The organism is Burkholderia ubonensis subsp. mesacidophila, assembly GCF_002097715.1.
GTDB classification, from domain to species: domain Bacteria; phylum Pseudomonadota; class Gammaproteobacteria; order Burkholderiales; family Burkholderiaceae; genus Burkholderia; species Burkholderia mesacidophila.
This window is the reverse complement of the sequence record NZ_CP020737.1, coordinates 903,565-961,235: the sequence shown is the minus strand read 5'-3', so window position 1 is coordinate 961,235 and position 57,671 is coordinate 903,565. Positions and strand designations below refer to the sequence as shown.

Sequence of the window (57,671 nt, the reverse complement as noted above, 5' to 3'; positions counted from 1 at the left end):
GCGTGAGCAGGATGCGCGCGTCCGGGCGCGCGTTGATCAGCGCGTCGATCAGCGGCTGCGCCGCGCGCGTCTCGCCGACCGACACCGCATGCACCCAGATCAGCGGCGCGCGGTCGTCCGGCGCGCGGCCCGGCCCGTAGCCGAAGCGCTCGCCGATATGCTCGCGGTAGCCGCGCTCCTTGCGCGAGCGCAGGTACAGGCGCACGACGGCCAGCGGCGCGACGAGCCACCACAGCGCGCGATAAATCATCCTCAGCATGAACCGGCCACCTCTTGACGTCGATTGCGGCGCGCGTTCAAACCAGCGCCCTGCCCATCAGGCGCTCGAGAATGCCGAGCGGCGCGCAATCGCGCCGGACCATCGCGTCGACCGGCAGGAAGAACGTCTGCTCGAGCATGAACTGGCCGGACATCACAGCGTGCGAAGTCTGATCCGAGAAACATATCCACACGCTGCCCGGCGGAAACGGCATCGTCTCCTGCGGGCTGTTCTTCTGGTAGTCGAGATCGGCCTTCATGCTGTCGTGCAGGTTCAGCATCAGGTGGTCGTACGCGCTGCGCGGCGTCTTCGTCACGTGCAGCAGGTTCAGCAGCCACGCGGAGCCCGGCAGCTGCGGCCGGATGCGCGGCAGGAAGCGCTTCGCGACGGCCTCGAACGGCTCGCCGACGCGCCACACGCGCGGCGCGCCGGCCGGATTGACGTTCGTGAACACGCGCAGGATCCGCTCGCCGTAGTTCGGGCGCGACGGGAACGCGTCGACGTGCAGCCGGCTGTCGTCCTTGCGCCACGACGTCTGGCGCGTCTCGACCTGCATCAGGCGCAGGCTCGTCGGCGCGACGCGCAGCTTGCCGCGGTATTCGGGAAAGAGGCCATCGACGAGCGAGCCGGCCTGCTGCTGGAAGCGCGCGACGAGCGCGCGCACCGCCGACTGCGTGACGCCGTCGCCGAGCACGCCGGCGAGCGCGCCGCCGTTCGGCGCGAGGCTGATGTTCTTGCGTTTCGGATCGGCGAGCGCCGGATCGAGCAGCGCTTCCTCGCCGCCTTCGATCGCAAAGCGCAGGTGCGGGAAATACAGCACCTTGCCTTCTTCGACCGCGGCCAGCAACTGCTCGCGCGGCACCGACAGATTGTGCCCGCGCCAGTCGGCGGACGAGACTTCGATGATCTGGGATTCGCTCATGGTCTTGGGGTGCGTGCAGTTACAGGAGACCGAAGCCCGCGAGCGCCGACTTCACCTGCGCGATCGACGGGGGCTGCCCCGCCGTGCCCAGGTTGGCGACGTTCGGCGACCAGTAGCCGCCGGTCCGCCAGGCCGTCGCGAAATTGTACAGTTCGACCGTCGGACGCTTCAGCGCGGCCGCGATGTGAACCAGACCTGTGTCAACCCCGACGGTTGCCGCCGCGCCGTCGATCAGCCCGACCACCGCCGGCAGCGACAGCTTCGGCGGCACGATCGCCGCCGCGCCGAACTCCTTCGCGAGCCGCTCGCTGGTCGCGCGCTCCGCGTCGTTGCCCCACGGCAGCACGAGCGACGCGCCGCGCCGCACGAGCGACTGGCCGAGCTCGATCCACGCGGCGTCCGGCCATTGCTTGTCGGCGCGCGACGTCGCATGCACGAACACCACGTACGGCACCGGCAGGTTCAGCCCGAGCGCGGCCACCGCGAGCGACGCCGCGCGCGTGTCGAGGCCGAAGTCGATCGGGTCGGCGGGCGTCGGCGCCGGGTCGCCGAGCGCGGCCGCGACGAGCTGCCGCGTACGCTCGACGACGTGCGTGCGCGGCTCGATCGGCACGCGCTTGTCGTAGAAGAAACGCACCGGCCACTCGTAGCCGGCGCCGTCGGTGCGGTTGCCGAGGCCGACGAGCGGGCCGCGCGCCCAGCTCGCGACCCACGCGGTCTTGATGAGCCCCTGGCAGTCGATCACGAGGTCGTAGCGCTCTGCCGCGAGCCGCTTGCGGAACGCGCGGATTTCGCGCCAGGTCGCGCCCGCGAACGGCTTCTTGCGCCAGCGGCGCAGCGAGAACGGCAGCACGTCGCGCACGCCGTCGACGAGCCGCACGAGGTCGACGAAGCTTTCCTCGACGAGCCAGTCGATCTGCGCATCGGGATGGCGCCGCCGGATATCGGCGATCACCGGCATGTTGTGCACGACGTCGCCCAGCGACGACACGCGCACGATCAGGATCTTTTGCACGCTGAAAAAACGCCGGCGGACGGCCGGCGACAGGCATAAAGAGGGGATTTTATCGCGCCCGGCCGCCCCGACAGGCAAAAAGCGGCGGCACGCGTTGCGCGTGCGCCGCTTTTCTGGGGCGGTCCCGGGCAAACGCCAGGCGGCGAACGCGTCGCCGCCCGCGTTCAGAACGGCAGCTTCACGTCCGGCTTCGCCGCCGTCAGCACGCGGCGGAAGTCTTCCTGGATGCGGGCGAGGCCGTCCTGCGTCTCGGCTTCGAAGCGCAGCACGACGACGGGCGTCGTATTCGACGAACGCGCGAGGCCGAAGCCGTCCGGATACTCGACGCGCAGGCCGTCGATCGTCACGACCTCGTCCGCGCCGTCGAACTTCGCTTCCTGCTGCAGTTTCTCGATCAGGCGGAAGTTCTCGCCCTCTTCGAGCCACAGCTGCAGTTCCGGCGTGCACATCGCGTCCGGCAGCGCGTTCAGCTGCGCGCTCGGGTCGGCCGACTTCGCGACGATCTCGAGCAGGCGCGCGCCCGTGTAGAGGCCGTCGTCGAAGCCGTACCAGCGGTCCTTGAAGAACACGTGGCCGCTCATCTCGCCCGCGAGCGGCGCGCCGGTCTCGCGCAGCTTCGCCTTCACGAGCGAATGGCCGGTCTTCCACATCAGCGGCTCGCCGCCCTTGCTCTTCACCCACGGCGCGAGATGGCGCGTGCACTTCACGTCGTAGATGATCTGCGCGCCCGGGTTGCGCGACAGCACTTCCTCGGCGAACAGCATCAGCTGGCGATCCGGGAAGATGATCTGGCCGTCCTTCGTGACGACGCCGAGGCGGTCGCCGTCGCCGTCGAACGCGAAGCCGAGCTCGGCGTCGGTTTCCTTCAGCGCGCGGATCACGTCCTGCAGGTTTTCCGGGTGAGCCGGATCCGGATGGTGGTTCGGGAACGTGCCGTCGATGTCGGTGTACAGCTCGACCAGCTCGCAGCCGAGCGCCTTGAACAGGCGCGTCGCGAGCGGCCCGGCGACGCCGTTGCCGGCATCGACGACGAGCTTCATCGGCCGCGCGAGCTTGACATCGCCGGCGATGCGGGCGATGTACTGCTCCGCGACGTCGAACTGCTCATAGGTGCCGCTGCCCGTCTCGAAGCGCTCGTCGACGATGCGGCGGTACAGCGCCTGGATCTGCTCGCCGTAGATCGCCCCGCCGCGCAGCACCATCTTGAAGCCGTTGTAGTCCGGCGGGTTGTGGCTGCCCGTGACGACGATGCATGAATCGACGCGGCGCTCGCCGCCCTTCAGCGCGAGCGGCACGCTCGCCGCGAAATAGCCGACCGGCGTCGGCACCATGCCGACGTCGACGACGTCGACGCCCGCCGCACGCAGGCCGTCGGCGAGCGCCCCGACGAGTTCGGGCCCGGACAGCCGGCCATCGCGCGCGACGACAACCGCGTCGCCGCCGTGCGCGCGCACTTCGCTGCCGAACGCACGGCCGATCGCGCGCGCCGTGTCGGCGTCGAGCGTCTTGCCGATCACGCCGCGAATGTCATATGCCTTGAAGATGGATTGGGAAATCATCGATTCACTCTCGGTTGCCTGCATGGAAAACGTTGGCCGCCTCGTCGCCGGCGCCGGGGCTCGCGCCCGGGGCTTGTCCGGACGGGCCGGGATGGCGGGAGCGATCCCGATACAACTTATAATCGCTCGTTTTGATTACGCGGATACCGCCCATTTTAATGCCTAGCCGTCCCGCCGCCGCAACGCGCTCGCCTGCCGGCGCCATTGCGCCCCTCCGACGCGCGCGCCGGCGCGGCGCACCATGCTGAAGCGCCTCGCCAATCCGGACGTCGCGAAAGCCGTCGCGAACCTCGTCTGGCTGGGGCTCGAACGGCTCACGCAGATCGGCGTCGCGATCGCGATCAGCGGCCTTCTGGCCCGTTATTTCGGGCCGGACGTGTTCGGCAAATGGCAGTATGCGAATACGCTGCTCCTCGTGCTGGCGCCGCTCACCTGGGTGTGCGGCGCGGAAATCCTCGTTCCGACCATCGTGCAGCGGAGCGCCGGACAGCTCGGCGCGGTGCTCGGCAGCGCGTTTGCGCTGCGCATCGCCGTGTCGGCCGCCGCGCTCGCCGCGACCTGGGTCGCGATCACCGCCGGCGCGTTCGACCCGCTCGTCGGCGCGATGCTCGCCGGGCTCGCGGTGACGATGGTCTTCCGCGAGCCGTTCGTCGGCGTCGTCAACGCGTGGCTGCAGAGCATGACCTACAGCAAGCCGCAGCTCGTCACCAGCATGGCTGCGGCGCTCGTCAAGGCGCTCCTCGTCTGGCTGCTGGTGCGCGCCGCCGCCGGCCCCGCCCGCTTCGCGTGGCTGTGGGCGCTCGAGGCCGCCGCGATCGGCATCGCGCTGCTGCTGTATTACCGGCAGCGCCACGGCGGCGCGCTCGGCTGGCGCGTCGACCGGCCGACGTTCAGGCACTTCGCGACCGCCGGCACGGTGTTCTGGCTCGGCCTCATCTGCATGTACCTGTTCCTCAAGCTCGACCGCCTGATGCTCGAGCGCCACGTGTCGTTCGCCGATCTCGGCCGCTACGCGGCCGCGCAGCAGCTCAACGAGAACTGGATCACGCTCGCGCTGATGCTCGCGCAGACGATCGCGCCCGCCTTCGTCTACCGCGTGGAGGACGTCGCGCGGCTGCGCCGCAACATCGTCCGGCTGATCGCGATGACGGCCGCCCTGATGACCGCCGGCGCGCTCATGCTCGATGCCGCCGCGCCGCTCATCATCGGCAAGGTGTTCGGGCCCGGCTACGAAGCGTCGGTCGACATCTTCCGCTGGGCCGTCTGGCTGTCCGTGCCGGCCGGCATCGAGGCGATAGGCAATCTTATCGTTCTCAAATATCAAGCAAAATTCGTCCTGTTGTCGAAATGGGCGCTCGCGCTCGCGATCGCCGCGCTCGTCAACCTGCTCGCGATCCCGCGGCTCGGCCTGTACGGCGCGCTCGTCGGGCTGGCCGGCGGCTATCTTGCCGCCGCCGCGGTAAATTTTTATTACATTCGATTCAAGCTGCGCCCATGACGCCCCCTATTTCCGCGCCGCGCGACGCCGGCCCGCTCGACGACGTGGCCGTGCTGATGCCGGCCTACAACGCGCACGACGATGTCGTCCGGACCCTCGCGTCGTTTCGCGAGGACGCGCCGGTGCGCGTGCTGGTCGTCGACGACGGCAGCACGCCGCCGCTTGCCGTGCCGGACCTGCCCGGCCTCGCGATCGAGGTGCTGCGCATGCCGCAGAACGGCGGCATCGAGCGCGCGCTCGCGGCCGGCATCGATGCGCTCGCGGCGCGCGGCTTCCGCTATGCCGCGCGCATCGACGCGGGCGATCTCGCCGCGCCCGAGCGGCTCGCGAAGCAGCGCGCGTATCTCGATGCGCATCCGCGCGTCGCCTGCGTCGGCATGTGGACCCAGGTCGTGTCGCGCGCCGGCGAGCCGCGCTTCATGCTGACGCCGCCCGCCGATCCGCGCGCGCTGCGCCGCACGCGCTTCCTGCGCTCGCCGCTCGTGCATCCGTCGGTGATGCTGCGCGTCGACGCCGTGCGCGAGGTCGGCAACTATCGCGTGAAATACCGCGCCGCCGAGGATCTCGACCTTTTTTTACGCTTAATGCAACGCTACGATTGCGCGAACCTGCCGGAACTCGGGCTCTATTACGAGCTCAACGAAGGCGGGATCAGCGCGACCAAGCGGCGCCGCCAGCTGATGTCGACGCTCTCGTTGCTGCTGCGCCATTTCAACGCGCTGAACCCGTATGACTGGGCCGGGCTCGCCAAGACCCTGCTGCATTTCGTGACGCCGTACCGCACGCTGCAGCGGATCAAGCAGACGCTGTTCGCTGCGCGGCCGTCCGCTTAACGCATATTCGGCTTTTTCGACGCTTTATTTTTTTGGTTTTTTTCATGGCCGCCTCTTCCCCGCTGCGCATCGTGCTGGTCTGCAACACGGCATGGGCGATCTATACGTATCGCCACGGTCTGATCCGCATGCTCGTCGCGCGCGGCGCCGAGGTGATCGTGGCCGCGCCCGACGACCGCACGGTGCCGCTGCTCGAGCAGATGGGCTGCCGCTACGTGCCGCTCGCGGTCGCGTCGAAGGGCACGAGCCCGCGCGAGGACCTCGGCACGCTCGCCGCGCTGTATCGCCATTACCGTGCGCTGCAGCCGCACCTCGTGTTCCACTACACGATCAAGCCGAACATCTACGGCTCCGTCGCCGCATGGCTCGCGCGCGTGCCGTCGGTCGCCGTGACGACCGGGCTCGGCTACGTGTTCATCCAGAAGAGCCGCGCGGCGAGCATCGCGAAGCGGCTCTACCGGTTCGCGTTCCGCTTCCCGCGCGAAGTCTGGTTCCTCAACCGCGACGACCTCGCGACCTTCACCGACGAGCGGCTGCTCGCGCATCCCGAGCGCGCGCGCCTCCTGCACGGCGAAGGCGTCGATCTCGAGCAGTTCTCGCCCGCGCCGCTGCCGGCCGATGACGCGCCGGTGTTCATCCTGATCGGCCGGCTGCTCTGGGACAAGGGCGTGCGCGAGTACGTCGAGGCCGCGCGCGTCGTGCGCGCTCGGCATCCGCGCGCGCGCTTCCAGCTGCTCGGCCCGCTCGGCGTCGACAACCCCAGCGCGATCGGCCGCGACGACGTCGACGCGTGGGTGCGCGAAGGCGTCGTCGAATACCTCGGCAAAGCGCACGACGTGCGGCCGCACATCGCCGCCGCCGACTGCGTCGTGCTGCCGTCGTACCGCGAAGGCGTGCCGCGCACGCTGATGGAGGCGTCCGCGATGGGCCGCCCGATCGTCGCGACCGACGTGCCGGGCTGCCGCGACGTCGTCGCCGACGGCGACACCGGCCTGCTGTGCCGGGTCCGCGACAGCGCGAGCCTGGCCGCGCGCCTCACGCAGATGATCGAGCTCGGCCCCGACGGCCGCGCGGCGATGGGTCGGCGCGGCCGGCAGAAGGTCGTCGCCGAGTTCGACGAGCAGAAGGTCGTCGAACGATACACAATCACCATACGCGCCTTGACGGGCGTCTCTCTCTGAAAGGAGCACGAAGCCATGACCACGAAGGGAACGATTCTCGTGACGGGCGGTGCGGGCTACATCGGCTCGCACACCGCGGTCGAATTGATCGATCACGGCTACGACGTCGTCATCGTCGACAACCTCGTCAACAGCAAGGCCGAGTCCGTGCGGCGCGTCGCGCAGATCACCGGCAAGACGCCCGCGTTCCATCAGGTCGACGTCTGCGACGAGGCGGCGCTCGGCAAGGTGTTCGACGCGCACCCGATCACCGGCGCGATTCATTTCGCGGCGCTGAAGGCGGTCGGCGAATCGGTCGCGAAGCCGCTCGAGTACTACCGCAACAACATCGGCGGCCTGCTGACGGTGCTCAAGGTGATGCGCGAGCGCAACGTGAAGCAGTTCGTGTTCAGTTCGTCGGCGACCGTCTACGGCGTGCCGGAGCGCTCGCCGATCGACGAATCGTTCCCGCTGTCGGCAACCAACCCGTACGGCCAGTCGAAGCTGATCGCCGAGCAGGTGCTGCGCGACCTCGAGCTGTCCGACCCGTCGTGGCGGATCGCGACGCTGCGCTACTTCAACCCGGTCGGCGCGCACGCGAGCGGCCTGATCGGCGAGGATCCGGCCGGCATCCCGAACAACCTGATGCCGTATGTCGCGCAGGTCGCGGTCGGCAAGCTGGCGAAGCTGCGCGTGTTCGGCTCCGACTACCCGACGCCGGACGGCACCGGCGTGCGCGACTACATCCACGTCGTCGATCTCGCGCAAGGGCACATCGCCGCGCTCGATGCGCTGGTGAAGCGCGACGCGAGCTTCGTCGTGAACCTCGGCACGGGCCAGGGCTACAGCGTGCTGGAAGTCGTGCGCGCGTTCGAGAAGGCGTCCGGCCGGCCGGTGCCGTACGAGCTCGTCGCGCGCCGTCCGGGCGACGTCGCCGAGTGCTACGCGAACCCGCGGGCCGCCGCCGACGTCATCGGCTGGCGCGCGAAGTTCGGCCTCGACGAAATGTGCGTCGACCACTGGCGCTGGCAGGAAAACAACCCGCACGGTTTTGTATAATCCGCTGTCCCATTTCCGAGCAATCCCATGCTCAGCTTCGCGTCCGGTTTCATCGTTTCCCTGCTCGTCACGCTCTTCATCGTGCGCTACGCCCATCTGCACGAGAAGTTCTCGGTCGACAGCGATCTGGCCGGCGTGCAGAAATTCCATGTGCGGCCCGTGCCGCGGGTCGGCGGCATCGGGATCCTGGCCGGGGTCGTCGCGTCGGCGCTGCTGCTGACGCAGCGCTACCCGACCATCGCCGGCAGCATCCTCGGGCTGGTCGCCTGCGGAATGCCAGCCTTCCTGTCCGGACTGGTCGAAGACCTGACCAAGCGCGTGTCGCCGCGCGCACGGCTACTGTGCACGATGGGCGCGGCCGCGCTCGCGTTCGGCGTGCTGCACATCGCGGTCACGCGCATCAGCGTGCCGCCGCTCGACTTCCTGCTCGGCTACGTCGCGATCTCCGCGTTCGTGACGGTGCTGGCCGTCGCGGCGCTCGCGAATGCGGTCAACATCATCGACGGCTTCAACGGGCTCGCGTCGATGGTCAGCTTCATGATGTTCGCATCGCTCGCGTACGTCGCGTTCCAGGTCGGCGACCCGGTCGTGATGTCGGCGTCGTTCATCATGATGGGCGCGGTGCTCGGTTTCTTCGTGTGGAACTTCCCGGCCGGGCTGATCTTTCTCGGCGACGGCGGCGCGTACTTCATCGGCTTCATGCTCGCCGAGCTCGCGATCCTGCTGGTGATGCGCAACCGCGAGGTGTCCGCGTGGTACCCGGTGCTGCTGTTCATGTATCCGATCTTCGAGACCTGCTTCTCGATCTACCGGAAAAAGTTCGTGCGCGGCATGTCGCCGGGGATTCCGGACGGCGTGCACCTGCACATGCTCGTCTACAAGCGCCTGATGCGCTGGGCGGTCGGCACGAAGACCGCGCACGACCTGACGCGGCGCAATTCGCTGACGTCGCCGTATCTGTGGCTGCTGTGCCTCGTCGCGGTGATTCCGGCGACGCTGTTCTGGCGGCACACGGTTCACCTGTTCACGTTCGTCGTGCTGTTCGCGCTCACGTATGTGTGGCTGTATGTGAGCATCGTGCGGTTTCGGGCGCCGCGGTGGATGGTGATACGCAAGGTGCGTCGGCATCACCATTGAGCGGCCTGCCGGTTGCGATAAAAAAAAGCGCCTGACCAGGCGCTTTTTTGTTGCCGCGTCCCGCCGGGCGGCGGGCTCCGGATTCAGCCGTTCGACGCCGCCCGCACCGGCACGCTTTGCAGCATCGGCGCGACGCTCGACTGATACTCGGGCACCCAGCGCCGCAGATCGCGCCGCACCTCGTCGTCGCTGAGCACGCGATGCTGCATCAGCCACGGCAGCAACTCGTCGAGCAGGTGATCCGGCACCTCGCGGGCCCGCGCGATCCGCAATTTCGGGTGCGGCGTGCGGGTCGTCGTCTCGTCGTCGGCAAGCAGTTCCTCGTAGAGCTTTTCGCCGGGGCGCAGGCCCGTAAACTCGATCCGGATCTGATCTTCGGAGAAGCCATACAGGCGAATCAGGTCGCGCGCGAGATCGACGATCTTGACGGGCTGTCCCATGTCGAGAATGAAGATCTCGCCGCCCTGCCCCATGCTCGACGCCTGCAGCACGAGCTGCGACGCTTCCGGAATCGTCATGAAGAAACGCGTGATCTCCGGGTGCGTGACCGTCACCGGCCCGCCCTTCGCGATCTGCTGCTGGAATTTCGGGATCACGCTGCCCGCGCTGCCGAGCACATTGCCAAAGCGCACGGTCTCGAACTGCGTGTGGTCGCTCGTCTGCTGCAGCGCCTGGCACGCCATTTCCGCAAGACGCTTGCTCGCGCCCATCACGTTGGTCGGGTTGACGGCCTTGTCCGTCGAGATCAGCACGAAATGGCGGACGTCATGGCGAATCGCCGCGCGCGCGACGCGGTACGTGCCGAGCACGTTGTTGCGCAGCGCCTGCCATGCGTTGTGCTCCTCCATCAGCGGCACGTGCTTGTACGCCGCCGCATGGAATACGATGTGCGGCGCGTGGCGCGACATCACCTGGTCGAGCAGCAGCGAATCCTTCGCATCGCCGATGATCGGCACGACCGGCTGCTCCGGGAAGCGTTCGCGCAGTTCTTCGGTGAGTCGATAGATCGCATATTCAGAGATATCGAATACGACTACCTGCGCCGGCGCGAAACGCAGGATCTGCCGGCACAGCTCCGAGCCGATCGAGCCGCCGGCGCCCGTCACCATCACGACGCGATCACGCAGCAGCGCCTCGACGTGCGGCGTGTCGATCGTCACGGCGTCGCGGCCGAGGAGGTCTTCGAGGTCGATCTGGCGAATGTGCGACAGGAAACCTTGGCCTGGCGGCAATTCGGTCAACGACGGCAGCACCATTGCCCGCACGCCAGCGCGCACACAAAGGGTTGCTGCGCGACGCTGTGCCTCGACCGGCGCTGACGGAATTGCGATGATTGCATACTCAATCTTCAGCGCCGCCGCGAAGTGAGACAGCTCATCGATGCTGCCAAGCACTTTGTACCCGTATACCTCTCTTGCCCGCTTGGCTGGGTCGTCGTCGAGCAAACCCACCAGCCGCCATTTCCCGGAACGCGACAACTCACGCGCCAAGCTAGCCCCCGCGGTGCCTGCGCCCAAGACCAGGACGGGTTTGCCTTGACCGACCAGGCCGCCATATAGATAGAACTCCTTGATTGCCCGATACAGCGCACGCGCGCCACCCATCGTCACGAACAACAACAATGGGGACAGCAACAGTACGGAACGAGGAATGATCGGCGTCGGCTGCAACATGACGGCGCCAACCATTACGATCACACCGCCGCAACTCACGGCCTTAGATATCCGAAGGAGATCAGGTAGGCTCGCGAACACCCAAAGTCCGCGATAGAGTCCGAAAACATGGAACATCAGGCCATAGACGGTGAGCACCCAGGTGAGCGCAAGGAGACCGCCCATCCAGAACTCCGTCGGTACGGAACCGTTGAATCTAATCACGTACGCGACCAGCCACGCACATGCGACCGCCATCAGGTCATAGAAGAATGCGCTCAACGACAGCCACGAACCCTTCGGCTTGAACATGGGTGTCATGTCTCATCCCTTTCGGTTGTAAGTTTCAGGAATCGTCGCCATCGCGCATCAATCACACCACCGATGCACATGAGTATGCAGGCCCACATGGCAACGACGACCCACTGAATCAACGGTGAACGATCGAGCCCCCACAACGCTACGCCGACGCCGATAGCCATCACGAAGTACCATGAAACTGCGGTCAACGCATGCCCCACCCCGGAACGAACCATTCTTTGATAGTAATGTTCGCGATGAGCTTGCCAGAACTTCTCCCCTCGAAGAAGCCGCTTGAACAGCGTCGCGGATGCATCTGCGATGAACGGGGAAAAAATTAAGGGCGGGAACCATAAAGGCCATACTCCGCGAATCCATCCCCAATACCCCATTGCCCCGGCCAGAAAACCGAGCGATATGGATCCGGCATCACCAAGAAAAATCCGTGCCGGATGAAAATTGAAGATCAGAAACCCGAGGCTGGCCCCCGCGACAGTCACCGCTGCGATGGCCAGCAACGGCAACGGATGAGCGCTGATGACGGCTCCCGCGGCATAAGCCGAAAAGCCGAACAGCGTCATGCCGCCTGCCAGCCCATCTGCGCCATCCATGAAGTTATACAAGTTGATCAGCCACACCAGCACAAAGGCGATCACGAGGAATGCCCACCATGGCTGGACACTCGGATAGAGACTCAGGAGCATCGCAACTGCAGCGACATGGGCGCTGAAGCGCACGCGTGCCGGCAGCCCGCGTCGATCGTCTACCAGGGACACAATGGCCAGAAAGGCCGCGAGTGCCACGATCCAGTGAAATTCGGAGTCCGCCATCCATATGCCAACCGCGGCAACCGGAACCACTCCCCAAGCTCCCGCCCTTGGTGTGGGCAACGTATGCAAAGAACGATCGTTCGGAACATCCGTCGCAAGGTGCCATGCGAGGCCGGTTTTCAGCAGTCCCCAGAGAATCGCCGCGCATGCCAGCGCGGCACATAGCGCCCAAGTTGCCGCGACGGGGAAAGGACTAGATGTAATCGTACTGGTCAACATTGCATTTACTGCGTGGAGCGATACCAAATCGCCGTTTGTCTCAACCCGTCTTCTACGTCGTGCGGGGGACACCAGTCGAGCACGTCTCGAATCCGACGCGTGTCAAGTTGCAGCGCCCCGACGAGTCGCTCGACCTCTGGGAGGCGCCCAGTCAGCCGCCCCGCGATACGCAGCCAGATCGCAGGCACTGGAAGCAGTCGAGCGGGAGCATCCAGATACGTGGCCAAGCTACGCGCCAACTCGGTCACAGTAAGGTCACGGCCATCGGCGACGTGAAAAACCTGCCCGGCGGCACGGGAATCGCTCGCGCACACCAACAGCGCATTCGCGAGATTCTCGACGTAGATCAAGCTACGGCGCGCCGAAATCGCCCCTAAAGGCAAAGGAATTCGCTTGGATAACGCTCGCATCAGGCTTTGGAAGTTGGCACGCACACCTGGGCCATATACCAGCGGCGGCCTGACGATCACAATTTCCATCCCCGAGTCGCGTCCGAATGCGACAAGTCCCCTTTCGGCCTCAAGTTTGGATATGCCATACGGGTCTAGCGGGGCCGGCTCGTCGACTTCGCTAAGCGGCGCGCGTCCAGCACTGCTTTCCCCTACCGCCTTGATGCTGCTCACGTAGACAAACCGACGTGCGCCGATCGCGTGCGCTGCTCGAGCCACGCGAAGCGTGCCCTCCACATTGGTTTCACGGTATGCAGCCGCAGGGTCCACCGCCGAGTCGCGCATGACATGAACCCGCGCGGCGAGGTGAATGACCGTATCGCATCGTACCCAGTCGGGCCACATTTGCTCGATGCCGGCAAAATCCGCCTGATCGTGCACCCATTCGGGACCAAGGTCAGGTTGACCAGTCGGGCGCCGGACCAGCCTGACGACGTGCTCTCCACGCGCCAGCAACGCGCGACACGTCGCTTGGCCCACAAACCCGCTGGCTCCTGTTACTAGAATCATTCGATAGATTTCATCGTGAATCCGCCGTCCGGACCAAACACGTCTGTGCAGCCTTGTCGGCAGGTATTGTCGGTGGGTCGGATCGTCGTCTTGGCAGCAGGCATTCTATCAGGCGGTCGCTTAACCAAGCTCACATCGAACATTCGTGTCGCAAGGCAGTTCGTCCGGTCGCCTCACCATCGCTCGTGGATCGCGCCACGCGCCAAGCGTGCGCAGCGCCGCCGTCCCGACGGCATCACGAAGGAAAGCCGTCTCGATCAACCAGCGGCCTGCGCACGGCGCCAAGCAAGCACGCCCCCTCCCCGAAACCGCGTTACGCCACGATCTGCTGATACAACTCGTCAAAGCAGGTTTCCCAGGTCTGCCTAGGGAACTTCGCGGGAATCTGCGCTTCATATTCCGCGCGCGTGTCCGGCTCCTCGATCAACATCCGGATCACGTCGAACGCCTGCTTGTGATCGTAAGGATCGAACATCAGCTGCGGAAATGGATTGATTTCGGGAAGACTCGCCGTATTCGACGTTGCGCAGACCTTGCCGTAGAACAAGCTCTCCCAAGCGGGCAAGCCCCAACCCTCATAAAACGATGGAAAGACACTAAACAAGCAATCGCTGAACAAGGTCACCAGTTCACGATTCGACACGTCGTGGCGAATTTCCACGAGGTCTGCCGTCAAGGGATCGTTCAAGAACAGGTAGGCGACATCACCGCTCAACCAACCTGGCCGCCCCACGAGAACAAGCTTAGGACATGACGCCCCCAGGTGTTCCGCCAGCCTGCGCCAAACGTAATACAGCAGAATATGATTCTTGCGGATCTCCAATGTCCCTACACATAGAACAAACGGACGAGCGACGCGTGACGGCGAATCCGCTGGCGCCTTACTCACATCGTCGATATCGCCGCCAATCAAAATCACACGAGTATCGGCGTCTGCCTTCAACAAGGCCCGCACGTCGGATGCTGTGCTTTGCGAAATGCACATGAACCGATCGCACACAAGCGGCAACGCGCGAAGAAAGTCCTGCACCCGCCCACCAAATTCACGCGTGAAGAACTGCGGATATTTGATAGCGATCAGATCGTAGACAACAAACTGAATTGCGAAATCCGGACGACAGCGCCTCAGCTCGGCAAGCTGCGCGAAATAGCCGGGATGATCCCAACCTACTGCGGAAAACAGCCCCCGCGCACAGCTGCTCAGTGCATCCGTGAACAATGGTCCGTCAGGTAGCTCAGCCGGATCGAATCTCCGTTCGCCTTTCGCCAAGGCAACGAAATAAGCGAGTTCCTCTGTGACGATGAACTGTTCGCGTGTCGGATGATAGTAAAAGTACCGCAGGCCAGTTTTCTTCAGACTCTCGATGAAGATGTTCTGAGTGACGCGAGGAATACCATGAGGCTTTGGGCCCCAATGGTCAAATACCGATATTTCAATCCAGACAGGTAATGCACTCACCTCTTGCCCCTTTTGCTGCGCACATGCACAAGTACCGCCGCTACTGCTGCATTTTCCGATTTGGCGAACACATGACTCATGCTTCGAAAAAACGCTCGCTCAACCGGACACGCTGTACGTCCGGCCGCCACCCAAGACCTCTTCATACAGGTCCTTGTAAGCTCCACCCAACGCAGGAGCAGAAAACAAGCGCTCGTAACGCGCGCGCGCAGCCTTGCCCATGCGCGCCGATGCATGCTCGTCATCAAGCAACGCATTAACGGCGGCCGCCAACGCACGCGGCGACTCCGGCTCCACGACGAAGCCCGTCACACCATGCTCGTTGACATACGAGGTGCCTGAACCGATTTCGCAACACACCATCGGCTTCCCGAACATTGATGCCTCGACCAACACCATGCCGAACGCCTCCGAACGCAATTGAGATGGCAAAACCAACCCGCGGCACCCTTTCAGGAGCGCCATCTTCTCTTCGTTCGTCACTTGCCCTGCGAATATCACGTTTGACGCCCCAACCGCGGCGGCCAGTGCCTTCAGGCGATTCAACTCGGGACCGGATCCGGCTATGACCAAATCGGCCGGAATAGAAGGCGCGGCTTCGATCAGCGTGTGAAGCCCCTTGTAGTAACGCAGCACGCCCAGCGACAGAAAATACGGCCTGTTGCCCAACGAAAGACGCGCCAGCGTGTCCGGTCCGCACTGCCGTGCAATATCATCAGTCGCATAATCCGCGATGCCGAGCGGAATCACGCGTACCCGATCCGGACGTACGAGCGAGGTCAGGACCGGGCTTGATTGTGCGTAGGCAGGAGACGTTGCGACAACGGCTGACATCGAGCTCAGCATCCAGCGCATCAGCGGCCCGTACACATATCCGAGATACCGTTGCCGGACAACATCAGAGTGGTACGTCATTACCGCCGGCTTGTTCCTCACTCCGGAAAGCCGCAGCACGTCGCCAAACGGCCAAGGGAAATGAAAGTGGAGAACGTCAGCCCAATTCGCCAGTTCGCGAAACCGCCAGAACGCATCCGGTCCACCGATATCGCACGAGGCCGGCGCCATCCACGACTTCGACCGGATCACGTTTCCTTCGGCGAACTGCAATTCGCGCGGCGCCGGCGTGGGCGACAGCGTGAATATTCGCGACTCGACGCCACAGTCCCGCGTGGCGAGGCTGATCTGCCGGATCGCCTCCTGCAATCCCCCCGGTGGATCGGGGAAATACGTACGATAAATATGAAGCGCCTTCAACATGCCCGCCTTTACGCTTCATACATCCACTGCAGGGTTTCCTCGAGCGAGATCGCCTTCAATTCGCCGATCCGGCATCGCAGCTTTTCGTTGCTGCCGCGGAGGTACTTTACCTCCCCCGCGCGCACGAACGCCGGATTGACCTTCACATCGATCTGATAGCCCGCGATTCGCTCGAGGATCGAAATCGCGTCCCGCAAGGTGACCGCGTCGCCTGAGCACACATTGAAAACGTCACCCGCGGGTTTGACGTCGAGCAGGCGCGCATACGCGTCCACAACCGTCCTGACATCGGAGAAATCGCGGGCGACATCGAGATTACCGAGTTCGATTTCACGGGCGCCGCGCTTGAAATGGTCGACGATCTTCGGCAGAAGGAAGTTCACCGACTGACCAATTCCGGTGTAGTTGAACGGGCGCACGAGCGTAATAGGCAAACGCGAAGCCCATAGGCTCGCCATATATTCCATTGCCACCTTGCTCACTGCGTAATCATTTGCGGGCGAAGGAGCAACAGTCTCGACCAAGGGGTCGATGGCAGTGTTGCCATAAATGTTTGCGCTACTGGCCAGCAGAACACAGCGTGGGATGTGACCCGACTCCGCCACGGCTTCCAGCAAGTTGCGCGTGCCGACCACGTTTGTGCGATACATGGCATCCGCATCGCCATGCGCCACGAACGCAATAGCGGCCAGGTGAACCACGTAGTCGGGCTTCACTTCGCGCAACACGTTCGCAAGACCACTCCGGTCCAGCAGGTCGCACTGGTAAATGTGCTCCTCCCCGGAGCACACGCTGTGTGCGATCCCGCTGACGCTGTAACCACGCGTACGCAACAGGTCCGCGAGATACTTACCCGTGAACCCCGCGATTCCCGTTATCAGGACGCTCGGCATGTCAGAACGACTTCCCTTGTTCATTGCGGCGCAGATCCGCCTCCACCATCATCGCGCACAGTTGCTCGAGCGTAGTTTGAGGTTGCCAGCCGAGTTCGAGTTTTGCCTTCTCCGGGTTCCCGATCAGCAGTTCCACTTCAGCCGGGCGATAGTACTTCGGGTTGATGCGCACCACGGTCTTACCCGTCGCCTCGTCGATGCCGATCTCGTGCTCTGCCTCGCCCTTCCACGCGACTTGCATACCGGCCGCCTTGAACGCCATCGTGACGAAATCACGGACCGTCTCGGTGCGATTCGTCGCCAGAACATACGTGTCGGGCTTGTCGGCCTGCAGCATCAACCACATCCCCTCGACATACTCCTTCGCGAAACCCCAATCGCGCTTCGCATCAAGGTTCCCCAGTTCCAGAACGTCGAGCATGCCAAGCTTGATCTTCGCCACCGAGTCCGTGATCTTGCGCGTCACGAACTCGCGGCCACGCAGCGGGGACTCGTGGTTGAACAAAATGCCGCTACATCCAAAGATGCCATAGGATTCGCGATAGTTGATCGTAATCCAGTGTGCATAAAGCTTCGCAACGCCATATGGGCTTCGCGGGTAGAACGGCGTGCTCTCGATTTGCGGCACCGCCTGAACCTTGCCGAACATTTCCGACGTCGATGCCTGATAGAAGCGGATCGCCGGATTGACGATGCGGATAGCTTCAAGCAGGTTCAGCGGCCCGATGCCCGTGATTTCGGCCGTGGTGACAGGTTGGTCGAACGAAACACCGACAAAGCTCTGCGCCGCCAGGTTGTAGACTTCGGTCGCGCCGGTTTGCTGCAACAACCGGATGCTGGCCGACAGGTCGGTCAGATCGTATTCGACGAGATGCAGGTTCGGGTGCTTGTCGATACCGAGTTCTTCGATCCGCCAGAAATTGACCGAGCTCGTACGGCGATACGTGCCGTGTACGACGTAGCCTTTCTCGAGCAAAAGCTCCGCGAGATACGCGCCGTCTTGACCCGTGATGCCGGTAACGATTGCAATCTTTTCCATCTTGTTTCTCACTGTTCAATAAGTTTGTGCAGAATGGTTCGCGCGCACGCGTCCCAAGTGCTTCCGGTGTAGGTCGAGCCAATGAGCTCGTTTTCGGACGCAAGCATTGTTCGGTTGCTCGCCAGCTCAAAAATGTGGCTGGCCCATTCGTCAGGCTTCAAGGGATGTGCAAACCGAACCAGGTTCGGTGCGATTTCTACCATGCTCGAAGTTGACGAGGCAACGCACTGTTTGCCGTATCGCAGGCTCTCAGCTATAGGCAATCCCCAACCTTCATACAAGGAAGGGAACACCGTAAACTGACATTTCCGATACAAATAATCGAGCTCTCCGTCCGAAATATCGGAAAGCACGAAAACCTTGCCTTTGATGGCCGGATCGTGTTGGCATTGAAATTCGAGCGAATTATTCAGCCATCCGGGGCGGCCGACGATGACAAGATTCGGAAGCTCTCTCTTGCCATCGGCATCCAGCAGCCGATACGCGTTCAGGAGTGCCGCATGGTTCTTGCGCAACTCGAGCGTACCAACCGACAAAATGAAATCACCGAGGTAACCGAATTTCTTTTCGACTTCGCCCTCGTCGACGGACTCGAGCGCATCAAGCTCATCCCCGAGTCGGACAACTGCAATCTCCTTCGACTCGGGTGACACCCCGGTCCAGGCATACACGTCCTGCCGAGTAGCCTCGGAAATCGCAAACGACGACTTCACAAGTTCCAGCGTTTCCCGAGTCCAGCTCCCCATGTAGTTGCCGTAACCTTCCGCTTGCTCGTAGAAGTGCGGAAACAAAGAGGGAATCATGTCGTAAAACAACTGATAAAAGTCAACGCCCGAGGCAACCAGCCCACGGACGACGGGGTTGTAGCATGCGAAAGCCCAGTTGGCGCCGCACGAAAATACCCGGTCTCCCGACTCGAATTCAACAACCGCACCAGTTTGACAGGTCTCCAAATCGAAATTGCGAAAGCCCTGCAGCTCCTCGTCTATCGAAATAAAGACAGTCTCGGGATTGACTGCTTTGAACGAATGTGCGAGACGTTCGACGGTCCTGGGAATGCCCGTAGGGCGGCCATGCCATCGAACCATCGTTGAGTAGTCGAAAAATAGTCGTCCCATGGCGCTGCTCATCCGTTGATTACCGTCATATCGGACTGGAGCCCAGTCAACACCTGCTCCGCACTCTGCTTCCAGGATGTGCCTCGGTAGCCATTGACAATACGATTGGTCTCCTCCGACAACTGGGCCGGATTCAGATAAAGCTCTTCAATGTGCCGCGCCCATTGCTCCACTTTCAACGGATGCGCAAAGCGCGTCAATTCGGGGGCAATTTCCGTCATGCTCGAGGTTGACGAAGCCACACACTGCTTCCCGTAGCGCAGGCTCTCCGCGATCGGCAGGCCCCATCCCTCGTAAAGAGCTGGGTATAGCGTAAACATTGCGTTTGCATAGAGATGGTCCAGCTCCATATCGGAGACATCGGACATCACAAAAATGCTGTCAGCAATGACTGGATCGTTTTCGACCTGGAACTTGATCGAGTGATCAAGCCATCCCTGCCGACCGACGATCACCAGTTTTGGCAGGTCGCTCTTCCCCTCGCTCGCAAGCAGGCGATATGCGTTCAATAGCGCAATATGATTCTTGCGACATTCGACCGTACCAACCGACAGCACATACTTTCCCAACCCCAGAATTTCCGGGCGCGGCGCCACCGAGTTCGCAACGTCACGATGGATTTCGTCGCCCAGTCGAATCACTTTTATCTCCGGCGCCGACAAGCCATTCTTTTTCGCAAACTCGATGACGTCGCGCTTCGTGTTTTCCGATATCGCAAATGAAAAATCGGAAAATGACAACGTATCCCGCAACCAGGCACGGTAAATATCCGGAAATCCCGGCCCGAAACAGTAAGGAAATTTATCCGGAATCGTGTCATAAAAGAGAATGGAAACTTTCGCCCCCTCTTCGCGAACCCTCCTCAGGCAATCATTGAATCCCGGAATATCCCAATTTGCGCCAGCCGAGAAAACCACGTCATTCGGCGAAAGGTGCATGCGATCACCCATCGCCTTAGCGGTAGGATCATAGTAGCGCAGCTCCTCCTGCTCCGAGAAACAAACAGGCACGACATCACCATCCAGCTTCAAAAGCTCGGCACCGATCAGGTGCACCACGCGGCTTATGCCCGTGGGATTACCCGCCCATCGCGCCAACGTGGTGTAGTCGAAATAAATTCCCATAATCTACTCAGTTTCCTCGCAACGCTTTCTTCAAGAAATAGCCTTCAATCTTTCCCGGCAAATCACTCAACAGATTTTCCCACTTCAAATCCCGCTCGGCGTTCGGCCGGCCGTAGAATGATTCATTCGCACGCACGGAGTCCATCCCGCCCACCAATTCAGCAGGCGAATCAAACAGAAAGACGCCAGGTTCACCCATGTAATTCTCGAACCCGCGGAACGCATATTTTGAGCCAACAACCGTCTTGCCCGAGAGAAGCGCTTGCGCCGTCTTCAAATTACTCCCACCTCCTCCCCATACCGGCAAAACTACACCAGTCGCGGCAGTAATTGCAGAGTTTATCTCATCCGTTTCAGCGAGGCCCTGAATACTAAAATTAGGCAAATCTGATTCCTTCAGATTATACGTCGCCATCAGTCCCGGCCCCGCATTCCCAAAGACCCAGACCTTGAGCCTGCCGCTCGGCAAATCGTTAACTCCACCTTCAATCAGTGCGTGCAGCCCATCGATATTAGGCGGATGCCAGCTGCCGACAAAAACCCAATTTCGCTCATAATCCTTGAATTTCTGTTGCCAACGCGATTTGGCCGGCGCATCATCGATTCCCTGGTGACCATTTCTGTAAAGCAGAACATCCGTCTCAGGCGCCATCGATTTCAGATACTCGACGTCTTCCTCCGTCACCGCCAACGACAGATCGGCGCGCTTGGCAATGCCACTCTCAATTTCAGCAACACGCGAAAGATTCAACTCGGCATCAGCCTCGTTAAAAATACCCTCATAAACGCCCTTCTTAAGCGCGCACTCGTTATTTTGAGAGCTGTAGATCACAAGAGCATTGCCGATGACGCGATCGCGAAGCATCTCCTCGATCAATGGCCACATAAATGGCTGCTCAAGCATGACAATATCTGGCGAAAATTCCGCCACGGCGCTCATGACGCGCGCCTTCAATTCCGGGCGACTTTCAAGATATTCATTAATGCCCCAATCGGCCAAATACCCATGCTTAACGACTTGCATGCAGGCATCATGATCAAGACATACGTTCAAACCTGCAACCGAATCACCTTGACCGAGCGAAAACGAAAGCGTCTCAACGCGAAATTTTTCTCGAAGCGATTTTCTAATATGAAAAGCTCGCAACTTCCCACCATGATCAGGATGATCAATGGGATACGTTGTAACTTGAAGTATTTTCGCTATCATGATTTACACTCAATCCGAAACCAAAATTATTTCCAATCGCCTCAACCATCCGCCGCCAGAGGGCAACAATGCGCATCGCGTCCTTAAAATTAATGCGCCAACGTGAACATCAAATGATCACGCAGCTCACCAAATTTCACCCCCGCATCCATCCAATAATTTACGGCATCGGCATCCGCCGGCCTACCCAAAATAATCTGATAGGCGAGATTGATTGACTGAGGCGTTATTGCACTTTCCACATCAAGAAGTATTGCAAACACCAGGTGGTTACGTAGATCACGCAAGCTTGCCTTCGATTCCATCCAGTAATTTACTGCCTCTGCGTCGGCCGTTCTGCCCAAGATGATTTCATAGGCAAACTTAATGGACTCCGGAGTGAGTGCATCATCAGATTTGATCGACTCTATCGTCAGCTCACTCTTTAGATCAGGAAAAGTCGCGCAACGCTCTTGCCAGAACTCTACAGTCTTGTCGCTATCAACTTCTCGCCCAAGAAGAATGCGATAAGCCCATCGAATAGCCTCTTTATCGAGCGGATTTCCAGCATTTCTGAGTTCGCCGTGGAATGCCGCCGCGAGGCGCGGAATCTCCGGATACTCTTCAACCCATCGCTGTGCTACCTCGACGTCATCCAACTCTCGTCCAAGAATCAAGCGATATGCCCAGGCAACAGCTTCGAGCGAGGTCTGTTGCTTGAATGGTGGCCGCCCGAATACATATCGCGGCGCAACCTGACGAATAAGTGCCGAGAGCTCCTTGGCCGATTCCGCCCAGTCTGCAAACTCGGGATGAGAACGCGCAACCGCCGAATTTCCGGCGCGCTCACCAACAAGATGCGCAAGATCCCCGGATTTATTGATGTCAAAGTAAAACGGGTAGCTGCCTGCAAACTCGCCAAAAACCGGCAACCGATTTGCGTAGACCGGCCTGCCATAATTCAGTGCCTCTGCGAGTGGCAAACCGAAGCCTTCTGCATGCGACGGGCAAATGACGGCCGTCGCCCGCTCGTACAGCGCTTTTAGTTCGTCATCCGATACATTTGAGCGCCATGATATCGGCCGCCCGCGCTCGATGAGCGAATCGATGCGCGCAATTATCTCATCTGCACCGGCCCCGCGCTTCCCCACCAGCACAAGCTGTATGTCGTCGTTACGCGACCAGACCGCCTCGAATTCGTCGAGCAATCGCATGATGCCCTTGCGGGGCTCCAGCGTTCCAACGGTCAACATATAGGCTGCGGGAGTGCCAACATCAACGCGCGCCGCCCCTGCTACGTCAGGTCGCAAACCCGGGGCCAATGTAAATATGCCAGTGTGTGGCACAGCTTTTCCGCCCGAGTTCTCTTCAAGATACTTCCGCAAATCGGCTTGCGTCGCCCGCGAAATGCATGGCAGAAGATCCGCGTTCTCGATTACAGCATCAAGTGCATGGCGAAAACCATCAATATCATTCGACTCAAAAAAATGCGGATACATGAGCGGAATAAGATCATACACGACGCTAACGATTGTCGCGCCGCGACCACGGATAAACGGCAACCATTCCGTCATGCCCATGGACCAAAAAGCATCCGCACACAAATAAATATCCCGATAACCAAACGAGATTTTCGAGCAGGATGGATCTGCGCGACCGGCCTCCGCCATCTTCAGCGCATCATCCAATCGATAGTACCAGTCAAACTGATGACAGATCGGCACAAACTCGACCGCGAGCTCACGCTCGAATATATCTTTCTGCTCGAGCAAGCCACGCACCACGCGCTGAACCCCCGTGTTCAGTCCGCTACGGATCGTAGACGTGCAGTCGAAATATATCTTCGGATCGTTATTCATTACAGTCATGACGCCCGCGTGCGCCCCGCAATATCAATTTCGCTCCGATAGACTTCGCGAAGATCATTCGCGATTGCTCGCCACGTAAAGCGTTGTCCAATTCGGTTCTTGAGCTCGAAACTGCCGCTCGATTGAAGTGCCCGATCGATAGCCTCTGCAATTGACTGAGTGGAGTCCGGAGCAACGTACTCGGCCTGATCATCAAAATACTCGGTAGTAGACCCGACATTTGTGATCACAATCTTCGCGCCGGTTGCCGCGGCTTCAAGCGCCGCAATACTGGGGGTCTCAAGCGTGCTGGGCATTACGAACGCCTCGCAACCTGCATATGCAGAATGCAACAGAGGTGATCCATACGGCAGTTCGCCAGCAAATATAAGTTGATCGCCCGCGAGCCTGAAGCATTCGTCGCGATAAGCTTCATCACGAGCCAATCCAATGACAACAAGCTTCAAATCCGGAAACCGCTTAACCGCTTCGATAAGTCGAAGCTGGTTCTTCCGCGGCTCGATGTTCGCCACGTTCAGCAGATAGCGCTGATTCTCGAGACCATATCGAGATCTGAAATCGCGGCCATCAGCCGATCCCAGGAAAAGATCCTCGACACCGTTGTAGACGACCGAAAAGCGCTCAAGCGGCAACTCGTAAACACGCGCAAGGCTCTCGGCCTCCAATTTCGAATTGACGACCACGCGATCAGCAATTGCCAGGAGTCGCTTAATCTCGTCGTGCGGATACCAATATTTCGTCTCTTCGGTAACCCAAAGGTTCGGGCTGATCACGAGCCGCAACCCTTGTTTCTTTGCGTGCTCACACAGCTGAAACGACCCCGGCATCACCGAAAAAAAGTGAAATACATCGTGCTTTCGAAATTCCGGCTTCCATTGGTCGAAAAGATTGACCGAAACGCCGAGCGCACGCAGGTGCTCGTAATAGGCACATAGCTGGCGTTCCCCGCCACCGGGACAATCAAAGGACCAAGGATAGCTTCCGATCAGAATTCTCAAGATTCCCACTCGCTACAGATAGATTTCCTAACAATCGAGCAATATGCTCTCGTCACTATGACTCGGGACGGATATCCGCGCCGCAAAGTATCCGTCATGCATCAGAGCCACCGGCACGATGCGAAAGACAATCTACTGCTGATTCCAAATCGTATGCATCAACCAATCTCGCCCCGTCACGCCCGATGCATCGTCCGACAATAGAAACGCGACCAGGTTAGCCACTTCAATTGGGGTATTGAAGCGCTTCAATTCGAGTGGGGCACACGTATCCCTGTAGAACTGCTCCGAGTCCATATCAAGTTCGGCAGCCATACGATCGACATCCTTGAACGACATCTCCGTACCGACCCAACCGGGACAGACCGCATTGACCGTCACGCCCTCCGCCCCAAGCTCCTTCGCCCAGCATTTCGTCATGCCAATCAGCCCAAATTTGGACGCGCAGTAGGCCGAATACCCTGCCCGCCCTTCCTGACCGAGTTGCGAGGCAATGTTGACGATCCGGCCAGGGCGGCTCAAATGCGGCAGCAACCCTCTTGTCAGAAGATACGGACCAGTCAGATTGGTGCTCAGCACCTCCTTTAACGGATCGTCACCTTTATCAAGAATGCCAAACGTCTTGCAAATGCCGGCATTGTTCACAATACCCCAAAGCGGCTCCTGCCAACCGGCCACAAACTGATCGATCTCTTGGCTGCTCGCTAGGTCAACCGCGAAAACGCTCGCCCCCGATTCTTTCACGAAATCAGCTCGCCGCAGCTCGTCAGCCGACACCTCGCTGCTGACCATGAGATCGAGGTCGTATTGCTTGAGTGCCAGCACCTCGGCGATTGCACGACCGATGCCACGACTTGCCCCGGTTACGATGACGCGCTTGCGCATTAGTCAACACTCCAGAAAGATTCAGTGTCTCGCATTCTGCCGACGGCCGCCATCAGTTGCTGGGCGGAGTCCGGCCAGGAAAGCACCTCCATGCCGTCAGGCAACAGACATTGCCCCGAATTCCGCTTGGCAAGCCACTCGACAAGCAAGGCCTTCAGGTCCTCGCTCGACTCGCCAGAAAAGTAGGTTGCTGCGTTGCGGCAGATTTCCCGAAATACCGGGATGTCGCGAACGATCAGAGGCAGCTTGAAATGCGCCGCTTCGACGAGCGGCAGGCCAAAGCCCTCTGCCAACGAAAGCGCGAACAGGGCGGACGACGCCATGTAGACCTGTCGCAGGTACTCGTCGCTAATGCCATCCAGCCAGAACAGCCGCCTGTTCAAGTTCGGATGCCGCTTTATGCGTTCTGTCAGATGTTCGACCTTCCAGCCAGCCCTGCCGACGAACACAAGCTTCACGTCTCGTCCGTCGGCCCACAGCTTCTCGATTGCATCGAGTGCCAGTTCATGCCCCTTTCTCGGCTCCAGCGTGCCGACCATGAGAAAGGTCGTCGACGATTTGAGCTGCGCCAGGACGTCCTGTGCGTTGGTGGGCAATCCGTGCGAAGGGAGACTCTCAGTGATGTCCGAACCGAGATGGAAATACTCAAGCTTGGGCTGATCTCGTCGCGTCGGAGGAAACCGCTCCAACCATGAGATGACGTCCTTACGTACGGCGTCGGAGATGCAAATCATGCCGTCGCTTTCCTCTCTGACGCACTCAAACCAGAAATCGAATAGCTTGAGATAGTCGTTCCCTTCGAACCACGCGTTGGTTCCTTCGAACCACTCCGGATACATCAACGGAATGAGGTCGTACACAACGAAATACACGCCGACTCCATGCGCACGGAATCGGACGAGTTCCTGACGCAGCGAAGGCGTGATGTTGTACGCAAGATCAACGCTGAGAAAAATATCGCCCTTCGCCGGTTCGATCGCAATTTCAACAGACGGATCGAGATTCCCCGCCAGTTGACGCTCGGCTAGTGCGGTGGCAGTTACGAAATGGCCCTTTGCCCCGTCCCCTCGCACCGGAATGACCTTCCAGTCCGCAGGCGTTTTTTGCCTCAACGCATGAAGCAACGCACGCGTGACACGCTGGATGCCGGTCCCTTTGTCAAACCCGGCCAGTTCGGTCACGTCGAAGAATAAACGGTGGCGCATGAACTTCAATCTCAAAATAAACAGACACCGCCGCTCGACATGAGCGGCGGTGCAAACAAACAGCCAACACGAGTATTCGTGAGCCATGCAGCCTCAGATGAGGCTGCCCGCCACAAACCCCGCTACGCTCCGATCAACTGACCCGCAGGGCGTCGCGCTGTCCTTGGCGACGGTTCCTTTCGATCGCCTCAAATATGACCGATTGCTCGATGTAATGCCCGAAGTTCCCGTTGTTGGTCGGCGCCATGACGCCTGCCGTACGCACAAGGCCCATGTAGGCCTTTCCACTGAGGAAGTGCTTGTCGTAGCGAATCTTTTCCCACAGATCGGACAGCGAAAATGCTTCGGGCACTGTCGTCGGCAGACCAACTCTGCTAAACACGTCGTAGTGCATCGCAACGGTTTCCTCGTCCGACAGTCCAAGCAGTAGCGCGACTTCCGCGGAAACACACATGCCGATCGAGATCGCCTCGCCGTGGTACACCTCCCCCTCCGAGAGGTGCTCGACCGCATGACCGATCGCATGGCCGTATTGCTTCAGCGTTTCATCGTAATCCGAATCAAGATCGCCGCTCATCACCTCGAGTTTCAGTTCGATCGATTTCGTCACGACCTCGGATAGGAAGTCCGGATCGACGAGATGCTCGCTGTTCGAACAGATGTAATCGAGGAATTTCGTATCCTGGCAAATCGCGTGCTTGATCGCCTCGGCCAGCCCGTCCCGAATGAGACGAACGTCCAGCGTACGCAACACCAGCGGGTCGACCACAATCTTGGAGGCCGGGTAATAGCTCCCGATCAGGTTCTTGCCGTGGTCGTAATTGATCGCCTGCTTGAAATCGATGGCCGCGTCGACCTGCGACAGCAGACTGGTCGGGAAATGCACAAGACCGATACCACGGTAAAGCGTCGAAGCCAAGAAACCCGCGAGGTTGTTCACCACCCCACCGCCGAGACTGAAGATCACCGAATATTTGTCGAAACCGTAATCGAGTGCCTTCTCGACCAGTTGCGAGTACCACTTGAAGCTCTTCGATCCTTCGCTTGCGGGAACGACCAACGTACGTACCGAACGGCCCGAACGCTCGATACATTCCAGCACGCGACGCAGGTAAAGTTTCTCCACATTTTTGTCGGTTACCAACAGGTGTTTCGACTCCTTTCGGATATGGTCGAAAATCCCCATCGTATCCAGATGGCGGAGGGCATCTTTCTTCACGATGACTTCGCTTTCCAGCTTGCGATCAGCATGGAAGTTGAAGGTTCGCGGTACTGTATGTTCGCTCATATATTTCCAAAGGACCACTCAACGTGTCGCAATGAGTATCGAATTGGCTCAGGCTCGCACGCGCAGCACGCGAACCAGAGGCTCGAGGCATTGCGGCATCAGGTACTGGTTGTGGACGTTGCGCTGCAGTTGCGGCGAGACCGGTGTCTCGAGAGCAGCCTTGACCCCCGCCTGAATCGAAGCCGGCGACATTGGATCGACCTGATGCGCCAGTTCACCGAAATGCTCCTGCGTCCACGGCCCCTCTGAGAGAACCATCGGCACGCGCGCCAGCGCAGCTTCAAACGCAGAGAAGCCGGCGGGTTCGAGCGAAACTTCAATGAACGCCTTACAGCCTCGCAAGGCCGACCGCAAAATCTCCGACTTCGGCTGTATATACGGCAAGAATTTGAAGTGCGATGGAGCCGCCCTCACGCATGCTTCGTAGTAAGCACGGTCACGATAGTCCCCGACGAACACGAGGGGAATCTTCGAGTCACGCAGCGCGTGGATTGCCGCCAATTGATTCTTGCGTTCTTCGATGATCCCAACCGACAGCAGGTATTCGTCGAGCTTGTAGGTATCCTTGAACAACTGCCCGTCGACCAGCTCCTCGAAACACGAATCGACGCCCCACCGGCAGTACGCCACTTTCGCTTCGTCTAGCGAAACGTGCTGCGCAACGTTCGCGTACTCAGATTTCGACTTGAATACAACCACGTCGGCGAGGTCGAAGAACGCCGCGACCGAGTCCTTCTCGCCCTGCGCCGGCGCTTTCGACCACCATACTGCAGGCATCAGGACCAGCTTCTTGCCGGCCGCTTTCACTTCGCGGACGAATTCCATACCCGTCGGCACAACCGAGTAATGCAGGACGACATCGTACCGATTGAGCGGCTGGCAGCCCGGGCCGTAAAGATCCGCGCGAACGCCAAGTTGCCGCAGATTCGCCAGCAGATCTACCAGTTCAAGCTCTCCACCGCCGCGATGCAGAAATGCCGCGGGATAGGTCGTGATCAAGACACGCGAATCGCTCATTCAACACTCCAGTTTAATGTTCGGAAGCAACCGGTTGCGGCCGCTCCCGGCCGGCCTGCCGCCACACGTGATTCAGCATTTTAACGGTTCGGGCTTCCCAAGTATTGTCGCCCACGCCGGCCCGCGCCTCTGCCGGCGTCAGTTTGCCGCGTTGCAATTGCCGCTCGATCGCCTCCACGAAGCGCTCGGGCGTGTCGCCGACGTCCAGTCCATCCAGCCGCTCACGGGTAAAATCCAGCGGGGTCGAAACTACCGGCAACCCTGCTGCCAAATACTCAAAAAACTTCATCGGGAACATCGAACGCGTGTAGTCGTTCAGCAGGGTCGGCAGCAACCCGACGTCCATGCCTCGCAGGTAGTCGGGCAACTCTTCATAGCGCCGATACCCCAGGAAATGCACGTTCGGCAATCGCTTAAGTTGTGTGATCAGTTCGCTGCGCTGCCCTTCCCGCTCCTCTCCGATGAAGATCCATTGCCAATCCGGCCGTGCACGCGCGGCGGCCAGAACAAGCGGGAAATCGACCTTGAAATCGGACAAGACACCGTGGTACACGAGCCTCACGCCGGAAATGTCGGCCACGGCGCGTGGCAATGGTCCGGGCTCCAACGCTCTCCCGAAATGGTCGGCATCGACAACGTTGGAGAAGAAGTGCGTATTCGGATTAAATGGCAAGCACTGGTCTCGCAACGCGACAGCCGTTGTGAATACCGAATCGCACTGCTTGAGCAGGTCTTGCTGCGCGCTGCGGAAGGCCGGGACATCCACCCCCGGAATAGCAGCGAGATCGTCCACGCAGTGATAGACGAGTGCGCCGCTTTCCAGATCTCGAACGGCATCGAGCATGAATGGGTGGTAAGTCCAAACAATCGGCTGCTGAAACGAGCGCCGGCGCGCAAACCGGGCGATGCTCCACCGCAGCAACGTCTGGTTGAAGCGACGCACCAACGGCCAATGGTGCTTTGCCGGAATCATCAGCGGCGAAAGCACCCAGACATTGGACTCCCGCTGCGGCGGCGCAACGAAATTGGAGCGCACGCCTTGCCACAGACGGCGCCAGATGCGCCCCCAGTCCTTGCCGCTTGTGAGCTTTGGCGAGCGCAAGCCTACGCTCTCAACATACAGCACGCGCCAGCCACTCTTCGCGAGCACTCGCGCGGTATGCTGCTTGTTCGTCCAGTATGGCTCGTCCCAGTCGGCTGTCGAAAAAAGCACGCAATCGCCACGCGAGCCAGGCCACCCTTTCACTTCAGCCACCAGACACCTCCTGTGGCTGGCCAAGCAGGCTCGCGACGATACGCTGCGACGCCCGGCCGTCTCCATACGGGTTCGGGCGATTGCGCAGCGTCCCGCGTCGTGCCGCGTCATCGAGCCACGACGACGCTGCCGCCTCGATCCGATCGGCAGCCTGTCCGGCCAACGTGGCGAATCCTGCTTCGACGCCCTCCCCTCGCTCGGTGTGATTGCGCATCACGACCACCGGAACACCAAAGCTCGGCGCCTCTTCCTGGATACCACCGGAATCGCTGATGACAAGCGCGCTGCGGCTGATCAGATAAAGGCTGGACGGATAGTCGACGGGCTCAATCAATGCGAGATTCCGCACCCCCGCCAGCTCGCGCATGACGGGCTCCCGAATCGAAGGATTAAGATGAACCGGGAAAATCCATTGGTACTGCGTGTAACGTTCGCACAAGCGCCGCAGAACCTGGCAGATGCCCAACAGGGTATCGCCGAAGTTCTCACGACGGTGACAAGTCACCAGAACGAATGGTCGCGTCACATCGCACGACTCAGGCAAATGGAGGGATGCGGGCGCATCGAGCCATTCATGTTTCGCCAGTGCAATCGCATCCACGACCGTATTACCGGTCACAACGACGGACGCGTCGTCGATCCCCTCGCGCAGCAGGTTCCGGCGGGCGGATTCGGTCGGGGCAAAGTGGCGGGTCGCGATCCGCCCCAGCAAGCTGCGGTTGGCCTCTTCGGGAAATGGGCTGGAAAGATCGCCGGTTCGAAGCCCCGCTTCGACGTGACCGACCGCGATACCGCGATGAAATGCAGCGAGGCCGGCACACAGCGCAGTCGTCGTATCCCCTTGTACAAGCACCCAGTCCGGCTTCTCTCGCGCGAGAACGCCATCCATCTCGGTCAGGATGCGTGCCGACAGGACGTTCAACGACTGCCCAGGGCTCATCGTATCAACGCCGACGTCCGGTTCGATGCCGAAATAGGCAAGCGCCTGGGCCAGCATCTCCCGGTGCTGGCCGCTCGTGCAGACGACTACATCGACGTTGCCACGCAATGCCGCGACGACGGGCGCCAGCTTGATCACTTCGGGCCGCGTGCCCATTATGACCATGACTTTCATCGCAGCCGCCCGCTATCGGTGACCTCAAGAAGCTCGCCACGATATTCGACCGCAAGCGGAAGCGGCGCTGTGGCGCCACGCATCGACGTCACGACATAAGTGTCGCCGTCCTCGGTCAGGTCATGCATCGACTTTGCAAGCAGGAAATCCATTGCGACTTCTTCGTTGATGAAGAGCGGACGTTTGGCGCGAGCGCGCATGTAGCGAACGAATTCCACGTGCGCCGAGATACGTTCGTCCTCGGTCCGCCAGCCGTACTGATATCGTTCGGAAAACGGATGATCAAGATAGCCGAACAGCGTCTTCGTCTCATAGGCGAGGTCGAATGCAGCCTTGAACACGGCGAACGGATCGCCCTCCGCCAGCATGCAATCGCCGTGAAGCATACATTGCTGGCTATGTCCTACGAACCCCTCCGGCATCCCAGCCAGGATGCCGCCGCGGGCCAACAGGAACTCCGGATCGTTTCGGATGATTCCGCCGATACATCCGGCATAACCCGCATCGGCCAACCCCTCGAGCGCATAGTGCGGCGTTTGGTGAAACGGAGATACCGCGTATCGCACCGGTCGAGCAATGACCGACTCAAGCAGGTGCGCGGATTCACGACCTTCCGCAAGCGCGGCCGCGTAGCTCCCCCCCCAGTTTGGCGCGTGCGTCGCTGTGTGGGAAAGTATCGCCGCGCTCGGATCGGCGGCCAACTCCTTCAGGATCACGTGATGCGTCGTATTCCCGAGGTTGGCGGTATGCACCGCCAGCGAAAACGGCACCCCAAGTCGGCGATACGCGTCCCAAAGCGGGCGGGCGGATTCGACGTCCTCGTCGCAATCAAGTCGCGAGGTAATCACGGCGTCATAGCCCCATGGGACTTCGCTCAACACGGGTTGACAGTGCAATTCACCTGCCCTGTAACCCGACAGGAAGTTCTCGACGACGCGCCATTCGAACGAATCACAAGGGCCGACCGGCCGATTGACCCACAGCACGCTCGTCGCTTCGTCGTCCCACAAGGCTGCATACGCAAACCGGCAGTCTTGCTCGATATACACGGACGCGAGCCGAGCGGACTCCGGGACATCCAGCGGAGCGCCGACCGACCAGATTGAATCATCCGATCGAATCGCGCCAAAACCCAGGTTGTTCCACTCATCAGTGAAATCGAAACGCTCGAATGGCCGCACCCACTCCCGCCCGCCGAGGGAAGCGACGAGCGTCGTATAACGCACCGTTGCGCTACTCTGGCTGGTGCAGCGGCTTGCCGCCGGCGCACTGCGTGCTGCGTCGGCGAAACCTTCCACATGCTCAATCTGTCGACAATTCAGACGAGTTGCGAGCGCATGCGGCATTCGCCCAAACACAAGCAATTTGCGTCCAGGCGTCCCAAGCCAACTGATCAAAGCGTTGGCAAACTCATCTGGCACGTCGACAGCAACCAGCACCGATGCAGAGCAGGTGCTCAGCACGCTAAGACCAAGTGCGCGCGCTTGCCCCAACCCGACGGAACGATGCAGCGACGCCAACACCAATCGCCCCGCAACCGCCGAGCTAGCTGAATAGATAACGCCGATCATGCAGTCACCACATGGCGGAATTTGGCACGGCTCCCTACCCGCACCAGCGCATCATGACCGACATACTCGATTGCGAATGCGTCACCCCAATAGCCGCGCAGCTTGCGTGTCGTGTCCTCTTCGGCCGCCCACGGCTCAAGCACGATGCGCAGCGTAGGCGGTACGGTACGTAGATCGATCTGAAACTCCTGAATGCCACCGACCCGGTGATCGAGCATGTCCTGAATGTGATGCGTTGCATGAGCAACGCCGTTGATCGGTACGACGTCGTGAATCCGGCCAACCACGTCGGCCAGATACATTGCGCCATTGCGCTCTTCGACACGAGCGAGATCACCCGTTGCATAGCGAATCAACGGCATGAGGTGATTGCGGAATCCCGTGAATACCAGCTCGCTGGCGCCGTCTGCTTCCGCATCGAGTTGGCGACTCTCGGGCCACCCTTCCGATTCGAGAATCTGAAATCCTGCGTCGTGGCCGTCGAGTTCGTACGCCATCACTCCGAGTTCGGCGAGACCGTAGCGGTTGATCACGCGGCACCGCAGCGCACGCTCGATGATCAAGCGCGCCTGGGGCTCAAGCAATTCGCCGCTCGACTCGAAAACTTCGAATGCCTTGCCGCTCCCGTATTTCCTTTCGACGTAACATGCGAGCGCATACATGGTCGATGGATGCCCGTGCGCGAGAAATGGCCGCCGCGCCTTGAGCGTTTGCCAAATCTCCTCGAGACCTTTGTCGTCGATGCTGTCAAAGAAGATGTTGCTTCGATTCATCGCGAAGCATTTAAAGTCTTCGCGGGATGGCCAATTCGGAGCGGCCTCGCCAGGGAAGCGACAGGCAAAATGCAACTCTGGCCGGTAGCCGCGCTTGCCGATCCGTTGACGCGCGTAGAACGTCACGGCCGACGAATAATCAGCAGCCTCCTGGTCGTAGTAAATCGTGCACGAGAGGCCGGTGGACCCCCCCGTCTTGCACGCATGATGCCGCACCGCTTCCAGTGGCTTTGAAAGCAGACGCGCCCCCTGTTCTCGTATGATGTCTTTGGTCAGATACGGTAAAGACTCGAGATAGCGCGGATCCAGGCCGGCTTTCAGCGGATCGAAATTCCTTTCGCGGAAAAGATCTCGGTAGTAAGGCACATGCTCGCCGGCGAACTGCAGGATCTGCACCAAACGATCGAGCGCAATCCGCCTGCGTTGCTCGACCGGCAGTGCATAGTGCCGGTGCAATTCCGTGACCTTGGGACGGACGTTGCGCTTTTCGCGACTCTCCGCGATCGGGTATGCGATATACGCTCCCGCGGCACCTTTCAGAAAGCGAAAGGGCTGGTGCCTGAACAACGACCCGCCATAGCGAATCAAAGGATGGTCTGAACGCATGTTTGATGCCTTTCCCGGCTCACCGGGTGAGCCGCCGTTTGATATTCGATCGCCTGCGGCGGAGGAGCGCTTTCAGGAAAGCGACGACGCGGTGGGCGGTGCTTGTACCGCGGGTGTGATCGGCTCGTCCGCCACGATCTTCCCGTGCTCGAGGCTGATTTTTCGGGTGCACACGCGCGCGACCAACGTCGGATCATGGGTCGCGATCACGACAATGGATGCATTCCCCACCAAGGTTTCAAGACGTCGCGCAGCCTTGGCGCTGAACTCGGCGTCGCCGACGCTGAGCCACTCGTCCATGATCAGAATGTCGGCCTCGACACTCGTCGAGATCGCGAACGCCAGGCGCAGCATCATCCCGCTCGAATAAGTCCGGACCGGCAGGTTCAAGTACTCTCCGAGGTCGCTGAAATCAGCAATTTCGTCGATCTTGCTGCGAATTCTGCTTGGCGACAGGCCGTCAAGAATGCCACGCAGGTAGATATTTTCGAACCCGGTGGCATCCGGATCGAGCCCCATGGACACGTCCAGCAGCGAGGCAACCCTACCGTGCACCTTCAGCTTGCCTCGGACCGGCTCGTAGACCCCGGACAGCGTACGTAACAGCGTAGTCTTTCCGGAGCCGTTATGCCCGACAAGGCCAACACGCGCACCGTCGGTGAACTCGAAACTCAGGTCATCGAGTGCGCGAACGATCGTATGTTTTCCCGCATCCTGACCGATGCGACCACCGGTCGTCAGATTCAGTACCGCTTTCTTCAGTGAGCGATGGGAATTTTCGTAAATAGGGAATTCGACAAATATTCCCTCTGCAACAATAGATGAACTCACGGTATCAAAGCCAGTATGGAACCCGATTACGGGTGCGTCGCATCAGGAATTGCGAAAATGCAAGCCCTGCGACAAGCATTGCCACCGACCACACCCAGGATTCCCAATGTATCGGTCGACCGGTAATCGGCGCACGCACAATTTCCATCAAGTGATAGAGCGGATTGTATTCAGCCACCCAGGCGCGCTCCTTCAGAATTTCAGGAGACCACATCACCGGCGTGAAAAAAAACACCACTTGAATCAAATTGGTAACGATCGGCGGAATATCGCGAAAACGGGCACACAATATCCCGAGCGTTACACTGATCCATACTCCGTGCAGCAGCAGCAGAAACAATCCAAGCGGCACCAACAGAAATTCCCATGTGGGCCAGTGTCCGAATGCGATCAGCAACACCACGACGACCGGGAAACTGTGAAGCATGATCACGAAGTTGCGCCATACGATACGACATGCATGAATCGTAAGCGGAATCCGTATCTGCTTGATCATGAAGGCGGAACCAATGAAAGCGTTACACCCCTCATTCGCGACGGTCGCCAAGTACTGCCAGAGAACCAGCCCTACCGCCAGATACGGCAGGTAGTCCTTGATCTCCTGGTGCAGGAGGGTCGAGTACAGTGCGCCAAGCACGACGACCATGATCGCCGTGCTGAGCGTAAACCAGAACGGCCCTATCACCGACCGGCGATATCGCTGGCGAATGTCATGCCACCCCAAGGTTCCCCACACGCGCGCCGACTTCACGCCAACGAGAATGTCGTCGCGTCCGCTGTGAGAGCCAAGGTCGCTGCCTCCGCGGTCGATTGCCGCAGCTTCAGCGCTGTTAAGCACGCCCATAGACATCCTCGAATCTGACGATATCGTCCTCGCCGAGATACTCCCCGCTCTGCACCTCGATCATCACGAGATCGACGACGCCAGGATTTTCGAGACGATGCTTGTGTCCAGCCGGAATGTACGTCGATTCGTTCGTCGAAACGAACAGTTCCCGATCACCATTCACGACTTTCGCCATTCCGCTCACGACAATCCAGTGCTCGCTGCGATGGTGATGCATCTGCAGGCTCAGGCTTGCGCCAGGCTTGACCTCGATGCGCTTGATTTTGAAACGGGCACCTTCTTCCAGCACCGTATACGTCCCCCACGGACGATGAACAGTACGATGCAATTTATGCGCCTCGTGACCGCGCGCCTTCAATTCCGAATAGATGTGCCGTACGTCCTGCGCCCGATCGCGGTTGACGACAAGCAGCGCGTCCGGCGTATCGATCACGATCAGATTATCAACGCCAACCGCGCCGATAATTCTGTCGTTGCTCATCAGGTAGCAATTTCCGACATCGTGCAGCAACGCTTCGCCCTCAACCCGATTGCCGTTGCCGTCCGGCTTGCAAAGCTCGCTAATGGCGGCCCACGATCCGATGTCGCTCCACCCGATCGTGCACGGGACGACAGCAACGTTTGTCGATTTTTCCATGACCGCATAGTCAATGGAGTCATCCGGTACGGCACCAAAGCGCTTGGGTTCCAGTTGAACCTGTGTCCAGCCGTGTCCTTCCGAAATACGGGACGCCTCGATGCACGCCTGAGTGGCCCGCAAGATCTCCGGACAATGCGCTTCCAGTTCGCGCAACATGGCGCCGGCCGTAAAACAGAAGAGCCCCGAGTTCCAGAGGAACCGTCCGGATTCCACGTATTCTCGAGCTGTTGCAAGTGCCGGCTTCTCGACAAACCGCAACACCTTGTTACCGTCGGCTTCGATGTAGCCATACCCGGTTTCGGGCGTTTCGGGACGGATACCAAACGTGACGATCTTGCCCTGCTCGGCCAACTTGACGGCCTCGTCGACGGCCTTGGCGAATGCGTCCTGATCGGAGATCAAGTGGTCCGCAGCCAAAACAAGCATCGTTGCGTCAGGGCCGGACACCTGTGCTATGTGCGAGGCCGCCGCAGCAATTGCTGCCGCCGTATTGCGGCCGAACGGCTCACAGATGAACGACGTTGCAACGTTGCCTGTATTGACCTCCCGAAATTCGTCTTCCGCCTTGAAGTACAGGTCCCGGTTCGTCACCGTGAGGACCTGCTCGACGCCCGGCAAGCCAGTCGCGCGAAGGAAAGCCTTCTGCAGGAGACTCTGCCCGTCAGAAAGGCGAATGAAGGGCTTGGGATGCATTTCTCGCGACACCGGCCACAACCGCGAACCAGCACCGCCACACAGGATGATCGGGATTAAACTCACAAATTCCTCGCTGCACAAACTTTACTGAAAGGTTGTCGATCATCCTGCGCCGCCCCTGCGGCTACGCCCGGATCAGTGCTTGCTGATCGAAGCGGGACAATCCTGTACACCCTTAAAAATGGGGCACTATCTGAGACTGTTGTGAACAAATTTTAGCGTATGACGCCGCCCCTGAATATTGCCCCCTCGGATTCTAGACACACTTTTGCCACGTGCGCCCCGTAGGGAGTGCTACGAATTGCAACGGGTGAAAGAGGATTTTTCAGTACCAGACTCGATCAGTTCGCCGCGCTACCGCGAAACATGTCATCCAGCACGAGCCCAAGCGCCTGATCCCAGGAGGGTCGAGCGAGTTCGAACGCAGCATCGAACCGGCTACAGTCGAGAACCGAATACGCTGGTCGCCGCGCCGCTCTCGTCAGGTCTGACGAAGTGATCTCGTCAACGCGGGTTGCGCGCAAGTCGTGAACACCCCGCGCCCTCATTCCACTGACGATCGCCTGTGCGAATCCGTGCCAGGTCGTTTCGCCTCGCAATGTCAGATGGTACAGCCCGAGCTTTGACAGGTCGCCGCTACTGCGCAACTGAATGACAGTTCGCAGCGCCTGTACACTCAGGTCGCCAAGAACGCGTACCGCTGTAGGCGTGCCATGCTGGTCGGCAACGACACGCAATATTTCTTGCTCGCACGCCGCTTTCGCGATCGCTCGCAGAAAATTGCGCCCACTGGTGCCGTAAACCCACGAGGTCCTGAACACGAGCCAGTCAGCGCCGGCATCGGCGATGGCCTGCTCGCCTGCAAGCTTGCTTCGCCCATAGGCCGTTTGCGGGTCCGGCCGAACGTCCTCTCGATAGGGCACTTCCGCCAGACCATCAAAGACATAGTCCGTGGAATAGTGCAGCAACAATGCGTTCAGCGTCCTTGCCGCAATAGCCAGTTCACCCACCGCGGCTGCATTGACCGTTGCCGCCAACTCGTGATGCGTTTCCGCGTCGTCGACCGCGGTGTATGCCGCCGCGTTGACGATCACGTCGGGACGAATCGCCGCGATCGCCGGCCCGATCGTCAATGGGGAACTCAAATCAAGAGTCTGCCGATCAACTGCGAACACCTCACCCAACGGCAGCAGCGATCGTTGCAGTTCCCAGCCCAGTTGCCCACGCTTTCCGATCAGCAGGATCCTCATGCATACACCTCCGCGTCAACCAACCGCACACCCGCCGCATCCTTGACGGCAAGAACAGGTGGCGTGTCGAGAGGCCATGTGATGCCTACATCGGGGTCATTCCATTGCAGACAGCGCTCGTATTCCGGATACCAAAAGTCCGTCGTCTTGTACAGAAACTCGCAAGAGGCCGTAAGTGTCAGAAATCCATGTGCGAAGCCTGCCGGCACCCAAAGCTGCCTGTGGTTGTCCGCGGACAGGTGCAACCCTACCCATTTGCCGAAGGTCGGTGAACGCTTGCGAATATCGACCGCGACGTCAAACACTTCACCCTGGATGACGCGAACCAGCTTTCCCTGCGCATGCCGGATTTGATAGTGAAGACCGCGAAGCACCCCCCTCTCCGATCTCGAGTGATTGTCCTGCACGAACTCGACGCCCGGAGCGACTTGCTCCGCGAACTCGCGCGCGTTGAAGCTTTCGTAGAAATACCCACGCGCGTCGCCGAATACCTTCGGCTCGATGATCTTGACTTCCGGCAGCGCCGTCGCGGTTACTTGGATTGCCATGCGACCTGGTCCGAAAGAATGTGTTCGAGATAGCGCCCGTAGCTGTTCTTTGCGAGCGGCACCGCAAGCTTGCGCAACTGATCCGCGTCGATCCACTGCCTGCGATACGCGATCTCCTCGGGGCAGGCAACGACGAGCCCCTGCCGCTTCTGCAACGTTGCGATGAACGTCGCGGCATCGATCAGCGAATCGTGCGTGCCGGTATCGAGCCATGCATAGCCGCGCCCCATGATCTCGACGTCGAGCTTGCCGTCGGCGAGATAGCGCGAATTCACGTCGGTGATCTCGAACTCGCCGCGCGCGGACGGCTGGATATCGGCGGCGATGTCGCACACCCGGTTGTCGTAGAAGTACAGGCCCGTCACCGCATAGTTCGAGCGCGGCACGACCGGCTTTTCCTCGATCGACAGCGCGTGAAATTCCTTGTCGAATTCGACGACGCCGTAACGCTCGGGATCGTTCACGTGATACGCGAACACCGTCGCGCCCGACTCCTTCGCGTTCGCACGCTCCAGCTGCTTCGCGAGATCGTGCCCGTAGAAGATGTTGTCGCCGAGAATCAACGCCGACGGATCGTTGCCGACGAAATCCCTGCCGATGATGAACGCCTGCGCGAGCCCGTCCGGTGACGGCTGCACCGCGTAGCGGATATTCATCCCCCACTGGCTGCCGTCGCCGAGCATCGCCTCGAAGCGCGGCGTATCCTGCGGCGTCGAAATGATGAGTACGTCGCGGATCCCCGCCACCATCAGCGTGGACAGCGGATAGTAGATCATCGGCTTGTCGTAGACCGGCAGGAGCTGCTTCGATACGACATGCGTGATCGGATACAGTCGCGTGCCGGAGCCGCCCGCGAGAATGATGCCTTTACGTGCCATCGACCATGCCCTCAAGTGCGTTGCGCGTAATTCGTCTCGACCCAGTTGCGATATTCGCCCGACACGACGTCGTCCACCCACGCCTGATTGTCGAGATACCAGCGTACGGTCTTCGCCAGCCCCGTCTCGAACGTCTCCGCCGGCTTCCAGCCCAGTTCACGCTCGAGCTTGCGCGCGTCGATCGCGTAGCGGCGGTCGTGACCGGGACGATCCTTCACGTAGGTGATCTGGTCGCGATAGGAGCCCGCCGCCTTCGGCCGCGCGTTGTCGAGCAGGTCGCACAGCGTGTGCACGACGTCGAGGTTCTTCTTCTCGTTCCAGCCGCCGATGTTGTACGTCTCGCCCGGCACGCCGCGCGCGAGCACCTCGCGGATCGCGCTGCAGTGGTCTCCGACGTACAGCCAGTCACGCACGTTCTGGCCGTCGCCGTAGATCGGCAGCGGCTTGCCCGCGAGCGCGTTCGCAATCATCAGCGGAATCAGCTTCTCGGGAAACTGATAAGGGCCGTAGTTGTTCGAGCAGTTCGTGGTCAGCGTCGGCAGGCCGTACGTATGGTGATAGGCGCGCACGAGATGGTCGGAGCCGGCCTTCGTCGCGGAATACGGGCTGTTCGGCGCGTACGGCGTCGTTTCGGAGAATTGCGGATCGGTCGCGGACAGCGAGCCGAATACCTCGTCGGTCGACACGTGCAGGAAGCGGAATCCGGCCTTGTCGGCATCGCCCAGACCGCTCCAGTGCGCGCGCGCCGCCTCGAGCAGCGTGAACGTGCCGACGACATTGGTCTGCACGAAATCGGCGGGACCGTGGATCGAGCGGTCGACATGGCTTTCGGCGGCGAAGTGCACGACGGCGCGCGGCTGGTGCTCTGCAAACAGCGCATCAAGCGCAGCGCGATCGCAAATGTCGACGCGCGCGAATACGTGCTTCGCATTACCCTCCAGCGACTGCAGCGTGCGCAGATTGCCCGCATAGGTCAGCTTGTCGACGTTGAGCACGGGTTCGTCGTTGTGGTGCAGCCAGTCAAGAACGAAGTTGGCGCCAATAAACCCCGCACCGCCCGTAACCAGGATCATGAGACTCCCTCTAGAAATGTGCGCTATGCCCAGCCGGGCGCTTGCCGCATGGCATATCGCAAGTGGCAACGCCCGGGCCACGTCAGGCCCGGATTTTACCCGGTCGCCATGATCGTCAAAGTCATGAAATGCTAATTTTTTGCGAGGCAAGCGACAACTACAGGAAATCATGCACAGCAATAACCATGCCTCAACCAACTTGATACAGCGCTCCGGCCCTGCATCATCGGGAAAAATTCTGTCAGATCAAATGGTTGAAGTGGTGTGAAGATTGCACACCCGTTGTAGAGTTCTCTTTTCTACCGAACCGCCCAGCTTTGCAACCACCCGCCCCCATGCCCCCTCCTCCCATCGCCATCGGCGACATCCAAGGCTGTCATTCGGCTTTCCTCTCACTGACGGAAAAGCTTGCCGCCCCGCCCGACACCCCGTTCTGGATTGCCGGCGACGTCGTCAACCGCGGCCCGGGCTCCCTCGCCGCCCTGCGCGCGCTCGTCGACCTCGGCCCGCGCGCCACCGTCGTCCTCGGCAACCATGACCTCCACCTGCTCTCGGTCGCGGCGGGCATCCGCACCGAGCGCCCGGGCGACACGATCGGCGAGATCCTCGACGCGCCGGACGCCGAGGCATTGCTGGAATGGGTCCGCCATCTCCCGTTCGCGCATGTCGAGCACGGGATGCTGCTCGTCCATGCGGGCGTCCTGCCGCAATGGGACGTCACGCTCGCGCTGGAGCTCGCCGACGAACTGCAGCGCGCGCTGCGCGCACCGGACTGGCGCGACACGCTGCAGCACCTGTACGGCAACGATCCGAACCAGTGGCATCCGAACCTGAAAAAACGCGACCGGATGCGCGTCGCGTTCAACGCGTTCACGCGCATCCGCTTCTGCACGCCGGACGGCGCGATGGAATTCCGCACGAGCGGCGGCCCCGCCAGCGCGCCGCCCGGCTACCTGCCGTGGTTCGACGTGCCCGGCCGCCGCACCGAAGACGTGACGGTCGTGTTCGGACACTGGGCCGCGCTCGGCCTGATGCTGCGCGACAACGTCATCGCGCTCGATTCGGGGTGCGTATGGGGAAATCAGCTGTCGGCCGTGCGCCTGACGGCCGATCCGGCCGAGCGCACGGTCACGCAGGTGCAATGCGAAGCGTGCCGCACGCCCGGAGAGTGAAGCAATGAGCGCACGGGTGGGCCGGCTGCCCGCATACGCGGGCAGCCGGCCCTAGCCTTCGCGGCCGGGCACCGGCTCGTCGGCCGGACCGTCGGCGGCCGCGCCGGCGCCGAGTTCGGTCGCCGGGTAGGCATCCCGGGCTAGCTGCTCGAGCACCTCGGCCGTGGGCCGGCCGACGCGGGCCTGCATCGTTTCGAGCGCCGCCGCGATCGACTCGCGGGCTGCGGCGGACGTCGCGCGCCGGTCGCCGCCCGGCTCGATCGGATCGCACACGTACAGGTGCGCGACGAGCGGGCCGCCGTTCAGCACCAAGTCGAGCGACTTGCCGAGCGACAGCTCGCCGATGTACGCCGGCGCGACGGACTGGCGCCCCTGCGCATCCTCGTACATCAGGCAGACCGGCTGCACCGCGCAGCCGGCGGACACCGCGGCCTGGAACAGGTTCGCGTGGAACGGCAGCAGCCCCTGCCCGTCGGACGTCGTCCCTTCCGGGAACACGCACATCAACCCGCCGTTGCGCAGGCGCTCGGCCATCTCGTGCATGATCCGCATCGCCTCGGTACGCTTCTCGCGCTGCAGGAACACGGTGTCGAGCTGCGCCGCGAGCCAGCCGACGACCGGCCACTGGCGCACCTCGGCCTTCGACACGAACGGCGTCGGCCGCCACGCGTTGATCGTGTAGATGTCGAGCCACGACACGTGGTTGCCGACGACAAGCGCGCGCGCGTCAAGGCGCGCGCCGTCGTTGTGGACCACGAGACGCATCCCGCAGATCCGCAGCAGCTTGACCGACCAGCGCCGGGTCATCTCGACGCGTTGCGCGGGCGCGAGGCGCGGAAAGCGCAGCGCGACGATCGCCATGCCGCGCAGCAGGTGAAAGACAAGACGCAACTTCCGAAGGGCTGTCATGGCGCGGGTCCGGCGATTCAGTTCTCGAACGCGACCTGCCCGGCGACGAGCGTCGCGCGCACGCGGGCCGGCAGTTCATAGCCGAGGAACGGCGAGTTGTGGCCCTGGCTCTTCAGCCCGCGCGGCTCGACGCGCCAGTGCGCGCGCGGATCGAACACGCACAGGTCGGCCGCGCCGCCTTCGGTCACGCGGCCTGCCGCCGGCAGCTTCAGCACGTCGGCAGGCGCGGACGTGATGCGCCTGAGCGCCTGCGCGAGCGGCGTGCCCGTCTCGTCGGCCCACTTCACCGTCAGCGACAGCAGCAGCTCGAGGCCGGTCGCGCCGGGCGTCGCCTCGCCGAATGGCAGCAGCTTCTCGTCGTCGTCGACGGGCGTATGGTCGGAGCAGATCGCGTCGATCGTGCCGTCGGCAAGCGCCACGCGGATCGCCTCGCGGTCGCGTTCGCTGCGCAGCGGCGGATCGAGGCGGAACTGCGAATCGAAATAGCCGATGTCGACGTCGATCAGGTGGATGTGGTTCGCGCTGACGTCGCAGGTCACCGGCAGCCCTTCCGCCTTCGCCTCACGTACGAGCGCGAGGCCGGCCGCCGACGACAGCCGCGCGAGGTGCACGCGCGCGCCCGTCACGCGCATCAGCTCGAAGATCGTGTGCAGCGCGATCGTCTCGGCCGCGACCGGCACGCCGGACAGCCCGAGCCGCGACGCGAGCGGGCCGCTCGCGGCCACGCCGCCACGGCCGATGAACGCGTCGAGCGGGCGCAGCCACGTGGTGAAACCGTAGGTGCTCGCATACTGCAGTGCGCGCAGCAGCACCTGCGTGTCGCGCACCGGCACGTTGGCGTGCGTGAAGCCGACGCAGCCCGATTCGGTCAGCGCGACCATCTCGGTGATCACCTCGCCCTTGAGGCCGACCGTCAGCGCGCCGAGCGGATAGACGTTCGCCTGGCGCAGGTTGCTCGCACGGTACCTGAGCATCTCGACGAGGCCCGGCTCGTCGAGCACGGGGTCGGTGTCCGGCGGGCACACGAGGCTCGTCACGCCGCCGGCGACGGCCGCGGCCATCTCCGATGCAAGCGTCGCCTTGTGCTCGTAGCCGGGCTCGCGCAGCCGCGCGCACAGGTCGACGAGGCCCGGCGCGACGATCATGCCCGTTGCGTCGATCGTCTTCGCGGCGTTGAAATCGGCTGGCGCCGTGCCGACCGCGGCGATCTTGCCGGCCGCGACGAATACGTCGGCCTGCCGTTCGGTGCCGGCGACCGGGTCGATCAGCGTGCCGCCTTTGATATGAATCTTCATGCGCTGTCTGTGAATGCGTTGAATGCGTGTAAGGGGGGGCGTGGCGCGCGGGCTCAGTCGTTGTTGCCGGCGACGATGCCCATCACCGCCATCCGCACGGCGATGCCGAACGTGACCTGGTTGAGGATCACCGACTGCGGGCCGTCCGCGACCTGCGAGTCGATCTCGACGCCGCGGTTCATCGGGCCCGGGTGCATCACGATCGCGTCCGGCGCGGCAAGCGCGAGGCGCTCGGGCGTCAGCCCCCAGGTCTTGAAGTACTCCTGCGCGGACGGCAGCAGCGCGCCGCTCATCCGCTCGTTCTGCAGGCGCAGCATGATGATCACGTCGACGTCCTTCAGCCCCTCGTCGAGGTTGTGGAACACCTTCACGCCCATCTGCTCGAGCCCGCCCGGCAGCAGCGTGCGCGGGCCGATCGCGCGCACTTCCGGCACGCCGAGCGTGGTCAGCGCATGGATGTCAGAGCGCGCGACGCGCGAATGCAGGATGTCGCCGACGATCGCCACGCGCAGCTTCGTGAAGTCGCGCTTGTAGTGTCGGATCGTGTACATGTCGAGCAGGCCCTGCGTCGGGTGCGCGTGGCGGCCGTCGCCGGCGTTGATCACGTGCACGTGCGGCGCGCAGTGCTCGGCGATCAGGTACGGCGCGCCGCTCGACGCATGGCGCACGACGAACAGGTCGGCATGCATCGCCGACAGGTTGTTGATCGTGTCGAGCAGCGACTCGCCCTTGCTCGTCGACGATGCGTTGATGTTCAGGTTCAGCACGTCGGCCGACAGGCGCGTCGCGGCGATCTCGAAGGTCGTGCGGGTGCGCGTCGAGTTCTCGAAGAACAGGTTGAACACGGACTTGCCGCGCAGCAGCGGCACCTTCTTCACTTCGCGGTCCGTCACGCTGACGAACTGCTCGGCGGTATCGAGGATGTGCGTGACGATCGAGCGCGGCAGCCCTTCGATCGACAGCAGGTGCTTCAGCTCGCCGTTTTTCGTGAGCTGCGGGTTGCCCTTCAGGAAGCCGTAGCGGAATCGCTCGGGGCTCGCGGCCGCAGCGGGGTTGCCGGTGCGGCCAGTCGTGTCGGTGGTCATGATGTGCGTGAGTCCAACGTATGCAAACGGGCCGCGGCGCGAACCGCCGGCCCGGGATCCTGGTTCGGGGCGCTCAGCCGCCGTGCGCCTCGACGCGCAGCGTGAACTGCGCCGCGTCGTCGCGCGCGAGCACGAGGGTCGCGTCGGCCGGCACGCCGACCGCGCCGCCGGCGAAACGCGCGGCGACCGGCAGCTCGCGGCCGCCGCGGTCCGCCAGCACCGCCAGCTCGACCGCGGCCGGACGGCCGTAGTCGAACAGTTCGTTGAGCGCCGCGCGGACGGTGCGCCCCGTGTACAGCACGTCGTCGACGAGCACGATGCGCGCGCCGTCGACGTCGAACGGCAGCGAGGTCGGGCTCGCCTGGCTGTGCAGCCCCTTCTTCGCGTAGTCGTCGCGGTGCAGCGCGACGTTCACCACGCCGAAGCCGGGCGCGCCGAGATCGCGCGCGAGCCGCTCGGCCAGCCACGCGCCGCCGCTGTAGATGCCGGCGAGCCGGGGGCCGCCCGCATCGGCGAAGGCCGCGCCGTACGCATCGCGGATCTGGTCCAGCAGGACGCGGTATAGCGCCTCGGCGTCAATGGTGCTCATGGTCGGACAATTGGTCGAGATACTGTTGAAGGATGACGCGCGCGGCCTCGGCATCGAGCATCTCGGCGCGTGCGCGGCCGCGCACGTCCCGCGCGCGCAACTCGGCCTCGGCCTCGACCGACGAATAGCGCTCGTCGACCCAGGTCACCGGCAAGCCGAAGCGGCCGTTCAACTGGTTGCCGAAACGCTTCGCCTGCTGCGTCATGTCGTGCGGCGTGCCGTCCGGATGCATCGGCAGGCCGACGACGAGCGCGTCCGGCTGCCATTCGGCCAGCAGGTCGCCGACCGCCTTGAAGCGGTGTTCGCGGTTCAGGTTGGGAATCACGACGAGCGCGCGGGCCGAGCGCGTCAGCGCATTGCCGATCGCGACGCCGATGCGTTTCTCGCCGTAGTCGAACGCCATGAGCGTCGCGTCACGCGCGCTCGTGCCGTTCATGCGTGCCCTGCCTCGCCGGACAGCATCGACGAGCTGACGCCGAGCAGGCCGAGCGCAGCCTCGAAGCGCTCCTCGGCCGGCGTGTCGAACACGATCCGCGGATCGGCGGCGACGGTCAGCCAGCCGTTGCGGGAGATTTCCTCCTCGAGCTGCCCCGCGCCCCAGCCCGCATGGCCGAGCGTCAACAGGAAGCGCTTCGGGCCCGTGCCCGTCGCAACCGCCTCGAGCACGTCCTTCGACGTCGTCATCTCCAGCCCGCCCTCGACGGACATCGACGAGTTGTAGCTCGCGCCCTCCACCGGCTCGTGCAGCACGAAACCGCGCTCCGTCTGCACCGGGCCGCCGAAATACACGGGGATGTGCAGGAGCGGCTCGATCTCGAGCTTCAGGTCGATGCGGTTGAACAGGGATTCGAGGTCGATGTCGGTCGGACGATTGATGACGAGGCCGAGCGCGCCGCGCTCGCTGTGATCGCAAAGGTAGACCACCGTTCCCGAGAACGTCGGATCGGCCATGTTCGGCATGGCGATCAGGAACTGGTTGGTAAGGTTGATGCGATCGGAAGGCTTTGACATGGTTTGGATTTTAGCAAAGACACCGCGGCCTGTTGGTGGCCGCGATCAACAAGCAACGCCGCACCGCGCTGGCAACGGCGCGCACGGATCACACGGCACTCTAACATGCACACGGGAGCCGGCGGCAGCGCGTTGCGGGGCGCGCGGCACGGGCGTCCGCAGCGCGTCAGGCATCATCCGTGCCCGGTCCGGCCGAGCGTGGCGCCAAGGGCTTCGCCGGCGGCGGTCAGGTCCGGCGGCGCCACGCCGGCCGCGATCTTGAGCAGCGCGGCGCGCAGCATGTCCGACGCATGCCGGTGCGCCGCGAGGCCGCCTTCGGCCGCCGGCACGCCATGCGCGGCGCGGCGCCACGCGAGGCCGAGCGCGTCAGCCAGCAGCGCCGCATGACCGAGGCCGAGCGCACCGGCCGCCGCGCCCACGCGGTACGCGGCTTCGGCCGCACGCCACGCGGCGCTCGCGTCGGCCGTCGCCGGATCGGCCGCGAGGTCGGCCATCGACGCATCGGCGGTCTGCAGAAAATCCTCATACGCATGCGCGTTGACGGTCACGACGCCAAGCTCGCGGATCGGCGCCGCCGCGACCGCGTCCTGCTCGGCGCGCGCGGCGTCGGCCTCCCACAGCGCTTCGGACGCCGGCGTGCCCGCCACGTGCCAGTCGACCGTCAATCCGTAATCGTGCAGCACGTCGACGAGCGCGACGTCCTCGGCCGCCGCGCCGAACAGCGCGAAATCGCGCCACAGCAGCGCCACCGTCTCGCGCACGAGGTCGGGCGGCGCGGCCCGGCGGCCCTGCACGTGCTCGCCGAGCAGCAGGTTGGCGCGAGCGAGGAAGCGTTTCAGTTCTCCCGCGCCGCTTGCGCGCAGCGCGCGCATGCACGCGGCCGCAAGCCGCCAGAAGTCATAGGGCGCGTCGGCGGCGAGTTCGGTCATGCAGGCGTCGAGCGCGTCGAGCGCCGCCTCGGGCGGCAACTGCTGCGCCCGCAGCGCGGCAAGCAGCGCCTGCTCGTAGCGTGCGCGCGTGCGCGCGCCGGCCGCGGCGGGCAGCACGCGCAACGATGCGGGCGGCACCGCGCGGCCGGCGAGCGCGAGCGTGTCGTACGGCACCTGCACGCGCAGGTCCGCCGCGCTCTGCGCGCGCAGCGTGCGGAAATGGTCGAACAGGATCGGCGAGCAGGCGAGCTCGCGCAGGTTGTGTCGCGCGACCGCGGCGCGAAAATCGCGCAGCGCGGCCCGGCACCCGGCGGAAGTCGGCTCGGTGGCGACAAGCGCGGCGGCCTGCGCCAACTGGCCCGCGAAGCGGGCGGCGGGCAGCCAGCCGGCTTCGGCGAGCACGGCCGCGGCCGCGGACAACGGCGCGGCCGCATCATCGCGGCGGTCGAACGCCGCCTCGGCCGCCGCGAGCCACGCGTCGGCCGCCCGCACCGCCCCGCCGCGCGGGTTGGGCAGCGCATCAATAACGGGGATTACCGCCGGATCGGACATCGAGGGCACTCGCGCTGGTCATGGCCAAGCTGCTCGCGTGACCGCGGCGCAAAAGCGCCGACGGCACCGAGGCCGGAGCGGAATGTCCTGAAGGCGACGGTCCGGTCAGATCTGGACCATCTCGAAGTCTTCCTTGCGCGCGCCGCATTCCGGACACGTCCAGTTGATCGGGACGTCTTCCCAGCGCGTGCCCGGGGCGATGCCCTCTTCGGGCAGCCCGGCTTCTTCGTCGTAAATCCAGCCACAAATCAGGCACATCCAGCTCTTGTATTCCATCTTAAGCCGCGTAGGGAAGGTCGGTAAATTCGGGAGCCATGATGGTACCGTGTCGGGGCCGGACTGCCTAGCGATCGCGCTCTACGAGCACGCCTTCGTTGCGCCGCGCTAAAAAATCCGTTCTGCGTGCCGGTTTTCCGCCGCATAATGGCTGCGAAGGGCTCACTACGCTGGTGCAGCCCGCCCCGCTTGACCGTTTCTTCTTGCCCCATTTGTCCATGTCCAGCAACGCCCCTCCGATCGTCCTTACCTTCGGCCTGTCCGATCCCACAGGCGGCTCCGGCCTCCAAGCCGATCTGATGACCCTGGCGAGCATGGGCTGTCACGGCGTGTCCGTCCTGACGGGCTACACCGTGCGCGACTCGGCCGCCTGCGACGAGGTGACGGGCCTCGATCCCGATGTCGTCGCCGCGCAGGCGCGCATGCTGCTCGAGGACATGCCGGTCGCCGCGTTCAAGATCGGCGCGACCACGCGCGCGGAAGTCGTGAGCGCGATCGCCGAGGTGGTCGCCGACTATGACGGCGTGCCGCTCGTGCTCGCGCCCGATTTCACGCTCGACGACGAGCACGTGCTTGCCGCCGACGACCTGCGCGAATCGATTGCCGACCTGCTTGCGCCGCAGACGACGCTGCTGGTCGCCGACCATGCGACGCTGATCGCGCTCGCGCAGCCGGACGGCGACGCGGAAGCGCCGAACCTCGACGCCGCGCTGTCGCACCTGCTGTCGCAGGGCTGCGAATACATCCTCGCGTCCGAATCCGGCTCGCACCGGCTCGTCAATACGCTGTACGGCGAGGAAGGCCAGATCCGCGAGGACATGTGGGACCGTACGCCGCACCGGCTGATGGGTCTCACCGATACGCTCGGCGCGGCGATCGCGGCGCTGCTCGCGAACGGGCAGGAACCGCCCGAAGCGGTGCGCGAGGCGCAGGAATACCTGTACCAGGCCGTGCGTGACGCGTTCCGGCCGGGCATGGGCGCGTACCTGCCGGACCGGTTCTTCTGGGCGCGCAGCAACGACGAGGATGCGTCGCCGCCCGCGATGACGCCGGACTCGCTGCCGAGGACGACGCACCGGCATTGAGTCGTCGATTGACGCCGCCGCACCCGCTGCGGCGAACGGCACAAACAAAAAAAGACCCGCATCGCTGCGGGTCTTTTTCTTTGGCTGGAACGCGCGTCGCCGCGCGCTCCGGACACCATCGACCGAAGTCGATTACATGTCCATGCCCATGCCGCCCGGCATGCCGCCCGGCATCGGTGCATCTTCCTTCGGCAGTTCCGCGACAGCTGCGTCCGTCGTCAGCAGCAGGCCAGCAACCGACGCTGCGTTCTGCAGTGCGGTGCGCGTGACCTTGGTCGGGTCGACGACGCCGGCTTCAACCATGTCGACGTACTCGCCCGTCGCTGCGTTGTAGCCGTAGTTGCCCTTGCCTGCTGCAACTGCTGCCACGACGACGCTCGCTTCCTCGCCACCGTTCGTGACGATCTGGCGCAGCGGCTCTTCCATTGCGCGCAGCACGATCTTGATGCCGGCGTTCTGGTCGGCGTTCAGGCCGGTCAGGCCTGCGATCGCGGTGCGAGCGCGGATCAGCGCAACGCCGCCGCCTGCCACGATGCCTTCTTCCACAGCTGCGCGCGTTGCGTGCAGTGCGTCTTCGACACGTGCCTTCTTTTCCTTCATTTCGACTTCGGTCGCAGCGCCGACCTTGATCACCGCAACACCGCCGGCCAGCTTGGCCACGCGCTCTTGCAGCTTTTCACGGTCGTAGTCCGACGTCGCTTCTTCGATTTGCGTGCGCACTTGCTTCACGCGCGCTTCGATGTTCACGGCTTCGCCTGCGCCGTCGATGATCGTCGTGTTTTCCTTGCCCACTTCGATGCGCTTCGCCTGGCCCAGTTCTGCCAGCGTTGCCTTCTCGAGCGTCAGGCCGGTTTCTTCCGCGACGACCTGGCCGCCGGTCAGGATCGCGATGTCTTCCAGCATTGCCTTGCGGCGGTCGCCGAAGCCCGGCGCCTTGACCGCAACGGTCTTCAGGATGCCGCGGATGTTGTTGACGACCAGCGTTGCGAGCGCTTCGCCTTCGACGTCTTCAGCGATGATCAGCAGCGGACGGCCTGCCTTCGCGACTTGCTCGAGCACCGGCAGCAGATCACGGATGTTCGACACCTTCTTGTCGTGCAGCAGCACGAACGGGTTGTCGAGGACGGCAACTTGCTTGTCCGGGTTGTTGATGAAGTACGGCGACAGGTAGCCGCGGTCGAATTGCATGCCTTCGACGACGTCCAGCTCGTCGGCCAGCGACTTGCCGTCTTCGACGGTGATCACGCCTTCCTTGCCGACCTTGTCCATCGCTTCAGCGATGCGATCGCCGATCGACGAATCGCTGTTCGCCGAGATCGAGCCGACCTGCGCGATTTCCTTGTTCGTCGTGCACGGCTTGCTGATCTTCTTCAGCTCTTCGACTGCCGCTGCGACTGCCTTGTCGATGCCGCGCTTCAGGTCCATCGGGTTCATGCCCGATGCGACGTACTTCATGCCTTCGCGGACGATCGATTGCGCGAGGACGGTTGCCGTCGTCGTGCCGTCGCCTGCGTTGTCGCTGGTCTTGGAAGCGACTTCCTTGACCATTTGCGCGCCCATGTTCTGGAGCTTGTCCTTCAGCTCGATTTCCTTCGCGACCGACACACCGTCCTTGGTGACCGTCGGGCCGCCGAAGCTGCGCTCGAGCACGACGTTGCGGCCCTTCGGACCCAGCGTGACCTTGACTGCGTTGGCGAGAATGTTCACGCCTTCGACCATCTTCGAACGGGCGGAATCGCCGAATACGACGTCTTTAGCTGCCATCTTCTAACTCCTTGAATTCTTGGGAATATGTGCCGTCGGAGGACGCTTAGTTAGCGTTGACCACGGCCATGATGTCTTCTTCGCGCATGACCAGCAGTTCCTGGCCGTCGACCTTCACGGTCTGGCCTGCGTACTTGCCGAACAGGACGCGATCGCCGACCTTCACGTCGAGCGCGATCGGTGCACCCTTGTCGTCACGCTTGCCCGGGCCGACCGCGAGGATCTCGCCTTGATCCGGCTTTTCAGCAGCGGCTTCGGGGATCACGATGCCCGAGGCGGTCTTGGTTTCCTGATCCAGGCGCTTGACGATCACGCGATCGTGCAAAGGACGAAGGTTCATATTCACTCCTCTCTTGACTGAGATTGAAGAACGCTTAGGGAATCTGCCCGGCACATCGCCCGGCAGAGAATTGTTAGCACTCTCGTGCAGCGAGTGCTAATTATATGGACGGGTTTTGACAAATTCAAGAAGGGGGGAAGCACGATTTTTACGCGCCTCCGAACGCCCCGCCGGGCACCGACAAATCCAGTAAATATTATTTAAAACATCAGCTTACGGGAAAACCACGGGCTCGCCGCGGCATCTCCACACCCGCTTTCCGGCGATCCGCCCCCTGTTTGACACCGGGTAAGCACGGGGTGTTCGAACACGCTGCGCACCCACCCTGCCAACTGCGCGATGACGCGAATTCCGCCGGCCGAACGTCGTCCTTGTCCCGGATCGCGCCGCTCGACGTCCGCCCCCTCCCCGACCACATCCGCCCGCATCTATCGACGCCAATCGCTCCATTCAGTTTCATTACTCAGATATTTACGTTTTCACTGCACGGAAAACGCGCGTCAGGCCCTATCCGTAAGACCGCCAATTACATCCCGTAATATAGATGCGAATCATTCTCGTTTACATTGACTTTATTGTTTGACGCTCCTACGATGCGCCGCGTTGCGTTCATCTTCATGCCCTGGCCACCCGTCGCCGAGCGTTCGGAGAGCGCCGGAAAAGCAGGACTCCAGATCAAATGGAACCAGGGGGTTAGACATGAAGTTTGCATCGTCCAATGGAGACGGCATCCGCGCGCGGATGCGCCCGGCCGCACGCGCGGTCCTCTTCGCCTGCGGCTCGCTCGTCAGCGCCGCCGCGTTCGCCGCCGCGTCCGTCGACGCGCAGCCTGAGGCGCCCGAAGCCGACCTCGCCATCCAGGCCAAGCCGACCGACATGTGGACCGGCGTCTGGACCCGCCAGACCCTGCTCGGCGACATGGGCGGCATCCGCCCGTGGCTCGGCAAGTACGGCGCGACGCTGCTGATCACCGAAACCAGCGAATACCTCGCGAACCTGCGCGGCGGCCTGAACCGCGGCGGCACCTACGACGGCCTGACGACGGCGACGCTGTCGGTCGATACGCAGAAGGCGATCGGCCTGCCGGGCGGCACGTTCAACGTCAGCGCGCTGCAGATCCACGGCCGCAACCTGAGCCAGTACAACCTCGGCACGCTCAACACCGCGAGCGGCATCGAAGCGCAGGACACGACGCGCCTGTGGGAGCTGTGGTACCAGCAGTCGTTCCTCGACAAGCGCGTCGACGTGAAGATCGGCCAGCAGAGCCTCGACCAGGAATTCATGGTCAGCACCTACGCGAACACGTTCATCAACACGATGTTCGGCTGGCCCGCGCTGCCGTCCTACGATCTGCCGAACGGCGGTCCCGCCTACCCGCTCGCCGGGCTCGGCGTGCGGGTGCGCGCGCAACTGACGCCGAAGCTCACCGCGCTCGCGGGCGTATTCGACGGCGATCCGCTCGGCAACAACCCGAACAACCTGAGCGGCACGAACTTCAACCTGCACAACGGCGCGCTCTACATCGGCGAACTGCAGTACGCGCTGAACCAGCCTGCCGAAGGCGAGATGGACACCGGCCATTCGAACGGGCTGCCCGGCACCTACAAGATCGGCGTCTGGTATCACAACGGCCGCTTCGCCGATCAGCGCATTGGCGCCGACGGCCTGTCGCTCGCCGATCCGAACTCCGCCGCGAACGGAAACGGGCAGCAGCACCACGGCAACTACAGCTTCTACGCGGTGGCCGACCAGATGATCTGGCGCCCGGACCCGACCGGCGCGAAGAGCCTCGGCGTGTTCGCGCGCGTGATGGGCGCGCCCGGCGACCGCAACCTCGTCAGCTTCGCGGCGAACGCCGGCATCGTGCTGAAGGCGCCGTTCGAAGGCCGCGACAACGACAGCGTCGGCCTCGCGGTCACGTACATCAAGATCGGCAATCACGTGAGCTCGCTCGACCGCGACCAGCTCGCGTTCTCGAACGGCCCGTACGGTGTGCGCACGCAGGAGACGACGGTCGAAGCGACCTACCAGTACCAGATCAACCCGTGGTGGACGATCGCAGCGGACGCGCAGTACACGTTCAACGCGGGCGCCGGCCAGAACCCGGTCGACCAGACCCAGCCGCTGCGCAACACGTTCGTGCTCGGCGCGCGCACGGTCATCACGTTCTGATCGCCCGCGCGACGCCGCCTACTCCCGTACCCGCCCCGTACCCGTTTTCGCGCGCCGGCTGCCGGCGCGCCTCCCAGGAGACTCCGAATGATCGAATCCGCCCCGCTTCGCCGCTTTGCGACGGGCGCACTCGCCGCGGCCGCGCTCGTCGCCGCCGTGGCCGCGAACGCCGAGCCGCAAGGCTTCCTCGAGACGCTGCACCGCCACGCGACGCTCGTCAACACGGTCCCGGACAACGGAGACCAGAACCCGTACGCGATCGCGGTCGCGCCGGTGACGGCCGGCACGATCCAGGCAGGCGACGTGCTCGTCGACAACTTCAACAACGCCGCGAACCTGCAGGGCACCGGCAGCACGATCGTCAACTATCGCCCGTCGACGAAGCAGTTGAGCCTGTTCGCGTCGATCCCGCGCGACCTGAAGGCGTGCCCGGGCGGCGTCGGCCTGTCGACCGCGATGACGATGCTGAAGTCCGGCTGGGTGATCGTCGGCAGCACGCCGAGCAACGACGGCACGACGAACACCAAGGGCGCCGGCTGCCTGGTCGTGCTCGATCCGCACGGCAACGTCGCGTCGACGTGGTCGACGCCGAACATCAACGACCCGTGGGGCAACATGGCCGTGGTCGACCGCGGCGACAGCGCGACGCTGTTCGTCAGCATGGCCGGCTTCGGCGTCGGCGGCGCCGACGGCAACCCGCCCGTCTACAAGCAGGCGACCGTGCTGCGCATCGACCTCGACGTGCCGGCGGGCAAGCCGCCCGTGATCAAACAGGAAACGGTCGTCGCGAGCGGCCTCGGCGCGCAGGCCGACAAGGGCGTGTTCCTGGTCGGCCCGACCGGCCTCGCGCTGTCCGGCGACCAGAAGAAGCTGTACGTGTCGGACGCGATCGGCAACCGCATCGTCGAGATCGACGACCCGCTCACGCGCGACACCAGCGCGGGCGTCGGCCGCCAGGTCACGGCCGACGGCTTCCTGCGCCGCCCGCTCGCGCTCGCGACCGCGCCGAACGGCCACCTGCTCGCGACCAATGCGCTGAACGGCCAGGTCGTCGAGATCGATCCGGTGGCCGGCAAGCAGCTGTACGCGCGCTGGATCGACACCGACAAGGCGCAAGTGCCCCCCGGCAACGGCGACCTGTTCGGGATCGCGATGACGCCGGCCGGCGACGGCTTCTACTACGTCGAAGACGACGTCAACACGCTGATGCTCGCGAAGTGACGGAGCCGATCATGGCAGACGACCTCACCCAACCTCCGCGCCCCACGCGACGCGGCTTCCTCAAAGCCGGCGGCGCCGCGGTAGCCGCGGGCCTCGCGGCAGCGTCGATGCCCGCCGCGCACGCGGCCGACGCGCCGGCGCCGAACGCGGCCGCGCACGACGACGTCGAGCCGTTCTACGGCAAGCACCAGGGCGGCATCACGACGCCGCAGCAGCGCCACGCGTATTTCGCGGCGCTCGACCTGACGACCGCGAAGCGCGCCGACGTGATCGCGCTCCTGAAGACCTGGACCGACGCGGCCGCGCGCATGACGCGCGGCGAGACCGCGCAGCCGCTCGTGACGGCGGGCGGCGACGATGCGGCGCCGGTCGACGGCGGCGACGCGCTCGGCCTCGGCCCCGCGCGGCTCACGATCACGTTCGGCTTCGGCCCCGGCATGTTCACGCTCGCCGGCAAGGACCGCTACGGCCTCGCGAAGCGCCGCCCCGCCGCGCTCGTCGACCTGCCGCGTTTCAACGGCGACCAGCTGCTGCCCGAGAAGACCGGCGGCGACCTGTTCATCCAGGCCTGCGCGGACGACGCACAGGTCGCGTTCCACGCGGTGCGCCAGCTCGTGCGCCTCGGCGCGAGCGCCGCGCAGATGCGCTGGGGCCAGGCCGGCTTCACGTCCGGCAAGCCCGGCGAGACGCCGCGCAGCCTGATGGGCTTCAAGGACGGCACGATGAACCCGTCGATGTCCGATCCGGCCGCGATGAACGAATTCGTGTGGGCCGGCGGCGAAGGCCCCGCGTGGATGAACGGCGGCACCTACACGGTCGTGCGCCGCATCCGCATCACGCTCGAGCACTGGGACAACACCGAGCTCGGCTTCCAGGAGCAGGTGGTCGGCCGCCACAAGTACAGTGGCGCGCCGCTCGGCCAGAAGCACGAGTTCGAGCCGCTCGATCTCGACGCGGTCGACAAGGACGGCAATGCCGTCATCCCCGACAACTCGCACGCGCGCCTCGCATCGCCGCAGCTGAACAACGGCGCGCAGATCCTGCGCCGCGCGTACTCGTACAACGACAGCACCAACTTCTACATCGAGCGCTGGCCGCCGTGGCGCCAGCAGACCGAGTACGACGCGGGGCTGATGTTCGTCGCGCACCAGCGCGACCCGCGCAAGGGCTTCATCCCGATCAACGAGAAGCTCGCGAAGCTGGACATCATGAACCAGTTCACCACGCACGTCGGCAGCGCGATCTTCGCGTGCCCGCCGGGCGCGCAGCCGGGTTCGTTCATCGGCGCCGCGCTGTTCGACGCATGAGCGGGCCTTCCCGGATCCACCACCCGATTACCGACATGAAGACTTCCACCCTCAGCCGCCCGATGCGGCACCTCGTCGCCGCGGCCGCCGCCGCGCTGATGCTCACGGGCGCGCTGCACATGACGCCCGCGCATGCCGCCACGCTCACGCTGTATAACGCGCAGCACGAGCAGGTCGTCAACCAGCTCGTCAAGGACTTCGAAGCACAGAGCGGCATCAGCGTGAAGGTGCGCTCGGGCGAAGGCCCGGCGCTCGCCGCGCAGCTCGTCGCCGAAGGCGACCGCACGCCGGCCGATGTGTATTTCACCGAGAACTCGCCCGAGCTCGTGCTGCTCGACCACAAGGGCCTGCTCGCGAAAGTCGACGCCGATGCGCTGAAGGCCGTGCCCGCGCGCTTCAACGCGACCGACGGCAACTGGCAGGGCGTGCTCGCGCGCGAGAGCGTGCTGATCTACAACACGGCCAAGCTCCAGCCGCCGCAGCTGCCCGCGTCGCTGCTCGATCTGGCGAAGCCGGAATGGAAGGGCAAGGTCGGCGTCGCGCCGAGCGACGCCGACTTCCTGCCGCTCGTGAGCGCGGTGCTCGCGCTGCACGGCGAAGCCGCGACGCTGCAATGGCTGAAAGGCCTGAAGACCAACGCGCAGATCTTCGACGACGAGGAAGGCGTGACGGCGGCCGTCAACCGGGGCGGCGTCGTCACCGGCATCGTCAACAACTACTACTGGGCGCGCCTGCATGCCGAGCTCGGCGACAAGTCGACGAAGAGCGCCGTGCATCACTTCGCACACGGCGACGTCGGCGGCGTCGTCAACGTGTCGGGCGCCGCGGTGCTGAAGGCGTCGAAGCATGCGGCCGACGCGCAGAAGTTCGTTGCATATCTCGTCAGCGAGCGCGCGCAGAAGCTGATGGCGACGAGCCACGTCAGCTTCGAGTATCCGTTGCACCCGGGCGTCGCGCCCGACCCGATCCTCAAGCCGATCAACGAGCTGAGCCCGCCGTCGCTGTCGTTCGAGCAGCTCGGCGACGACAGCCAGGCCGGCAAGCTGCTGCGCCAGGCCGGCCTGCTCTGAGCATGCACGACGCCGTTCCCGGCACGCCCACCGTCGCCGCCGTCCCGCCCGGCGCCGGCCGCGGCGCGGC

The 57,671-nt window shown here is 62.7% G+C and carries 53 protein-coding genes (2 of these 53 only partly in view); 12 read left to right on the top strand and 41 right to left on the bottom strand.

The genetic code is table 11. The features are described from left to right. The 4 genes from waaA to B7P44_RS04580 all read right to left on the bottom strand — a co-directional run. Positions 1-259, bottom strand: the 5' end (the start) of a protein-coding gene (gene waaA / locus B7P44_RS04595; RefSeq protein ID WP_084901202.1) for a lipid IV(A) 3-deoxy-D-manno-octulosonic acid transferase. The gene continues 1,079 nt to the left of window position 1, outside the view; 259 of the gene's 1,338 nt are visible here — the first part of the coding sequence; its start codon is at positions 257-259; its stop codon lies off the left edge, out of view. A gap of 37 nt (positions 260-296) precedes the next feature. Then, positions 297-1,181: a Kdo hydroxylase KdoO gene (locus tag B7P44_RS04590; RefSeq protein WP_084901199.1), complete on the bottom strand. Its 885-nt coding sequence runs from the start codon at positions 1,179-1,181 to the stop codon at positions 297-299. Between the two features lie 19 nt (positions 1,182-1,200). Further along, positions 1,201-2,196, bottom strand: a complete 996-nt coding sequence (gene waaC, locus B7P44_RS04585; protein WP_084901196.1) for a lipopolysaccharide heptosyltransferase I — start codon at positions 2,194-2,196, stop codon at positions 1,201-1,203. Between the two features lie 164 nt (positions 2,197-2,360). Beyond that, positions 2,361-3,755, bottom strand: a complete 1,395-nt coding sequence (locus B7P44_RS04580; RefSeq protein ID WP_084901193.1) for a phosphomannomutase/phosphoglucomutase — start codon at positions 3,753-3,755, stop codon at positions 2,361-2,363. 241 nt (positions 3,756-3,996) lie between these two features. Between B7P44_RS04580 and B7P44_RS04575 the strand changes: the two genes are divergently transcribed. The 5 genes from B7P44_RS04575 to B7P44_RS04555 are packed head-to-tail and all read left to right on the top strand — an operon-like array spanning position 3,997 to position 9,442. Then, the gene (locus B7P44_RS04575; RefSeq protein ID WP_084901190.1) at positions 3,997-5,253 is read left to right on the top strand and encodes an oligosaccharide flippase family protein; all 1,257 of its coding nucleotides are present in this window, start codon (positions 3,997-3,999) and stop codon (positions 5,251-5,253) included. Next, positions 5,250-6,086 carry a glycosyltransferase gene (locus B7P44_RS04570; protein WP_084901187.1) on the top strand — a complete coding sequence of 279 codons (837 nt, stop codon included), beginning with the start codon at positions 5,250-5,252 and terminating at the stop codon, positions 6,084-6,086. Before B7P44_RS04575 ends, B7P44_RS04570 begins: the two co-directional genes overlap by 4 nt. Positions 6,087-6,130: 44 nt before the next feature. Continuing rightward, positions 6,131-7,267, top strand: a complete 1,137-nt coding sequence (locus B7P44_RS04565) for a glycosyltransferase family 4 protein (protein WP_084901185.1) — start codon at positions 6,131-6,133, stop codon at positions 7,265-7,267. 15 nt (positions 7,268-7,282) lie between these two features. Continuing rightward, a complete protein-coding gene (gene galE, locus B7P44_RS04560) occupies positions 7,283-8,305 on the top strand; it encodes a UDP-glucose 4-epimerase GalE (protein WP_084901182.1) in 1,023 nt (340 codons plus the stop codon). Between the two features lie 27 nt (positions 8,306-8,332). Beyond that, positions 8,333-9,442, top strand: coding sequence for an MraY family glycosyltransferase (locus tag B7P44_RS04555; protein WP_084901179.1), 1,110 nt, complete (start codon positions 8,333-8,335; stop codon positions 9,440-9,442). Between the two features lie 83 nt (positions 9,443-9,525). On the opposite strand, the gene B7P44_RS04550 is transcribed toward B7P44_RS04555, so the two are convergent. From B7P44_RS04550 to rfbB, 27 genes are all read right to left on the bottom strand, one after another. Beyond that, entirely contained in the window at positions 9,526-11,415 is a 1,890-nt protein-coding gene (locus B7P44_RS04550) for a polysaccharide biosynthesis protein (protein WP_084901175.1), read from the bottom strand. Beyond that, positions 11,412-12,443 (bottom strand): MraY family glycosyltransferase, encoded by a 1,032-nt coding sequence (locus tag B7P44_RS04545; RefSeq protein ID WP_084901172.1) that lies wholly within the window; start codon positions 12,441-12,443, stop codon positions 11,412-11,414. Before B7P44_RS04545 ends, B7P44_RS04550 begins: the two co-directional genes overlap by 4 nt. Positions 12,444-12,448: 5 nt before the next feature. Beyond that, complete coding sequence (locus B7P44_RS04540; RefSeq protein ID WP_084901169.1) at positions 12,449-13,402, bottom strand: UDP-glucose 4-epimerase family protein; 954 nt, start codon at positions 13,400-13,402, stop codon at positions 12,449-12,451. A gap of 313 nt (positions 13,403-13,715) precedes the next feature. Beyond that, positions 13,716-14,861 (bottom strand): glycosyltransferase family 4 protein, encoded by a 1,146-nt coding sequence (locus tag B7P44_RS04535; RefSeq protein ID WP_133118091.1) that lies wholly within the window; start codon positions 14,859-14,861, stop codon positions 13,716-13,718. 99 nt (positions 14,862-14,960) lie between these two features. After that, complete coding sequence (locus tag B7P44_RS04530; protein WP_084901164.1) at positions 14,961-16,118, bottom strand: glycosyltransferase; 1,158 nt, start codon at positions 16,116-16,118, stop codon at positions 14,961-14,963. 8 nt (positions 16,119-16,126) lie between these two features. Then, entirely contained in the window at positions 16,127-17,011 is an 885-nt protein-coding gene (locus B7P44_RS04525) for a GDP-mannose 4,6-dehydratase (RefSeq protein ID WP_084901161.1), read from the bottom strand. A gap of 1 nt (position 17,012) precedes the next feature. Next, positions 17,013-18,050, bottom strand: a complete 1,038-nt coding sequence (gene gmd / locus B7P44_RS04520; RefSeq protein ID WP_084901158.1) for a GDP-mannose 4,6-dehydratase — start codon at positions 18,048-18,050, stop codon at positions 17,013-17,015. Between the two features lie 8 nt (positions 18,051-18,058). Beyond that, positions 18,059-19,180, bottom strand: a complete 1,122-nt coding sequence (locus B7P44_RS04515; RefSeq protein WP_231716654.1) for a glycosyltransferase family 4 protein — start codon at positions 19,178-19,180, stop codon at positions 18,059-18,061. Continuing rightward, positions 19,177-20,292, bottom strand: coding sequence for a glycosyltransferase family 4 protein (locus B7P44_RS04510; protein WP_231716653.1), 1,116 nt, complete (start codon positions 20,290-20,292; stop codon positions 19,177-19,179). The genes B7P44_RS04515 and B7P44_RS04510 overlap by 4 nt, the downstream gene beginning before the upstream one ends. 7 nt (positions 20,293-20,299) lie before the next feature. After that, a complete protein-coding gene (locus B7P44_RS04505; RefSeq protein ID WP_133118090.1) occupies positions 20,300-21,502 on the bottom strand; it encodes a hypothetical protein in 1,203 nt (400 codons plus the stop codon). A gap of 89 nt (positions 21,503-21,591) precedes the next feature. Beyond that, the gene (locus tag B7P44_RS04500; protein ID WP_084901152.1) at positions 21,592-23,349 is read right to left on the bottom strand and encodes a glycosyltransferase family 4 protein; all 1,758 of its coding nucleotides are present in this window, start codon (positions 23,347-23,349) and stop codon (positions 21,592-21,594) included. After that, on the bottom strand, positions 23,346-24,347 hold the full coding sequence (locus B7P44_RS04495; RefSeq protein ID WP_084906408.1) for a glycosyltransferase: 1,002 nt from the start codon (positions 24,345-24,347) through the stop codon (positions 23,346-23,348). Before B7P44_RS04495 ends, B7P44_RS04500 begins: the two co-directional genes overlap by 4 nt. A 132-nt stretch (positions 24,348-24,479) precedes the next feature. After that, positions 24,480-25,232, bottom strand: a complete 753-nt coding sequence (locus B7P44_RS04490) for an SDR family NAD(P)-dependent oxidoreductase (RefSeq protein ID WP_084901149.1) — start codon at positions 25,230-25,232, stop codon at positions 24,480-24,482. Further along, positions 25,232-26,524 (bottom strand): glycosyltransferase family 4 protein, encoded by a 1,293-nt coding sequence (locus B7P44_RS04485; RefSeq protein ID WP_231716652.1) that lies wholly within the window; start codon positions 26,522-26,524, stop codon positions 25,232-25,234. Before B7P44_RS04485 ends, B7P44_RS04490 begins: the two co-directional genes overlap by 1 nt. A gap of 46 nt (positions 26,525-26,570) precedes the next feature. Further along, entirely contained in the window at positions 26,571-27,725 is a 1,155-nt protein-coding gene (locus tag B7P44_RS04480) for a 2-deoxy-scyllo-inosose synthase (protein ID WP_059664560.1), read from the bottom strand. Between the two features lie 48 nt (positions 27,726-27,773). Next, positions 27,774-28,742, bottom strand: coding sequence for a glycosyltransferase (locus B7P44_RS04475; RefSeq protein WP_084901146.1), 969 nt, complete (start codon positions 28,740-28,742; stop codon positions 27,774-27,776). Between the two features lie 13 nt (positions 28,743-28,755). Further along, complete coding sequence (locus B7P44_RS04470; RefSeq protein WP_084906404.1) at positions 28,756-29,997, bottom strand: glycosyltransferase; 1,242 nt, start codon at positions 29,995-29,997, stop codon at positions 28,756-28,758. Continuing rightward, complete coding sequence (gene wecB, locus B7P44_RS04465) at positions 29,990-31,111, bottom strand: non-hydrolyzing UDP-N-acetylglucosamine 2-epimerase (protein WP_076481382.1); 1,122 nt, start codon at positions 31,109-31,111, stop codon at positions 29,990-29,992. The genes B7P44_RS04470 and wecB overlap by 8 nt, the downstream gene beginning before the upstream one ends. Next, a complete protein-coding gene (locus B7P44_RS04460) occupies positions 31,108-32,682 on the bottom strand; it encodes a polysaccharide deacetylase family protein (RefSeq protein ID WP_084901143.1) in 1,575 nt (524 codons plus the stop codon). The genes wecB and B7P44_RS04460 overlap by 4 nt, the downstream gene beginning before the upstream one ends. Further along, a complete protein-coding gene (locus tag B7P44_RS04455) occupies positions 32,679-34,061 on the bottom strand; it encodes a phenylacetate--CoA ligase family protein (RefSeq protein ID WP_084901140.1) in 1,383 nt (460 codons plus the stop codon). The genes B7P44_RS04460 and B7P44_RS04455 overlap by 4 nt, the downstream gene beginning before the upstream one ends. A 72-nt stretch (positions 34,062-34,133) precedes the next feature. Beyond that, on the bottom strand, positions 34,134-34,892 hold the full coding sequence (locus B7P44_RS04450) for an ABC transporter ATP-binding protein (protein WP_084901137.1): 759 nt from the start codon (positions 34,890-34,892) through the stop codon (positions 34,134-34,136). 4 nt (positions 34,893-34,896) lie between these two features. Then, entirely contained in the window at positions 34,897-35,736 is an 840-nt protein-coding gene (locus B7P44_RS04445; RefSeq protein ID WP_059825130.1) for an ABC transporter permease, read from the bottom strand. Further along, positions 35,723-37,138 carry a mannose-1-phosphate guanylyltransferase/mannose-6-phosphate isomerase gene (locus B7P44_RS04440; protein ID WP_084906402.1) on the bottom strand — a complete coding sequence of 472 codons (1,416 nt, stop codon included), beginning with the start codon at positions 37,136-37,138 and terminating at the stop codon, positions 35,723-35,725. Before B7P44_RS04440 ends, B7P44_RS04445 begins: the two co-directional genes overlap by 14 nt. Before the next feature lie 278 nt (positions 37,139-37,416). Continuing rightward, entirely contained in the window at positions 37,417-38,325 is a 909-nt protein-coding gene (gene rfbD / locus B7P44_RS04435) for a dTDP-4-dehydrorhamnose reductase (protein ID WP_084901134.1), read from the bottom strand. Continuing rightward, positions 38,322-38,873, bottom strand: a complete 552-nt coding sequence (gene rfbC / locus B7P44_RS04430) for a dTDP-4-dehydrorhamnose 3,5-epimerase (RefSeq protein ID WP_084901132.1) — start codon at positions 38,871-38,873, stop codon at positions 38,322-38,324. The genes rfbD and rfbC overlap by 4 nt, the downstream gene beginning before the upstream one ends. Further along, positions 38,858-39,751, bottom strand: coding sequence for a glucose-1-phosphate thymidylyltransferase RfbA (rfbA, locus tag B7P44_RS04425; RefSeq protein ID WP_084901129.1), 894 nt, complete (start codon positions 39,749-39,751; stop codon positions 38,858-38,860). Before rfbA ends, rfbC begins: the two co-directional genes overlap by 16 nt. A gap of 11 nt (positions 39,752-39,762) precedes the next feature. Next, positions 39,763-40,824 carry a dTDP-glucose 4,6-dehydratase gene (gene rfbB, locus B7P44_RS04420; protein ID WP_084901127.1) on the bottom strand — a complete coding sequence of 354 codons (1,062 nt, stop codon included), beginning with the start codon at positions 40,822-40,824 and terminating at the stop codon, positions 39,763-39,765. Positions 40,825-41,159: 335 nt separating this feature from the next. Here rfbB and B7P44_RS04415 point away from each other — a divergent pair, with 335 nt between their 5' ends. After that, complete coding sequence (locus B7P44_RS04415) at positions 41,160-41,996, top strand: symmetrical bis(5'-nucleosyl)-tetraphosphatase (protein ID WP_084901125.1); 837 nt, start codon at positions 41,160-41,162, stop codon at positions 41,994-41,996. 51 nt (positions 41,997-42,047) lie between these two features. Here B7P44_RS04415 and B7P44_RS04410 read toward each other — a convergent pair whose 3' ends face one another. From B7P44_RS04410 to B7P44_RS04375, 8 genes are all read right to left on the bottom strand, one after another. Beyond that, on the bottom strand, positions 42,048-42,905 hold the full coding sequence (locus B7P44_RS04410; protein ID WP_084901122.1) for a lysophospholipid acyltransferase family protein: 858 nt from the start codon (positions 42,903-42,905) through the stop codon (positions 42,048-42,050). 17 nt (positions 42,906-42,922) lie between these two features. Continuing rightward, positions 42,923-44,200: a dihydroorotase gene (locus tag B7P44_RS04405; protein ID WP_084901120.1), complete on the bottom strand. Its 1,278-nt coding sequence runs from the start codon at positions 44,198-44,200 to the stop codon at positions 42,923-42,925. 53 nt (positions 44,201-44,253) lie between these two features. Next, positions 44,254-45,285 (bottom strand): aspartate carbamoyltransferase catalytic subunit, encoded by a 1,032-nt coding sequence (locus tag B7P44_RS04400; protein WP_059654764.1) that lies wholly within the window; start codon positions 45,283-45,285, stop codon positions 44,254-44,256. 73 nt (positions 45,286-45,358) lie between these two features. Continuing rightward, positions 45,359-45,874 (bottom strand): bifunctional pyr operon transcriptional regulator/uracil phosphoribosyltransferase PyrR, encoded by a 516-nt coding sequence (gene pyrR, locus B7P44_RS04395; RefSeq protein WP_084901118.1) that lies wholly within the window; start codon positions 45,872-45,874, stop codon positions 45,359-45,361. Next, the gene (gene ruvX, locus B7P44_RS04390; protein WP_084901115.1) at positions 45,861-46,310 is read right to left on the bottom strand and encodes a Holliday junction resolvase RuvX; all 450 of its coding nucleotides are present in this window, start codon (positions 46,308-46,310) and stop codon (positions 45,861-45,863) included. Before ruvX ends, pyrR begins: the two co-directional genes overlap by 14 nt. Then, entirely contained in the window at positions 46,307-46,885 is a 579-nt protein-coding gene (locus B7P44_RS04385; protein ID WP_059611337.1) for a YqgE/AlgH family protein, read from the bottom strand. The genes ruvX and B7P44_RS04385 overlap by 4 nt, the downstream gene beginning before the upstream one ends. Before the next feature lie 173 nt (positions 46,886-47,058). Continuing rightward, positions 47,059-48,366: a hypothetical protein gene (locus tag B7P44_RS04380; RefSeq protein ID WP_084901113.1), complete on the bottom strand. Its 1,308-nt coding sequence runs from the start codon at positions 48,364-48,366 to the stop codon at positions 47,059-47,061. A gap of 105 nt (positions 48,367-48,471) precedes the next feature. Continuing rightward, a complete protein-coding gene (locus B7P44_RS04375) occupies positions 48,472-48,642 on the bottom strand; it encodes a rubredoxin (protein WP_004186709.1) in 171 nt (56 codons plus the stop codon). A gap of 218 nt (positions 48,643-48,860) precedes the next feature. Here B7P44_RS04375 and B7P44_RS04370 point away from each other — a divergent pair, with 218 nt between their 5' ends. Then, positions 48,861-49,727 carry a hydroxymethylpyrimidine/phosphomethylpyrimidine kinase gene (locus B7P44_RS04370; protein WP_084901110.1) on the top strand — a complete coding sequence of 289 codons (867 nt, stop codon included), beginning with the start codon at positions 48,861-48,863 and terminating at the stop codon, positions 49,725-49,727. A 132-nt stretch (positions 49,728-49,859) separates the two neighbouring features. On the opposite strand, the gene groL is transcribed toward B7P44_RS04370, so the two are convergent. Together groL and B7P44_RS04360 are read right to left on the bottom strand one after the other, a co-directional pair. Next, positions 49,860-51,491, bottom strand: a complete 1,632-nt coding sequence (gene groL / locus B7P44_RS04365; RefSeq protein WP_084901107.1) for a chaperonin GroEL — start codon at positions 51,489-51,491, stop codon at positions 49,860-49,862. Between the two features lie 46 nt (positions 51,492-51,537). Continuing rightward, a complete protein-coding gene (locus tag B7P44_RS04360) occupies positions 51,538-51,831 on the bottom strand; it encodes a co-chaperone GroES (protein ID WP_026044985.1) in 294 nt (97 codons plus the stop codon). Positions 51,832-52,530: 699 nt separating this feature from the next. Between B7P44_RS04360 and B7P44_RS04355 the strand changes: the two genes are divergently transcribed. The 5 genes from B7P44_RS04355 to B7P44_RS04335 all read left to right on the top strand — a co-directional run. Next, positions 52,531-54,003, top strand: coding sequence for a carbohydrate porin (locus B7P44_RS04355; RefSeq protein WP_084901105.1), 1,473 nt, complete (start codon positions 52,531-52,533; stop codon positions 54,001-54,003). Positions 54,004-54,090: 87 nt separating this feature from the next. Beyond that, positions 54,091-55,224 carry an NHL repeat-containing protein gene (locus B7P44_RS04350; protein ID WP_084901101.1) on the top strand — a complete coding sequence of 378 codons (1,134 nt, stop codon included), beginning with the start codon at positions 54,091-54,093 and terminating at the stop codon, positions 55,222-55,224. An 11-nt stretch (positions 55,225-55,235) separates the two neighbouring features. Next, on the top strand, positions 55,236-56,531 hold the full coding sequence (gene efeB / locus B7P44_RS04345) for an iron uptake transporter deferrochelatase/peroxidase subunit (RefSeq protein ID WP_084906400.1): 1,296 nt from the start codon (positions 55,236-55,238) through the stop codon (positions 56,529-56,531). 35 nt (positions 56,532-56,566) lie between these two features. Next, positions 56,567-57,601, top strand: a complete 1,035-nt coding sequence (locus tag B7P44_RS04340; protein WP_084901099.1) for an iron ABC transporter substrate-binding protein — start codon at positions 56,567-56,569, stop codon at positions 57,599-57,601. 2 nt (positions 57,602-57,603) lie between these two features. Further along, positions 57,604-57,671, top strand: partial view of an ABC transporter permease gene (locus B7P44_RS04335; protein ID WP_084901096.1) — the 5' end (the start) only. Its footprint extends 1,540 nt past the window's final position; only the first 68 of its 1,608 coding nucleotides appear in the window; the start codon lies at positions 57,604-57,606; its stop codon lies beyond the right edge, outside the window.

Coding starts and splice junctions, on each gene's coding strand:
- B7P44_RS04590 (WP_084901199.1), bottom strand. CDS start 1,181: ATGAGCGAATCCCAGATCATCGAAGTCTCGTCCGCCGACTGGCGCGGG.
- B7P44_RS04580 (WP_084901193.1), bottom strand. CDS start 3,755: ATGATTTCCCAATCCATCTTCAAGGCATATGACATTCGCGGCGTGATC.
- B7P44_RS04575 (WP_084901190.1), top strand. CDS start 3,997: ATGCTGAAGCGCCTCGCCAATCCGGACGTCGCGAAAGCCGTCGCGAAC.
- B7P44_RS04570 (WP_084901187.1), top strand. CDS start 5,250: ATGACGCCCCCTATTTCCGCGCCGCGCGACGCCGGCCCGCTCGACGAC.
- B7P44_RS04565 (WP_084901185.1), top strand. CDS start 6,131: ATGGCCGCCTCTTCCCCGCTGCGCATCGTGCTGGTCTGCAACACGGCA.
- galE (WP_084901182.1), top strand. CDS start 7,283: ATGACCACGAAGGGAACGATTCTCGTGACGGGCGGTGCGGGCTACATC.
- B7P44_RS04555 (WP_084901179.1), top strand. CDS start 8,333: ATGCTCAGCTTCGCGTCCGGTTTCATCGTTTCCCTGCTCGTCACGCTC.
- B7P44_RS04550 (WP_084901175.1), bottom strand. CDS start 11,415: ATGACACCCATGTTCAAGCCGAAGGGTTCGTGGCTGTCGTTGAGCGCA.
- B7P44_RS04545 (WP_084901172.1), bottom strand. CDS start 12,443: ATGTTGACCAGTACGATTACATCTAGTCCTTTCCCCGTCGCGGCAACT.
- B7P44_RS04540 (WP_084901169.1), bottom strand. CDS start 13,402: ATGATTCTAGTAACAGGAGCCAGCGGGTTTGTGGGCCAAGCGACGTGT.
- B7P44_RS04530 (WP_084901164.1), bottom strand. CDS start 16,118: ATGTTGAAGGCGCTTCATATTTATCGTACGTATTTCCCCGATCCACCG.
- B7P44_RS04525 (WP_084901161.1), bottom strand. CDS start 17,011: ATGCCGAGCGTCCTGATAACGGGAATCGCGGGGTTCACGGGTAAGTAT.
- gmd (WP_084901158.1), bottom strand. CDS start 18,050: ATGGAAAAGATTGCAATCGTTACCGGCATCACGGGTCAAGACGGCGCG.
- B7P44_RS04515 (WP_231716654.1), bottom strand. CDS start 19,180: ATGAGCAGCGCCATGGGACGACTATTTTTCGACTACTCAACGATGGTT.
- B7P44_RS04510 (WP_231716653.1), bottom strand. CDS start 20,292: ATGGGAATTTATTTCGACTACACCACGTTGGCGCGATGGGCGGGTAAT.
- B7P44_RS04505 (WP_133118090.1), bottom strand. CDS start 21,502: ATGATAGCGAAAATACTTCAAGTTACAACGTATCCCATTGATCATCCT.
- B7P44_RS04500 (WP_084901152.1), bottom strand. CDS start 23,349: ATGACTGTAATGAATAACGATCCGAAGATATATTTCGACTGCACGTCT.
- B7P44_RS04490 (WP_084901149.1), bottom strand. CDS start 25,232: ATGCGCAAGCGCGTCATCGTAACCGGGGCAAGTCGTGGCATCGGTCGT.
- B7P44_RS04485 (WP_231716652.1), bottom strand. CDS start 26,524: ATGGCTCACGAATACTCGTGTTGGCTGTTTGTTTGCACCGCCGCTCAT.
- B7P44_RS04480 (WP_059664560.1), bottom strand. CDS start 27,725: ATGAGCGAACATACAGTACCGCGAACCTTCAACTTCCATGCTGATCGC.
- B7P44_RS04475 (WP_084901146.1), bottom strand. CDS start 28,742: ATGAGCGATTCGCGTGTCTTGATCACGACCTATCCCGCGGCATTTCTG.
- wecB (WP_076481382.1), bottom strand. CDS start 31,111: ATGAAAGTCATGGTCATAATGGGCACGCGGCCCGAAGTGATCAAGCTG.
- B7P44_RS04460 (WP_084901143.1), bottom strand. CDS start 32,682: ATGATCGGCGTTATCTATTCAGCTAGCTCGGCGGTTGCGGGGCGATTG.
- B7P44_RS04455 (WP_084901140.1), bottom strand. CDS start 34,061: ATGCGTTCAGACCATCCTTTGATTCGCTATGGCGGGTCGTTGTTCAGG.
- B7P44_RS04445 (WP_059825130.1), bottom strand. CDS start 35,736: ATGGGCGTGCTTAACAGCGCTGAAGCTGCGGCAATCGACCGCGGAGGC.
- rfbD (WP_084901134.1), bottom strand. CDS start 38,325: ATGAGGATCCTGCTGATCGGAAAGCGTGGGCAACTGGGCTGGGAACTG.
- rfbC (WP_084901132.1), bottom strand. CDS start 38,873: ATGGCAATCCAAGTAACCGCGACGGCGCTGCCGGAAGTCAAGATCATC.
- rfbA (WP_084901129.1), bottom strand. CDS start 39,751: ATGGCACGTAAAGGCATCATTCTCGCGGGCGGCTCCGGCACGCGACTG.
- rfbB (WP_084901127.1), bottom strand. CDS start 40,824: ATGATCCTGGTTACGGGCGGTGCGGGGTTTATTGGCGCCAACTTCGTT.
- B7P44_RS04415 (WP_084901125.1), top strand. CDS start 41,160: ATGCCCCCTCCTCCCATCGCCATCGGCGACATCCAAGGCTGTCATTCG.
- B7P44_RS04410 (WP_084901122.1), bottom strand. CDS start 42,905: ATGACAGCCCTTCGGAAGTTGCGTCTTGTCTTTCACCTGCTGCGCGGC.
- B7P44_RS04405 (WP_084901120.1), bottom strand. CDS start 44,200: ATGAAGATTCATATCAAAGGCGGCACGCTGATCGACCCGGTCGCCGGC.
- B7P44_RS04400 (WP_059654764.1), bottom strand. CDS start 45,285: ATGACCACCGACACGACTGGCCGCACCGGCAACCCCGCTGCGGCCGCG.
- pyrR (WP_084901118.1), bottom strand. CDS start 45,874: ATGAGCACCATTGACGCCGAGGCGCTATACCGCGTCCTGCTGGACCAG.
- ruvX (WP_084901115.1), bottom strand. CDS start 46,310: ATGAACGGCACGAGCGCGCGTGACGCGACGCTCATGGCGTTCGACTAC.
- B7P44_RS04385 (WP_059611337.1), bottom strand. CDS start 46,885: ATGTCAAAGCCTTCCGATCGCATCAACCTTACCAACCAGTTCCTGATC.
- B7P44_RS04380 (WP_084901113.1), bottom strand. CDS start 48,366: ATGTCCGATCCGGCGGTAATCCCCGTTATTGATGCGCTGCCCAACCCG.
- B7P44_RS04375 (WP_004186709.1), bottom strand. CDS start 48,642: ATGGAATACAAGAGCTGGATGTGCCTGATTTGTGGCTGGATTTACGAC.
- B7P44_RS04370 (WP_084901110.1), top strand. CDS start 48,861: ATGTCCAGCAACGCCCCTCCGATCGTCCTTACCTTCGGCCTGTCCGAT.
- groL (WP_084901107.1), bottom strand. CDS start 51,491: ATGGCAGCTAAAGACGTCGTATTCGGCGATTCCGCCCGTTCGAAGATG.
- B7P44_RS04360 (WP_026044985.1), bottom strand. CDS start 51,831: ATGAACCTTCGTCCTTTGCACGATCGCGTGATCGTCAAGCGCCTGGAT.
- B7P44_RS04355 (WP_084901105.1), top strand. CDS start 52,531: ATGAAGTTTGCATCGTCCAATGGAGACGGCATCCGCGCGCGGATGCGC.
- B7P44_RS04350 (WP_084901101.1), top strand. CDS start 54,091: ATGATCGAATCCGCCCCGCTTCGCCGCTTTGCGACGGGCGCACTCGCC.
- efeB (WP_084906400.1), top strand. CDS start 55,236: ATGGCAGACGACCTCACCCAACCTCCGCGCCCCACGCGACGCGGCTTC.
- B7P44_RS04340 (WP_084901099.1), top strand. CDS start 56,567: ATGAAGACTTCCACCCTCAGCCGCCCGATGCGGCACCTCGTCGCCGCG.